This is a genomic window from Stenotrophomonas pictorum JCM 9942 (assembly GCF_001431585.1).
GTDB classification, from domain to species: domain Bacteria; phylum Pseudomonadota; class Gammaproteobacteria; order Xanthomonadales; family Xanthomonadaceae; genus Stenotrophomonas; species Stenotrophomonas pictorum.
In genome coordinates this window covers 1-57,671 of the sequence record NZ_LLXS01000030.1, presented here as the reverse complement: position 1 = coordinate 57,671, position 57,671 = coordinate 1, and the positions used below count along the sequence as shown (strand labels likewise).

Here is a 57,671-nt window from a genome sequence, read left to right as displayed (position 1 = left end):
GGGAATAGCCAGCACCGCCTTGGGCAGGATCAACCCGTAGGCGACCACGACCATCAGATCCGGCTGCAGCGCGCGCAGCTGCTGCTGGGCTTCGGCGGTTTTCAGGGTTTCCGGCTGGAATACCGGGATGCCGCGGGCGATGGCGTCGAGCTTGACTGGCGAGGGCATCAGCCCGCGGCCGCGCCCGGCCGGGCGGTCGGGCTGGGTGTAGACCGCCACCACTTCGTGCTGGCGCGCGGCCGCTCCCAGCGAGGCGACGGCGAACTCCGGCGTACCGGCAAAAACGATTCTCATGGCAATCCCACTCCCGGAAAGAACAACGGCGCCGGAGGGCGGCGCCGTGCATCGCGGGATCCGGCTACGGCTCCCGCCACGGGCAACCCGGACACATCCGGGTCACCACTGGACTCAGGCCACGTGCTTGCGCTGTTTGGCCAGTTTCTTGCGCACCATCTCGCGCTTGAGCGGCGAGAGGTAATCGATGAACAGCTTGCCGTCCAGATGATCCATCTCGTGCTGGATGCAGGTGGCCAGCAGATCGTCGGCGACCAGCTCCTGCTGCTTGCCGTCGCGGTCGATAAAACGCACCACGATGCTGTCGGCGCGGGTCACATCGGCATAGATACCGGGCACTGACAGGCAGCCTTCCTGGTAGACGCGGCCGCCTTCGCTGGCACTGACGATCTGCGGATTGATGAACACCATCGGCGTGTTGCGCTCCTCGCTGGTGTCGATGACCATGAAGCGCTTGTGCACGTCCACCTGGCTGGCCGCCAGGCCGATGCCCGGCGCCTCGTACATGGTCTGGAACATGTCATCGAGCAGCTGCTGGAAGACCGGCGTGGTCACTTCGGCAGCATCGACGGGAGCCGCCTTGGTACGCAGCCGCGGATCGGGGAATTCGAGAATGGGCAGAAGGGCCATGGTGATACCGGATATGGGGATGCCGCATCAATTCGGCAAGATGTCTCAATTCTAACGCCTGCGCTTGCCCGGCGCCCCCGTTTCTGCACTATAGTGCCGCAACCTGTTGGGGAATCAGGCAGATCGCAACCATGTTGAAACAATTCCGTACGGTCGCCGCCGTGGCGCTGCTGACCGTCACGACGTACGCCGTCGCCGTGGATATGAACGGCGCGCACCCTGACACCTATGTGGTGAAGAAGGGCGACACGCTGTGGGACATCTCTGCACGTTTCCTGACAAAGCCGTGGCTTTGGCCGGAAATCTGGCAGGCCAACCCGCAGGTCAAGAATCCGCACCTGATCTATCCGGGCGACGTGCTGAGCCTGGCCTACCTGGACCGCGTCACCGCCCAGCCCGGCCCGCGCCAGGAAGCACCGATCAACGCGATCCCGCTGGCGGACGTTGAGCCGTTCCTGAAGAACCTGACCGTTGTGGACAGCTTCAAGGAGCTGCCCTATGTCGTCGGCCTGGAAGAAAACCGCCTGCGCGCCAGCGCCGGCCAGAACGCCTATGTGCTGGGCCTGCAGGACGCCCAGCCGGGCCAGCGCTACGCGGTGGTCCGCCCGACCGTGCGCTTCGGCCAGCCCAAGCCCACCGACGATCTGGACGCCCGCGGCGATACCGTTCCCGGCAGCGGCAACCTGTGGAAGAACTACGTGGCCACCGGCGACCGCAGCGAGTTCCTCGGCTACGAACTGGCCCAGGTCAACGTTGGCACGCTGACCCAGGTCGCCAGCGGCGGCGTCCAGGCGTCCACCCTGAAGCTGGAAGACAGCGGGCGCGAAGTCCGTGCCGGTGACCGCATCGTGCCGGTGCAGGCCAACCCGTACGACCTGCAGTTCGTTCCGCACGCCCCGGCCAGTGCCGCAGCGCCGGGCCATCTGCGCGTGCTGGCAGTGGCCGACACCTTCACCTCCGGCGGTCCGCGCGATGTCATCGCCATCTCCGGCGGGGCGCGTGATGGCATCGACAATGGCACGGTGTTCTCGATCTGGCGCAATGGCAGTCACATCAACGACCGTGTGACAGGCAGCAAGTCCACCTCGCGCGCGGACGATGCGCTCAAGGCCGGCGGCAGCCGTGTCTCGTTGCCGGACGAATATGCCGCCCACGCAATGGTGTTCCGCACCTTCGACAAGGTCAGCTACGCGCTGGTGATGGAAGGCACCCGGCAGGCCCGCGTCGGTTACGAGCTCAAGCACCCCGACGCGCAGTAAGCGGCAAAACCCTACGCGACAAAGCGACGGCGCCCGAGGGCGCCGTCGCTGTTTGCGGGTCAGGCTCGGCCGATGGACGATGCCTCCCAAGCCAGACCTGCCCCGTTTACCGAAGCGCTGTTGCGACTGGTGCTGGCCGGCGGTCCCCATCAACCGCGGCGCACGCTGCTGTCACATTTCAGCAGTGCCGAAGCAGCCCTGGCCGCCGGTGCCGCCGCATGGCGTGAGGCCGGCTGCACACCCGCCCAATGCCAGTCACTGGCCCATCCCGATCACGACACCCTGGTACGCGCGCAGGCGTGGCTGCAACAGCCCCACCATCATCTGCTCGGTTGCAACGATCCCGACTACCCGCCACTGCTGCGCGCCAGTCCGCATCCGGCGCTGGCACTGTTTGTCGATGGGGACCCGACCACCCTGTGGCAACCGGCCATCGCCATCGTCGGCAGCCGCAACCCCAGTGCCGGCGGGCGCGATCATGCGCGCGATTTCGCCCAGGCCCTGGCCAGCTCCGGCCTGACCATCGCCAGCGGGCTGGCCGCCGGAGTGGACGCGGCCGCCCACCGTGCCGCGTTGGCCTGCGACGGCAAGACGTTTGCGGTGATCGGCACCGGCGCCGACATCAGCTACCCGCGCCATCATCGGCAGTTGCAGCAGCAGGTGGCCGAGCACGGCGCCGTGGTCAGCGAATATCCGCCCGGCACCCCGCCGCGGACCGGCCATTTCCCGGCCCGCAACCGGCTGCTGGCGGGGCTGAGCCTGGGCACGGTCGTCATCGAGGCGGCCGAACGCTCCGGTGCACTGATCACCGCACGCCTGGCCAGCGAGGCCGGGCGCGAGGTCTTCGCCCTGCCCGGCTCGCTGCACAATCCCATGGCCGCCGGCTGCCACCGCCTGATCCGCGACGGCGCCATTCTGGTGACACAGCCACAGGATATCCTCGAAGGCGTGGCCAATCTGGCCGGGGAACTGGCCGCCGGCTTGCAAATGCGCCTGGCGGCCCCCATTGCAGAGGCGCCGGCAGGTTCTGCGCCGGCACCCGACCTGCCGGACATCAACTACCAGCGATTGTGGAATGCACTGGGGTTTGACCCAACCGGTATGGATTCACTGATCGAGCGCACTGGATTGACGGCCGCCAGCCTGTCCTCCATGCTGCTGGTCATGGAACTGGAAGGAAGCGTGTCGTCGGCGCACGGCCGCTACACCCGCACCTGAAGTTCCTTCACCTCCACAGCGCCACTGGCGCAGGCCGAGGGGCAATGAAAGAGAGTATTCTGGACGTCCTGCTGTACCTGTTTGAACACTATTTCAGCGAGGATGCCGATCTCATCCGGGACCGCGATTCGCTGCAGCACGGCCTGATCCAGGCCGGATTCAGCCCCACCGAGATCAACAAGGCCTTCGACTGGCTCGACGCCCTGGCCGAGCAGCGCCCGGCCGTATCGCAGCCGCGGGTCGACTGGCCGGTACGCGTGTTCCATGGCCCCGAGCTGGACAAGCTGGACGTGGACTGCCGGGGTTTCCTGCTGTTCCTGGAGCATCACCGGATCCTGGATGCAGACCAGCGCGAGCTGGTGCTGGACCGTGCAATGGCGCTGGACCAGGACGAACTGGACCTGGACGACCTCAAGTGGGTCGTGCTGATGGTGCTGTTCAACCAGCCCGGGGCCGAAGCGGCCTACGCCTGGATGGAAACCCAGATGTTCATCGACGAACCCGAACCCCTGCATTGAGCCGCGCGGCCTGCAAGGACGCATGAGGACATCCCCGTGAGCCAGTGGTTCTACGCCGAAGGCAACCGCGAACGGCGCGGTCCGCTGACCGATGACAACATCGTCGAACTGTTCCGCTCCGGCCGTATCGCGGCCGATACGCTGCTGTGGCGCGAAGGTGCCGGCGACTGGCAGCCGCTGCAGCGCTATGCCGCCGAACTGGGCCTGCACGATGTGATCGCCGCGCCGACAGCCGCCCCACTGTTGCCGCCACCGCTTCAGCAGACACCTGCGGGGAGCGCGCCCGCCCCGGCAGTCAAGCCGGGCCTGTCCGGCTGCGCCATCGCCGGCATCATCGCCGCGGTGGGCGGTGTCATTCTGGTGGCGATCGTCGGCATCCTTGCCGCCATCGCGCTGCCTGCGTACCAGTCCTACACGCTGCGCGCCAAAGCCAGCCTGGCCCTGGGGCAACTGGCACCACTGAAGATCGAAATCAGCGATTTCGTGCAGCACAACGGGCGTTGCCCGGTGAACGACGATGAGGGTTTCCGGACGCCCGGCAGCTATGCCCAGGACGCCATCGCCAGCGTGCGCATCGGCCGCTTCGACAACGGCCATTGCGGGCTGGAAGCGCAGTTGCGGGAGCCCGGTAGTCCGCAGCTCGATGGCAAGGCACTGTGGCTGGACTACGACACCGGCGCCCGGACATGGCAGTGCAGCTCGGACGTGGACGACAGGTTTCTGCCGCTACACTGCCGCAGCTGAGACACACCATTCATTTACGGGGGGAACACGATGAGCCAGTGGTATTACGCCGATGCGCAGCGCGAGAGGCACGGTCCGGTGGAGGCCGGGATCCTGCGCGGAAAATTCCGCCAGAACGAACTGGACCTGTCCACGCTGGTCTGGCGTGAAGGCATGGACCAGTGGCAGCCCCTGTCGGCCATGGCCGAGGAGCTGCAGCTGATCGAAAAGGCCAGCCCAGGTATCGACCTGCGCGCGGACTACGTGGCCATCGAGAACGGCACCGCCGCCACGCCGATTTCCCTGCAGAAAGCCGACGAGACCCATTCCCCCTACACCGCACCGGCCAGCATCTCGCCGGGCGATGGCACGGTGGTTGGCGGCGGCGAAGTGGTCTACGCCGGCTTCTGGAAGCGGGTGGCCGCCTACTGCATCGACAGCGTGATCGTGGGCATGGTCGGCGGCGTGATCGCGATGGTCATCGGCATGGTGCTGGGCCTGGGCATGGCCGGCATCGGCGGGGGCAGCGACGCGATGGGCGCCGGTTTCATCATGATCCAGCTGCTGACCAACGTGCTGTCCATCGCCCTGGCTGCCGCCTATTACGCCGGCTTCCACGCCTCGGCCGGCAAGGCCACGCTGGGCAAGATGGCCGTGGGCATCAAGGTGGTGCGCACGGACGGTGAGCGCATCAGCATCGCCCGTGGTATCGGCCGCTACTTCGCGGCCATGCTCAGCGGCCTGATCCTGTGCATCGGCTTTGTGATGGCCGCCTTCACCGAACGCAAACAGGGTCTGCACGACTTGATCTGCGACACCCTGGTGGTCGACAAATGGGCCTTCACCGACCATCCGGAATGGCAGCAGCGCGGCCTGGGCACCGTCACCATCGTGATCCTGTCGATTTTCGGGCTGCTGATGGCGGTCGTTATCGTCGCCCTGCTGGCCATGATCGGCATCGCCGCCAGCCAGTTCAGTTGAGGTCCGTGCCGCCGGCGCGCTTGACAGCGGCCGGTCCGGCATGATTCCTCTAATAAGGAAGAAAGCTGAACGCCCGGGCCCCTGCCCGGGCGTCAATCTATCCAGAACGGCCGCAGCGCTTCACTAACGCAGGCGATTGCGCCACCCTAGCGCCCCCGATCAGGGGCGCTCTCCCCCCAAGAAAGTATTGATATGCCCAAGCACCTGCTCATCGTCGAATCGCCGGCCAAGGCCAAGACGATCAACAAATACCTCGGCAAGGACTTCACCGTCCTGGCCTCGTATGGGCATGTGCGGGACCTGGTTCCCAAAGAGGGCGCGGTCGATCCGGACAACGGCTTCGCCATGCGCTACGACCTGATCGAAAAGAACCAGAAGCACGTGGAAGCCATCGCCAAGGCCGCCAAGGGCGCCGACGACATCTTCCTGGCGACCGACCCGGATCGCGAGGGCGAGGCGATCAGCTGGCATATCGCCGAGATCCTGAAAGAGCGCGGGCTGGCCGAAGGCAAGCCGATGCAGCGGGTGGTGTTCACCGAGATCACCCCACGGGCGATCAAGGAGGCCATGACCCAGCCGCGCGCCATCGCCGGCGATCTGGTCGATGCGCAGCAGGCGCGTCGCGCACTGGATTACCTGGTCGGCTTCAACCTCTCCCCGGTGCTGTGGCGCAAGGTGCAGCGCGGCCTGTCCGCCGGCCGGGTGCAGAGCCCGGCGCTGCGCATGATCGTCGAGCGCGAGGAGGAGATCGAAGCCTTCATCGCCCGCGAGTACTGGAGTATCGAAGCGGCCTGCGCGCATCCCTCGCAGCCCTTCAACGCCCGCCTGGTCAAGCTGGACGGACAGAAGTTCGAGCAGTTCACCGTCACCGACGGTGATACCGCCGAAGCCGCGCGGCTGCGCATCCAGCAGGCCGCGCAGGGCGCGCTGCACGTCACCGACGTGGCCAGCAAGGAGCGCAAGCGCCGCCCGGCCGCGCCGTTCACCACCTCCACGCTGCAGCAGGAAGCCTCGCGCAAGCTCGGCTTCACCACCCGCAAGACCATGCAGGTGGCGCAGAAACTGTATGAAGGCGTGGCCATCGGCGATGAAGGCACGGTCGGCCTGATCTCCTATATGCGTACCGACTCGGTCAGCCTGTCGCAGGACGCGCTGGCCGAGATCCGCGACGTGATCGCCCGCGACTACGGCACCCGTTCGTTGCCGGACAAGCCCAACACCTACACCACCAAATCCAAGAACGCCCAGGAAGCCCACGAAGCCGTGCGCCCGACCTCGGCGTTGCGCACGCCGGCGCAGGTCGGCAAGTACCTGACCGACGACGAGCGCAAGCTGTACGAGCTGATCTGGAAACGCGCCGTCGCCAGCCAGATGATTCCGGCCATCTTGAACACCGTCAGCGTCGACCTGGCCGCCGGCAGCGAGCACGTGTTCCGCGCCAGCGGCACCACCGTGGTGGTGCCCGGCTTCCTGGCCGTGTACGAGGAAGGCAAGGACAGCAAGAACGCCGAGGACGAGGACGAAGGCCGCAAGCTCCCGGCGATGAAGCCCGGCGACCGCGTGCCGCTGGACCGCATCGTCGCCGACCAGCACTTCACCCAGCCGCCGCCGCGTTTCACCGAAGCGGCACTGGTCAAGGCGCTGGAGGAATACGGTATCGGCCGTCCGTCGACCTACGCCTCGATCATCCAGACCCTGCTGTTCCGCAAGTACACCGAGATGGAAGGTCGCAGCTTCAAGCCCACCGACGTCGGCCGCGCGGTCAGCAAGTTCCTGTCCAGCCACTTCACCCGCTACGTCGATTACGACTTCACCGCCAAACTCGAGGACGAGCTCGATGCGGTGTCGCGCGGCGAAGAGGAGTGGGTGCCGCTGATGGAGCGCTTCTGGGGCCCGTTCAAGGAGCTGGTCAGCGACAAGAGCGAATCGCTGGACCGCACCGACGCCGGCAGCGCCCGTGTGCTGGGCGTGGACCCGGCCAGCGGCAAGGAAGTCAGCGCGCGTATCGGCCGGTTCGGGCCGATGGTGCAGATCGGCACGGTCGATGACGAGGACAAACCCAAGTTCGCCTCGCTGCAGCCGGGCCAGAGCATCTATTCGATCTCGCTGGAAGATGCGCTGAAGCTGTTCGACATGCCGCGCAAGCTGGGCGCCGACGCCAACGGCGAGGAAGTCACCGTCGGCATCGGCCGCTTCGGTCCGTTCGCCAAGCGCGGCAGCACCTACGCCTCGCTGACCAAGGAAGACGACCCGTACAAGATCGATCTGGCCCGCGCCATCTTCCTGATCGAGGAGAAGGAAGAAATCGCGCGCAACCGCATCATCAAGGAGTTCGAGGGCTCGGAGATCCAGGTGCTCAACGGCCGTTTCGGCCCGTACATCAGCGACGGCAAGCTCAACGGCAAGATTCCCAAGGACCGCGAGCCGGCCTCGCTGACCCTGGCCGAGGTCGAGCAGCTGATGGCCGAAACCGGCAAGCCGGTACGCAAGGGCTTCGGCAAGAAGACCGCCGCCAAGAAGACCGCGGTGAAGAAGGAGGCGGCGCCGAAGAAGACCGCCGCAAAGAAGGCCCCGGCCAAGAAGGCGGCGAGCAAAAAAGCCGCCACCAAGAAGACCGCGGCCAAGAAAGCCACCAAGAAAACCGTCGCCAAGAAGACGGTGAAGGCGACGGCCGTCGACGACGCCCCGCCGTTCTGACCGGGATTTCCCCTGCCCGCGCGGCAGGCGGATAATCGCTGTTCCGCATGAGGCCGCCCATGGGCGGCCTTGTTGTCTGCGGCCCCCTCGCAAGCGCCCGCGCAGTCCCGCGCGGCGCGTCCAACGGTGCTGAGCATGATTGAACTGGATCTGGAAACCGTCGTCCCGGCATTGCAGGCCGGTGCGGTAATCGCCTACCCGACCGAAGCGGTCTGGGGCCTGGGCTGCGATCCGGCCAACGAGACGGCGGTGCTGAAGCTGCTGGCGCTGAAGCAGCGCCCGGTCGAGAAGGGCATGATCCTGGTGGCCGCCGATCCGGTCCAGCTCGAGGGCTGGGTGCGGCTGGAGGCCCTGGCCGGCGAGCGCCGCCAGGCGGTGCTGGACAGCTGGCCCGGCGCCAACACCTGGATCGTCCCGGCCGGCGCACGGGCGCCGCGCTGGATCACCGGGCAGCACACCGGCATCGCGGTACGGGTCAGTGCCCACCCGCTGGTGCAGGCGCTGTGCACCGCCTGGGGCGGGCCACTGGTGTCCACCAGCGCCAACCTGGCCGGTGCCCCGCCGGCCCGCAGCCGTGAACAGCTGGATCCGGCGCTGCTGGCCCAGCTCGATGGCCTGCTCGATGGCACCACCGGCGGCCTGGCCCAGCCCACCCGCATCCGCGTCGCCGCCACCGGCCAGGTGCTGCGCGACTGACCGCGCCGTGCCCGGGGCTTGCGCCGGCGCCACCACGCGGCACTATGGCGGCATGTCCCCGCGTCTGCTCCTGCTGTGCGCCCTGACCGCGTCGGCCGCGATGGCCCGCGCGGCCGATCCACCTGCGGTGACCGACAACGTGCGCATCTACCGCTGCGTGGCTGCCAACGGCGCGGTGTCGCTGCAGGACGCCCCCTGCGGCGGCGCACGCCAGCAGCAGGTACGGGACATGCAACGCCCCAAGGACCCGCCGCCGCGGCCGGCAGAGCCCGTCCAGCGCGCCCCTGCGCCGGTCATCGAGCGTGAGGTGCGGGTGGTCACCGTGCAGCCGCCGCAGCCGATGTACGAATGCGTCACCGCCGAGGGCGAGCGTTACACCAGCGACAGCAACGAGGGCAATCCACGTTGGGTGCCGGTCTGGGGCTTCGGCCGGATGCCGCATCCCGGACATGGGCCGCGCCCGCCAAGTCCAGGTCCAGGTCCAGGCCCGACTCCGGGGCCGGGGCCGGACAGCGGGCACCACCGGCCCCACCCGGGCGGCGCGATCGTGCCGCTGGGTTCGACCCTGGTGCGCGACCGCTGCCATGCGCTGCCGCCGCAGGAAGTCTGCGCGCGCCTGAAAGACCGCCGCTGGGAACTGATCCGCCGCTACAACAGCGCCCTGCAGAGCGAGCGCCAGCAGCTGGTGCGCGAGCAACGCGGCATCGAGGCGCGACTGGATCAGGATTGCGGCGGCTACTGATCCTGCCCGGTCGGATGCCGGTCCGGCCAATGCAATTCGCAGCAGACCCACTCCGCCGCCGTGTGCATCTCCAGTTGCCAGCCAATACGCCTGGCCAACCGCTGCGCGATGCTCAGACCGAGCCCGAAACCGGGCGCATCGCTGGCCGCCGGCGGATTCCGTATCTCCACCCGCGAGGCTTCGGCCTCCACTACGATCACTCCAGCACCGCCATGTTGGATCGCGTTGAGCAGCAGGTTGGCGAGCAGGGTCTCGACGGCCTCCCACGGCGCATCCCACTGCAATACCGGTGGGACGCTGATGCGGAAGGACTGCATGCGCAGCGCCGCCAGCGGCTGCAGCTCGTCGGTCAGCTGCCGCAGCGCTGAAGCAACATGCGTGTACTGGCGGCCCGTCAGCGTCGTCTCGCTGGACAACCAGAGGATCGCGTTGCCCGCGCGCTCCAGCCGCGACAGCGCACGTTGCAGGCGCTGCAACGCCGGCGATGCGGCCTCCGCTTCTTCCAGCAGAGCCAGACTGGTGCGCGCCGACTGCAACGGCGTGCGCAGCTCGTGCGCGAGGAAAGCCAGTGTTTCCCGCTCACGTTCGACCACCTCGTGCCTGCCACGCCAGACCTCGGCATGCAGCTGCAGGACCTCGGCGAACTCGCTGACCGGTTCATCGCGCGCCAGTGACTCCAGGCTCGCCGGGTCCGGTGCCGCACGCACCTGCGCCACCAATCGCCGCGCGTGCCGTTCCGCGCCGCCGACGAAAGCACTGGCCAGCAACCACGCGCACAGCAAGGTCAGCGTGAACACCGCAGCGGCGTAAGCCAGGCCGGTCGGCAGGCCGGCGGTGACGGTGAGCTCACCGGTCACGTCGTACAGCAGTACCGCACGCGTGCCGTTTTCCGCCGGCACCACCAGCGCGTGCGCGTAACGACCATCATCGCGACGGAACTCCGCCATGGTGCCGACGGCCTGGTCGCCCAGTCGCTGCTGCTCCCGTGCCGGGAGGTGCGCGAGCGGGATCAACTGGAAGTGCACAGGCAGGGGCACTGCCTGCGCACCTGCCGGCAGCGTTGCCGCCAACGTCTGCAGCCGCCGGTCGATGAAGCTGTCCTCCAGCACGAACAACAGCAGCAAGGTGACGCCGGCAAACAGCAGCGACAACAATGCGCCAAAAAGCATCCAGCGGCGGACCAGCACCTGCCGCAGGCTACGCCGAAGCATCCGTCGCCCCCTCACTGAAGCGGTAGCCGACGCCGCGCACAGTGGCGACCAGCGGTGTGCCGAATACCCTCAGACAGTGCTGTCGGAGCTGGTAGACATGCATGCGCAACGGATCGCTATGCGGCGGCTCTCCCTGCCACAGGCGCTCACACAAAGCCGGTCGCGACACGAAACCCGGACAGGCCTTCATCAGCTCGTGCATCAGCACGAAGCCGGTGGCATGCAACGGTAACGCGTGGTCGCCGTCGCGCTGCAGCAGGTGTCGCTGGATATCCAGTACGTAGGTGCCGACGCGCAGCTGCAGGCTGCCGGTGTCCGCCGCGTGCGTGGCAATGGCACGGATACGTGCCAACAGTTCCGCCGGCGCGAACGGCTTGACCATGTAATCCACCGCACCGGCCGCGAATGCCGCAAGCTTGTCATCCAGCGCACCGCGCGCGGTGAGGAACAACACAGGCGAACGCAAGCCACCTTCGCACTTCAGCGATTGACACAGCGCCATGCCGTTCTGGTCGGGCAGATTCACGTCCAGAACCAGCAGGTCGAACGACTGCGCCTGCAGACGCGCACGGGCCTGTGCAGCGTTGTAGGCGAAGTCGACCACCACGCCATGGCTGCCAAGGTAGTCACCGATGCCGGCAGCGATATCGACATCGTCTTCCACCAGCAACAGCCGCAGAGGTGGTGTGCGCAGCATCATTGTCTGTTCCCGTTGGTTCCCCCGCGAGTGTAGTCATCCATGCGCCAAGCGTTGCAAGTACCACGCATCGCCCCAATGCCCCTGCATCGCGGCCACCAATGCATGCATCAGCAGCAATCGTTTGTCGGCCCCGGGGGCTGACTGCAGGGCCTTCAAAGCGACATCAATGCCGCCCCGGCGGTACGCCTCCATCACCCTCACCGCCTGCTCCTCTCCGGTCGCCTCGCGCGGAACTGGCACATGGCCAAGCGCTTTCACCATCGCCTCGGCCACCGACCAGGTCGACCACGGGTTCTGCCCGGTCACCAGCCGGCGATCGACCACGGTGTTGTCCAAGTACAGGCCACCTTCGACGAAACGTGCGCCCCGCCGAACCAGCGCATCCTGCAGCAGCGCATCGAAACGCTGCCGCGCATCTTTCATCAGGAACAGTTCCTCGGCATTGGTGAAGCCAGTGACACTGCGCCCCTGCAGCAGCGAGGTGCCATCGTCGAGGGTGACATCAAGCAATGCCGCCGGGCCGTGGCAGACAGCACCGATCACTCCTCCGGCGCCATGGATGTGGCGCACGATCCGCGCGATCGCGGTGTTGCCGGGAAAATCGAACATCGCCCCCTTGCCGCCGACGAAGTACACCGCTGCGTAACGCGACGCATCCACCTGCTCCAGCGGCAAGCTGGCGGCAAGCATGGCCCGCGCTGGCACGTCGTTGAGGAAAGCGTGGTCGGCCGCGACCATGTCCTCGTCATCCACACGCATCGGCGGGGAGCCGCCCTGCGGACTGGCGATGTCCACCGCGTAGCCGTTGGCGATGAAGGTGTAATAGGCACGCGACAGTTCAGTGAGCTCAAAGCCGGCAGGCTTTCCGGTGCCGGGGAAGTGCCCGGCGCTGCTGACCACGGCCAAGATCCGGCCGCGCGTCGGTGCTGGCGCGTCGCGCACAAACGCCAGCTCGGCCACGCTGCTGCGCGGGTCAACCGGGGGCTGGCTGCCCAGATCCAGGCTGTGCAGGTACAGGCCTGCACCGACCGCAAGCACCGCCATGATTACCGTCACGGCCAGCAACAACCGCTTGATCCAACGCCACATGTTCCACTCCCCGGGTCACGCCCTGTTTCAAAGACGCGACCACGATGCAGCGGCAATGTAGAACGAAGATCAATCCACCGCGCGTACGTTCAGAACCCGTAACGCAGGAAGCCGCCGTCCACCGCGATGCATTCGCCGGTGACATAGCTCGACGCCGGCAGGCACAGGAAGCCGACCGCCGAGGCCACTTCCTCCGGTTCGCCGATCCGCCGCATCGGCGTGCGCGCGATCACCTCGTCGTAGTAGTCCGGGTCCGACAGCGGCCCGGAGGTGCGGCGGGTGCGGATGTACCACGGCGCCACCGAGTTCACGCGGATGCCGTCCTCGGCCCACTCGCAGGCCAGGTTGCGGGTCATCTGCTGCAGCGCCGCCTTGGTCATGCCGTAGACCACGCCGCTGCGCACATGGGTGATGCCCGACACGCTGCCAACATTGACGATGGCCGAGGACGCATGGCGGGTCAGCAGCGGATGGGCGTAACGGCACAGCTCGAAGGCCGAGAACAGGTTGGTCTCGAAGATGCCGCGCCACTCCTGTTCGGAATAGTCGTTGGCCGCGCGGGTGACGTTGCCGCCGGCGTTGTTGACCAGCAGGTGCAGGCCGTCGCTGTGGTCTTCGACCCAGTCCAGGATCTCGTGGCGGTCCTCGTCGCTGGAAACATCAGCCGCAAGCGCATGGATCTCGCGATCGGGAAAGGTGTCGGCCAGTTCATCACGCACAGTTTCCAGCGCATCGGCATCGCGGCCGACGATCAGCACGTCGGCGCCCAGCCCCAGCAGCTCGCGCGCGATCGCCAGGCCGATGCCGGCACTGGCGCCGGTCACCAGGGCAGTTTGTCCATCCAGTCGCCAGCGTTGCGGGTTCACCCTATTCTCCTCGTTTGTGCCGCTGCAGCGCCACAAACGGCGCGCCTGGGCGATAGCGCTAGGATAGCCGCTGTCATCCACGGAGCCGGCCCATGAAATTTCCCGCGCTGATCCTGCTGCTGGCGACAGCGGCTCTTTCGGCCTGTGGCAAGCCGCAGCCACCGGACACCGAACGCCCTCCCGAACCGCAAGCCACCGCGCTGCGCGAGGCCATCGCCCGGCCGCTGGAACAGGCCAAGGCCGCACAGACCGCCGTGGATGAGGCCGCCAAGGCGCAGCGCGCCGCGCTGGATGCGGCCAGCGCCGATACCCGCAAACAGTAACGCCGCCCGGAAAGGGCGGCGTCTGGGGTCATCCAAGGGGCCGCCCACGCGGCCCGGTTGGATCAGGCGCGGCCGGTCACAGGCCGCAGAAACAGTAGGCCAGCGACTTCACCGGCGCACCGTTGCGGTCTTTGACCGCGTCTTCGACAAAGCGCAGCTGGGTGTCCAGCTCCGGCATCTGCTTGGCCAGCATCATCCGCGCGATACCCGAATCGGCCAGCATCCAGGCCCCGGCGCGGCTGCCGGCAAAGCCGGTCATGAACTGCGCGAACGGGGTAGCGGCCTTCTCGATGTAGCGCACCCGGTACTTGCCGGACTCGCCCAGCTTGGCGCGGGTGGCGGCATCGGCCACGGCGGCCTTGAGCCCACCGAACGCGTCGACCAGACCACGCTCCTTGGCCTGCGCCCCGCTCCACACGCGGCCCTGGGCCACTTCGTCCACCGCTTCGACGCTCTTGTTGCGCGCCTGCGCGACCTTGCCGGTGAAGTCGGCATAGCCCTTGTTGATCACCGACTGGATCACCTGGCCCACCGCCGGGTCCATCGGCCGGGTGATGTCGAACGCGCCGGCGAAGCGGGTGGTGCCCACGCCGTCGGTATGCACGCCGATCTTGTCCAGGCTGCGGGTCAGGTTCGGAATCATCCCGAAAATGCCGATCGAGCCGGTGATGGTGGATTCGTCGGCATAGATGCGATCGGCGTTCATACTGATCCAGTAGCCACCGGACGCGGCCAGATCGCCCATCGACACCACCACCGGCTTGCCGGCGGCCTTGAGCGCATCCACTTCGCGGCGGATCTGCTCGGAGGCGAACACCTCACCGCCGGGCGAATCGACCCGCAGCACCACCGCCTTGACGTCCTCATCGTCGCGCGCCTCGCGCAGCAGCGCCGAGGTCGACACCCCGCCGATACGCCCGGCCGGCAGGTCGCCGCCGGCGATCTCGCCTTCGGCCACGATCACCGCGACCTGCGGACGCGAGTCCATCGGCGAGCGGAGGGCGTCGATCTGGGTCAGATAGTCGGCCAGCGCGATCTGGCGATAGCCGCCGTCGGCATCGCTGTCGGCCACCCCGCGCTCGGTCAGCAGCGTGTCCACTTCCTCGCGCGTCTTCAGGCCATCGACCAGCTTCTGCTGCAGCGCGAACCGGGCCAGGTCGCCCTCGGCCGCGGCGATGCCTTCGGGCAGCGTGTCGATGCCGGCGGCCAGCTGCGCGGGGTCGAGCTTGCGCGCGGTGGCGATGTCGGCCAGGTAGCGCTGCCACACGTCGTTCATCCAGAACAGGTCCGCTTCCTTGGCCTGCGGCGAGGCGGCATCGAGTACATAGGGTTCGGCGGCGGACTTGAACTGGCCGACCTTGAACAGGTGCACGTCCACGCCCAGCTTGTCCTGCAGGCCGGTGCGGAAGTACTGGCGGTAGCGGCCCAGGCCTTCCAGCAGCAGCCCGCCCATCGGGTCCAGATAGATCTCGTCGGCCTGCGCGGCCAGCAGGTACTGCGACTGGTTCAGGTTTTCGCTGAAGGCCACCACCTGCTTGTTGGCTGCACGCAGCTCCTGCAGCGCCGCGGCCACCTCGCGCATCGAGGCGAAGCCGCTGGGCTGGAGCTTGTCCAGATTCAGCACCACCCGCTCGATCTTCTTGTCGTCCCTGGCCGCCTCGATGCCGCGGATCAGGTCACGCAGCTGGATCTCCTCGGCGCCGGTATCGCCCAGCGCCTTGCCCAGCGCGCGGCTGACCGGATCGGTGCTGTACTGCTCCACCAGCCGGCCCTCGGGGGCGATCACCAGCGTGGTGCGTTCGTGCAGCACCTTGGCCGAAGACGCGCTCATGCCCAGCGCCGCCACGAACACCATCAGCACCAGCAACAGCAGACCGAAGAACACCAGGTTGAGGATCAACCGGCGGGTGAAATTCATCACATCCCACAGCCCGATGAAGAAGCTGGCGATGGGGTTGCGACGCGGAATCGGGGGGGGATTCATGAACGCTCCAGAGGGGCTTGTTGCAAAGCAGGATACCCACAACCGGCGGCGCCGGGCATGGGCTTCAAGTCAGGGTGCCGCACGGACGAGCAGCCGCCGGCTGCTGATCCGCAGCCGCCAGCCCAGCAGCAGCGCGGCCACGGTCAAACCGATAATCAAGCCGACCCACATGCCCTGCGGACCCCAGCCCAGACCCAGGCCCAGGCCGGCACCGACCGGCATGCCCACGCCCCAGTAGGCGAACATGGCGATGAACATCGGCACCCGGGTGTCCTTCAAGCCGCGCAGCGCGCCGGCCGAGAGCACCTGGATGCCATCGGGGATCTGGAACGTTGCCGCGTACAGCAGCAAGGTCGACGCCAAGGCCGCCACCGCCAGGTCGTCGGTATACAGGCCCACCACCGCGTCATGGCCAAGCAGCAGGGCGCTGATCGACACCAGCTGGGTCACCAGCACGATGGCGTAGCCGGCCCAGGTGGCCCGGCGCACCCCCAGCGGATCATTGCTGCCCACCGCATGGCCGACCCGCACCGTGGTGGCCTCGGCCACCCCCATCGGAATCATGAAGCACAGCTGCGCCACGTTGATCGCGATCTGGTGGGCGCTGGCCTCGGTGGCGCCGATGCGGCCGATCAGCAGCGCGGTGATGATGAACAGACCGCCTTCCATCAACACGGTGATGCCGATCGGCAGACCGGTACGCAACAGGTCCCAGATCGCGGCCATGCGCGGCAGCTCGAAGTGCGTGAACAGCCCGAGGTGTGCGAACCGCCGGGTCAGGGCCAGGTAGCTGGCGAAGGCCAGCGCCTGCACCCACATGGTCACGGCCGAGGCGATGCCCAGGCCTGCGGCGCCCAGCTCCGGGAAGCCGGCCTTGCCGTTGCACAACGCGTAACCCAGTGGCCCCAGCACCAGCAGGCCGCCGAAGCCGATCAGCATGGTCGGCAAGGTCCAATGCATGCCTTCACTGAGGTAACGCATGCAGAAATACAGCGTCAATGCCGGCACACCCCAGCGGATGGCATGCAGGAAACCGGTGGCGCCGGGCACGATATCTGCGGCAATCCCGAACGCCGGCAGCAATGCCGGCACCCCGCTCAGGAACACGAACATCAGCGCACTCAGGCCCACGCCCAGCCACAGCGCCTGGCGGAACAGCGGGCCGATTTCACGCGCGCGGCCGGCACCGTTTAGCTGCGAGACCGAGGCGGTGAGCGAGATCAGGGTGCCGATCGGCACCAGCATCGGCAGCCACAGCAGCGCGGTACCGATACTGACCGCGGCAAAGGTGTCGGTGCCGTGGTGGCCGGCGATGGTGTTGTCAACGAAAGCGATCAGACCGGTCGAGACATGGCCCAGAACCAGCGGCAACGCGAGCAGACCGGTCGTCCGCACTTCGTCGAGGAAGCGCGGCGTGGCGGTGGCGGTAGACATAAGGAACAGGACAGACGCGGACTGCGGCCGGCGCGGAAAGCGCACAGGTGCCGGGTCGCGGAAGCCGCGCATTTTACATGCGCCGGCCGCAGTCCGGGGCGCCGGGCGATGAACAACGGATCAACTGGCGGGCCGCACCGGCCGGCTCAGTGACCGACTTTCTCGCGCAACCACGCGCTGCGGCCGGCCGCGGACACCCCCAGCAGCTGCGCGCGCAGTTCAGCGCGGTCCTGCGGCGGGGTGCGCTGGGCGATCAGGGTCAGCTGCGCCAGCTGCTCGGGGTCGAGCTGCCGCAACAGGGTGAGCAGCGGCTCACGCTGCTCGGCCGGCACGTAGCCCAGCAGCGGCTGCAGTTTGGGATACAGCGCGCCCAGTTGCGGGCCCAGCCGCCAGCCGTCGCGATGCAACTGGTCCTGACCGGCAAAACGCGCGCGCAGGGCGTCGCGCTCGGCGGCGGACAAAGCGGCCACGCGCGCGGCGGCCTGGCGGATGCGCTGGCGCTCGCTTTCCGGCAACGCCCGCCACGCGGCATAGCGCGCGCGCAGGTCACGCTGCTGCGCCGGGGCCAGCGCCGACCAGCCGGCGGCCGGATCGGCCCTTGGCGCCGGTGGTGCGGCCGGCGGCAGGCCAGGCAGGCCAGGCGGGGGCGCGGCAGCCACGGCCAGCGACAACCACAGCAGACAGCCCAGCAGCACTCGCTCAGTTTTCCGCATCGACCGTCTCAAGGGCGGCGGTGGCCGGTTCCGGGCGGCTTGGTTGCGGCTGCGATTCGTCCACCGGCAACGGGCCGCCGGCAGCTACCCAGGCATGGAAGTCGGCCTCGCGGGCCAGCGCCAGCTCCGGATCGGCCAGCATCGCCGCATCGGCGGCAGGAACGTCGGCCGCCGGCGGGGCCGGAGTACTGTCATCGTCCAGGGCTTCAACCTGGACCGGGCCGTTGTCGGTCAACACGCCATCGGCCGGCGCCGCAGCCGCCGCGCCGCGCGGGCCACCCCGCCAGGCCCACAGCGCCACCACCACCAGCAGCAGCAACGGCAGACACAGCAGCAGCCAGGTGCGCCAGCTCCAGCGTGGACGCGGCTTGCGCGCGGTGGCCGCGCGCGGGCGGGTCATCGGCGCAGCGGTCGCGGCGGCCGGTTTGGCCACCGGCGCGTCGCCGGTCAGCGATTCGCGCAGCTGTTCCAGCTGCAGCACCCGGGCCGCTGCCAGGTCGCGCACCTGGGTCTGGACCTGTTCGGCCAGCGCGCGCCAACCGGCAGCATCGGGATAGCCGCCGGCATCGAGCGGGCAGGCCCCGGCCAGCGCCTGCCGGTAGGCCTCGATCGACACTCCCAGCACCGGTGCGGCGATCGCCTCGTCCAGCCCGGCACCGATACGCAGCAGCAGCGCCAGCCGGTCGGCCGCGGCCAGCTGCTGGAGGTGACGCAGCGGCACCGGCCACTGCCCGCCCGCGGGCGGCGCCAGCAGCTGGGGTGTGCTGCACAGCAATCCCCAGAACCGCGCCGGCCAGTCCACCATGGGCAGATCGGCGGCATGGCCGGCAAAGGCACGCATCGCCACGGCCACCGCGCGGGCGGCCACGGCGTCGTCACCGGCCTGCAATTGCGCCACCACCAGCGCACGCCGCTCGACGCCACGCAAAAACGCCGCCAGCGCATTGGCGGCGGCCGGGGCCAGGGGGGCGGGTGCGGCCATCATGTGAACTCCATCATCCTGCGCATGATACCCAGCGCACCTGCGCCACCGCCGTGGCGAGCATGCCGGCAGCACCGCCGCCGACCGGTCTGCCGCAACTTGTGCACAGCGTCAATACGCTGCGGTGATTTTCCCGCCCGGGCTGGGCCAGGACCGGGTTTAGCTTTTGTTTCACGAACAAGTTATTGATTTTAAAAGACTATTTTATGTGGCTATTTTTTGACCAAGTTAAGCGGAAGGCTTGACCCATCGGCTTGAGCGCGTGGAGCACCCGGCTCACCCACAGAGTTATCCACAATAAATGTGGATAAGCGGAAATCCCCAAGTACGGCCTGTGTTTACGTGCCATTTATGAATTGGTCCGGAGCACTTTCACCCAAGTGAACAGAACCGGCCCCCTGCCCGGCAACGGCTAAACTGGGCCCATGCCCGCCTGCCCTACCCTGCGCATCGCCCTGCCGGTGCCGCTGCCGCAACTGTTCGATTACCTGCCGCCGGAAAACAGTCCCGTCCCCTCCGACGGCGATGTCGGCCGCCGGGTGCGGGTACCGTTCGGCCCGCGCGAGCTGGTCGGGGTGGTCGAGGGCGTCGGCCAGGCCGAGGATCCGGCCGCCCTGCGCCCGGCACTGGCGTGGCTGGATCCGGCGCCGCTGCTGGCCGGGGAACTGGCCCGCTCGCTGCACTGGCTGGCGCGCTACACCCATGCGCCACTGGGCGAGGTGATCGCCACCGCGCTGCCCGCGCCGCTGCGCCGCGGCGAGCCACTGGCCGATACCCACGGCTGGGCCTGGCAGCTGACCCAGGATGGCATCGCCGGCTTCGGCGCACTGCGCCGTGATACCCGCCCGCAACGGCTGGCCACGCTGCTGCAGGCCGGCGCGGTCAATGAGGACCTGCTCGACGACCAGTTCGAGGACTGGCGCAGCGCCGCGCGGGCCCTGCTCAAGCGCGGCTTCGCCGAGCGGATCGAGGTTGCGGCCCTGATCCCGCCGCCCAACACGCAGCCCGGCCCGACCCCCAATGCCCAGCAGCAGGAGGCGATCGAGGCGATCAACGCCGCCGACGGTTTCCAGCCGTTCCTGCTGGATGGGGTGACCGGCAGTGGCAAGACCGAGGTCTACCTGCAGGCCATCGCCCAGTGCCTGGCGCAAGGCAAGCAGGCACTGGTGCTGGTGCCGGAGATCGGCCTGACCCCGCAGACCCTGCACCGTTTCCGCAGCCGCCTGGGCATCCCCGTGCACGCGCTGCATTCGGGCCTGAATGACAACGAGCGCGCGCGGGTGTGGGCGGCGGCCAGCCGCGGCGAGGCGCGGGTGATCGTCGGCACCCGCTCGGCGGTGTTCACCCCGCTGCCGCAGGCCGGGCTGATCGTCATCGACGAGGAGCACGACGGCAGCTACAAGCAGCAGGACGGCATCCGCTACCACGCCCGCGATTTCGCCCTGGTCCGCGGCAAGGCGCTGGAGGTGCCGGTGGTGCTGGGCAGCGCCACGCCGTCGCTGGAATCGCTGCACAACGCGCGCAGCGGCCGCTATACCCACCTGCGCCTGCAGCAGCGCGCCGGCGATGCCAAGCCGCCGGGCGTGCGCGTGTTCGATGTGCGCAAGCGCCCGCTGCAGGACGGGTTGGCGCCGGAGGTGATCGCCGGGATCGGCCAGCATCTGCAGGCCGGCAACCAGGTGCTGGTGTTCAAGAACCGCCGCGGTTACGCGCCGGTACTGCTGTGCCACGACTGCGGCTGGACCGCGCCGTGCAAGCGCTGCAGCACGCCGCTGCACAGCACGCCGATGACCGTGCATGGCGCCGGCCGCCGCCTGCAATGCCATCACTGCGGCGCGCGGGCGCCCGTGCCGCTGGCCTGCCCGGATTGCGCCAGCCTGGCGCTGCAGCCCCAGGGCATCGGTACCGAGCGGCTGGAAGAACGGCTGCTGCAGCTGTTTCCCGATCACCCGGTGCTGCGCATCGACCGCAGCACCACCGCGCGCCGCGATGCGCTGGAGCAGACCCTGGCCACGCTCGGCGATCAACCCGGCATCCTGGTCGGCACACAGATCCTGGCCAAGGGCCACGATCTTCCCAAACTCACGCTGGTGGTGGTGGTGGGCATCGACGAGGGGCTGTTCTCGGCCGATTTCCGCGCCAGCGAAAAACTGGCCCAGCAGCTGATCCAGGTCGCCGGCCGCGCCGGCCGCGCCGAACGCCCGGGGGAGGTCTGGCTGCAGACCCACCACCCGGACAACGCGCTGCTGCACACGCTGGTCAACGGCGGCTACCACGCCTTTGCCGAGGCCGAACTGGGCCAGCGTGAAGCCGCCGGCTTCCCGCCGTTCGCGCATCTGGCGCTGCTGCGCGCCGAAGCCAAACAGGTCGAACAGGCCAACGACTTTCTCAGCGCGGTAAGAAACCTGATTGCGGCCGGCAACGGGGTCGAGCGCTTCGGACCGATGCCGGCACCGATGCCGCGCCGGGCCGGTTTCCAGCGCACGCAGTTGTTGCTGTCAGCCGAACAGCGGCGGCCCTTGCATGGCCTGCTCGATGCGCTGATGGCGCAGGTGTACGCCCTGCCGCAGGCGCGGCGCGTGCGCTGGTCGCTGGATGTGGACCCGCTGGATCTCTACTGACGTCGGCCCGCCGGCACCCCGGACAACATCAGCCGGCGCATAGGCCGCGTTGTCGCCCGGGTAAGCGAAGCGCAGCCGGGATTTGCTCGATGCCGGCACGGCGGGGTTTCCCGGGTGCGGCCGTTGGCGTTGCCCGGCCTACAGACAAAAAAAGCACCGGCCGACCCTGTGCAGGCCGGCCGGAACAGGTGCAACTGTCGGGGGCGGAAGCAGCTAGAGCGTGTCGCCCAGCGTGCGCACCTGCAGCGCCTTGCGCAGGGTCGCCAGATCCGCGGCGCCGCGCACCACCAGCTCGCGGCTCTGGCCCGGCAGCAGGTCGAAGGCGTTGTCCTCGACGCTGGCCACGTTTTTGTCGAAACCGATCCAGATCCCCCGCACCAGCCCGGCGCTGCGCAGCTGCAGCACGTGGTGATCGCCCACCGCACGCAGCTCGGTCTGCAGCTGACCGGCCGCCAGTGCCTGGTCCTTGGCGGCGGTGAAGTACACCAGCCGCTGCGCCAGCAACGTCCCGTCGCGCATGAGATCGAACACCGCCACGCTGCGGCGCGGGTCGGCGCCCTGCAGCAGTTCGGCATCGCTCAACCGCGCCACCGCGGTAGCCGACTGCGGCGCCAGCGTCAGCGCCTGTTCGCGCTGCTGCAGCACGCGGCCGTCGAAATCGAGCACGCGCAGCCGCCACTGCGCCGGCAGCGGCTGCAGGCCATCGTTGAGCAGGCTCACCGACGTGTTGCCCTCATCACGCAGCGCCGCCACCGCGACCTCGGCGAAGAACCGGCGGGCGTGGTAGTGCAGCGCCTTCCAGTTGCCGTAGTAGTCCACGCTCGACCACGACGCGCCGGGCCACACGTCATTGAGCTGCCAGTACAGCGAGCCCATCGTGTACGGGCGCGAGGCACGGTGGTGCAGCGCGGCCAGCGCGATGCCCTCGGCCTGCATGGCCTGCCCCAGATAGACGAAGTCGGCGAACGAGCGCGGCGTGCCGTATTCCATCGCGATGTAATGCAGCAGGCGTGTGTTGCCTTCGCCGGCCATGAACTTCTGGTGGGCGCGGATCACCGGCCCGTCGATCTGCTGCTCGTCACGCGTGGCGAAGGCATCGACCGTGGACTGCTGCGGCCAGGCCTGCAGCCCGTATTCGGACATGAAGCGCGGGGTTTCCTTCAGGTAGGCGGTCGGCGGCAGCGCCGGCCCGCCCCAGACGTCCCAGTAGTGCTTGTCACCGCGCCGCGAGTCGTTGGCCTTGGTGTCCAGATCGTTGCTCGGCGAACTGGACCAGTACGGCACGCCCAGGCCTTCTTCGGCCACCACTGCGCGCAGGTCGTTGCCGAACAGCTCCACATAGCCCTGCCAGACCTTATCGGCGAACACCGGGTCGGCCTCCTTCAAGGTCTTGCCGTGGCCCCAATCCTTCCAGGCGGTCTCTTCCTCGTTGTTGCCACACCACAGCACGATGCTGGGGTGATGCCGCAGACGGCGGATGTTGTCGCGCGCCTCGGCCACCACATTGGCGCGGAAGGCCGGATCGAAGCCGGGCTGCATGCCGCCGCCGAACATGAAGTCCTGCCAGACCAGCAGGCCCAGTTCGTCGGCGAGGTCAAAAAAGTCCTCGCTCTCGTAATAGCCGCCGCCCCAGTTGCGGACCATGTTCATGTTCGCGTCGCGCGCGCTCTGCAGGTCGCGGCGCAGGCGCTCGCGCGTCACCCGGGACGGGAACGCGTCGAACGGAATGGCGTTCACGCCCTTGGCGAACACCGGCACGCCATTGATCACGAAGGCAAAGCCTTGGCCGCCGTCGGCGTCCTCGTCACGCTGCAGCTGTACCGTGCGCAGGCCGGTGCGGATGCTGGAAGACAGCGCCTCGCCCACACCGCTGCCGATGCGCACCTGCACGGTGTAGCGTTCCTGCGCGCCGTAGCCGACCGGCCACCAGCGCCGCGGCCGGGTGATTTCGACGGGCAGCTCCAGCGTGGTGCTGCCCGGCTGCAGCGCGACCTGGCGGCGGAGCTGCGCCACCGGTTTTCCCTCCGGATCGAGCACCGCCAGCGCCACTGGCACCTTACCGGCGGCCGCACTGTGTTCGACCTGCAGCAGCACGCTCAGCGCGGCGCGGTCGGCATCCAGCGCGTCGGTGCGCACCGCCAGATCGGTGATGCGCTGGTCATCCCAGCTGTCGATATGCACCTGCCGCCAGACCCCGGCGGTGACATAGCGCGGGCCCCAGTCCCAGCCGAAGTGGTAGGCCGGCTTGCGCACGAAGTTGCCGACCATCGCGTCCTTGGGCTCATCCCCATAGGGCGAGGGATAGTTGCCGGCGATCTTGTGCTCCATCGCCTGCACCTGCGGCAGCAGCGTGCGGATCGGCGAGCGGAACACGATACGCAGCTCGTTGCCGGTGGCGCGCAGCTGCCCGTCCACCCGCGCGCGCCAGGTGCGGTGCGCGTTGTCGGCCTGCAGCAGCGGCCGGCCGTTGAGGCGGACCTCGGCAAAGGTGTCCAGACCGTCGAAACGCAGCTCGGCGTGCGGGCGCGCCAGCGTGGCCGCGTCCACATCGAAGCGCGCCCGGTATTCCCAGTCACCCAGCCCGATCCACTGCAGCCCGGCCTCGACCGCGCCCACATACGGATCGCCGATCAGGCCGTTGGCCAGCAGATCGGTATGCACGCTGCCCGGCACCGTGGCCGCGCGCCACGTCTCCATACCCGGATGCGCGGACAGCTGCGCATCACCCGGCAGCAGCCGGAAGCTCCATTGCGCCTGCAACGGCGCGGCCAGCGCAGCGCCGGCCAGGCCGCACAACAGACAGGCGGCCAGTGCGCGTCGCACCCAGCCCAGTCGCGGTGCTACCGCTTGGAAATGTTGATGCGACCGCTGCTGCATGCTGCCTCCGTTGGCTGTCCTGTACGCGCCGGAACTCAGCCCGGCGCGCCCTCGCGCACCACGTTCAACACTTCGTGGCAGGCGCCCATGGTGTGGTAGTCGGTCTTGCCGGCCGGGCTCTTCTCGTCGCTGTATTTGCGGTTGTCCGCGTCCAGGATGCGGAACCACCCGCCGTACTGGTGATCGACCAGGTGCTCCCACGAATAGGCCCACAGCTTGTCGTACCACCGCCAGTAGCGCGCCTCGCCGGTGCCCTGGGCCAGCAGCGCGGCCGCGGCCAGCGACTCGGCCTGCACCCAGAAGTACTTGTCGTCATCGCAGACGAAGCTGTCGCCACCGATCGGCGCGCCGTCCATGCCCGGCTGGCGGCGGGTCTCCGGCGCGAAGCCGTAGTACAGGCCACCGCGTGCCTCGTCCCAGGAACAGGCCACCGCGTTGTCGAACAGGTGCGCGGCGGTGGGCACCAGCCAGTCGGCATCGACGTGGCGGTCCAGGATCATCAGCAGCTTGGCCCATTCGGTCTGGTGGCCGGGCTGGAAACCCCACGGCCGGAACAGGTGCTTGGGGTTGTCCAGGTTGTAGTTCCAGTCGATGTTCCAGTCGGTGTCGTAGTGCTCCCAGACCAGACCGCCGGCCTTGGCGGCCTGCTTGCGGGTCATGTTGTCGGCCAGCTGCAGCGCGCGGTCCAGATAGCGCTGTTCGCCACTGGCCTCGAACGCGGCCAGCATCGCCTCGCACATGTGCATGTTGGCGTTCTGGCCACGGTAGCCGGTGAAGTTCCAGTTCGCGTCGGCCTCGTCGCGGTACAGGCCGTGCTGCGGTTCCCAGAAGTGACGCTCCAGCAGCTGCCAGGTCTCGTCCATCCACTCACGGCCCTGCTCGATCCCGGCCTTCAGCGCGCAGCTGTAGGCCAGCAGCACGAAGGCCACGCCGTAGCAGTGGTTCATGTCGTCCTCGACGGCGCCATCGCGCAGCGTCCAGGCATAGCCGCCGGTGGCCGGATTGCGGTGCACGTCGCGCAGGTAGGCCACCCCGTGCTTCACCGCCTCCAGGTACTCGGCATTGCCGTACTCGCGGAAGGCCATGGCGTAGTTGAAGACGAAGCGGGTGCTGCTGACCAGGTGACGGTGGCCGGCGTCATAGACGCTGCCGTCGTCACGGAAGTAGTGGAAGAAGCCGCCCTGCGGATCGATGCAGCGCGGGTGGTAGAAGGCCATCGTGTCGGCGATATGCGCGCGCAGGAAGGCCGGGGAGCGGAAGTCGGGCGTGGTGGTCATGCGAGGGCGTCCTGTTGCTGCAGCAGCTGCTGCACATCTTGCAGAGAAGGCATGGCGGCGAAGGCGCCCTTGCGGGTGACCGCCAGCGCGCCAACCGCGGCGGCAAAGCGCAAGGTGGCGGTGATGGCGTCGGCATCGGCGCAGAACTTGGCAAAGCCGCTGCCGGCCCCGCCACGCTCGGTCAGGCCGAACAGCACGCCGCCGACAAAGGCGTCACCGGCCGCGGTGGTGTCGACCGTCTTCACGGTGAAGCTCGGCACCACGCCCTGATCCTCGCGCGTGTACCAGCGCAATGCGCCGGCACCGTCGGTGACGATCACCCAGCGCGCCTGCGCGGCGAGCAGACGCTTGAGCACCTGCGCATCGCCATCGGCGCCGAGCGGCTGCGCCAGATAGTCCAGCTCCTCGCGCGAGAGCTTGATCAGGTCGGCGCGTTCCAGCGCCTGCCACAGCCACGGGGTCGGATCGACCTCGGCCGGCCACAGCGCCGGACGCAGGTTCAGATCCAGGCTGACCACCGCACCGGCGGCGCGGGCGCGGTCCATGCCGGCGAAGGTCGCCGCGGCGATGGCCGGCTCGGTCAGGCTGTTGGAGCAGACGTGGAAACAGGCGGTGTCGTCGAAACAGGCCGCGGTGAAGTGCTCGCTGCGGAACAGCAGGTCCGCCGCCGGGGGGCGGTAGAAACTGAAGCTGCGCTCGCCGTGGGCGTCCAGCGCGACAAACGCCAGCGCGGTCTTGGCCGCGTCGGTACGCACGATGCAGTCGGTCTGCACCCCGGCCTCGGCCAGGCTGTCGACCAGGAAGTCGCCAAACATGTCACGCCCGACCATGCCGGCGAAATGGCTGCGGGCGCCGAGCCGGGCCGCGGCCACGGCGACGTTGGCCGGCGCGCCGCCGGCGTACTGCAGGAACGCGCGCGGGGTGTCCGGCGAGGCCGGCGGCTGCGCTAGTAGATCGATCAAAATTTCGCCGAAACAAACAATCTTGCCCATCTGGCCTCAGCCTCCCTGGCTGTTGCCGACGCTGGAACGGGAACCGACCAGGCCGTAGAAAATGACATAGCCGTAGCACAGCAACGGCAATACGAAGGAATGGTGCACGCCGATACGGTCGGCCAGCAGGCCCTGCAGGAACGGCACCAGCGCGCCACCGACGATGGCCATGATCAGCAGGCTGGACGCCTTGTTGGTCAGCGGCCCCAGACGCTCGATGCCGAGCGCGAAGATGGTCGGGAACATGATCGAGTTGAACAGGCCGGTGGCCACCACCGAGTACAGCGCGACCTTGCCCTGGCTGCCCATGGTCAGGGCCAGCAGGCCCACGTTGACCAGCGCGAACAGGGCCAGCAGCTTGCGCGGCGAGAACCGCACCAGCAGCGCCGAGCCGGCGAAGCGGCCGACCATCGCCATGGTCCAGTACAGCGACACGTAGTGGGTGGCTTCCTGCTCGCTGAAGCCGCCGATGTTGGGCAGCGACAGATAGTTGACCAGGAAGCTGCCGATGGACACTTCGGCGCCGACGTAGAAGAAGATCGCCAGTACGCCGAACAGCAGGTGCCGATGGCGCAGCGCGTCGCCGTAGCTGTGGCGGGCGCTGTCGGCCTGCTCGCTGTTCTCGGTCAATGCCGGCAGGCGGAACAGGAACACGAACAGCGCCAGGGCAAACAGCGCGATACCCAGACCCAGGTACGGGCCCTGCACCGATTGTGCTTCGGCGGTGCGGTAGGCGACCTGTTCGGCCAGCGGCAGCACGGCCAGCTCGTCGGCGCTCTTGATGGTGTTGCCCAGGATCAGCAGGCCACCGAAGATCGGCGCGATCGCCGTGCCCAGCGAGTTCAGCGCCTGCGCCAGGGTCAGCCGGCTGGAGGCGGTGCGCTCGGGCCCGAGCAGCGCGACGTACGGGTTGGCCGCCACCTGCAGCACGGTGATGCCGGTGGCCAGCACGAACAGCGCGCCGAGGAAGGCGCCGTAAATGCGCAGTTCCGCCGCCGGCCAGAAGCCGAGCGCGCCGATCCCGGCGATCACCAGACCGGCGACGATGCCCTGCTTGTAGCCCAGCCGCGCGACCAGACGCCCGGCCGGGAGCGACATCAGGAAGTACGCGCCGAAGAAGGTGAACTGCACCAGCATCGCGCGGGCGTAGTTCAGTTCGAATACCGCCTTCAGGTGCGGGATCAGGATGTCATTGAGGCAGGTGAGAAAGCCCCACATGAAGAAGATGCTGGTGGCCACCCACAAGGCCATCCGCGTGTTGACCACGGGCGCGGACGATGCCCTGGACGGCAGCGGTGTTGATGGAATCGGCATGCGGTAAGCGCCTCTGCGGGTTGATGACGGGAAAGGAAAGGGATCAGGTCAAACGCGCTGCGCTGCTCTCGCGCACACGCAGCTGCACCGGGGCCACGGTGCGCATCGGTGCCGCGTCGGGGGTGTCCAGACGCTGCAGCAGCAACGCCGCGGCCTGCCGGCCACGTTCGCGCGGATCGGCAGTCAAGGTGGTCAGCGGCGGCACAGCCACCGCCGCCTCGGAGATATCGTCAAAACCGGTCACCGCGAAATCGGTACCGGGACGGATACCGCGCGAGGTCAGGCCCAGCATCAGCCCCAGCGCCACGGTGTCGTTGTAGCAGACCGCCGCCGTGGGCTTGTCCGAGCCTTCGAACAGCTCGCCGGTGCGTTCGGCCGCCTCCAGCCGGTTCGGTGCCGATTCGATCAGCCAGTGCGGACGCGCCGGCAATCCGGCTTCGGCCAGCGCCTGCTGGTAGCCCAGACGGCGCTGGGCGCAGGAGCTGGAGGCGCCATGGCCACCGAAAAACGCGATGTCGCGGTGCCCCTGTTCGATCAGATGGCGGGTCGCCAGGTAGGCGCCCTGCCGGTTGTCCAGGGTGAGGAAATCCCACGCGGCGCCGGGCAGTTCGCGGTTGAACAGCAGCACGTTGGCATTGACGCCCAGCACCTGCTGCAGCTGGGCGGTATCGCTGCCTTCGGCCGGGGACAGGATCAGCCCGGTCGGGGTGTGTTCCATCAGCGTGCTCAGCACCGCCTGCTGCCGTTTGGGCGATTCGCCGGTGCTGCCCAGCAGGGTCACATAGCCCTTGTCACCCAGCGCCTCGTCCACCCCGGAGGCGAACTCGGCGAAGAACGGATTGGACAGGTCGTTGATCACCAGCGCGATCGAGGACGAGGTGCGCCGGCGCAGATTGGCCGCAGTGCGGTTGTAGACGTAACGCTGGCGGCGCAGTTCGGCCTCCACCTTGGCACGGGTGTCCACATTGACCAGCGGACTGCCACGCAGCACCAGCGACACCGTCGCCCGCGACACCCCCACCGCCTGGGCGATGTCGGTGACGGTGACGGCGCGCTGGCCGGCTTTGCGGGCGCCGCTGCTGGCGCCGGAAGGAGAGTCGTTCATCGTGTCCGCGGGGGTGGCAGGGAGCGCCAAGCCTATAGGATCCTGAACACGACCTGTCGTGGCCGTGCCCCGCCCTCCGGTTCTGACGCCCCGGCGGCTCACTTCAGGACACTGCCCGGTGCGGCGCAGAACGAGACCGGCAGGTCGGAAACGGCCGTGCCCCAGCCCTGTTCCGGTGCCTGCGCGCCCAGTTCGAACGTCACCGTGCCGCCGCGCTGCAGGCGCTCCCAGTCCAGCCACACGGCCGGCTGCGGCTTGCCATCGACCTGCACACTCTGGATGTACTGCAGCGCGCGACCATCGGCGCCCGGCGCCAGCAGGTTCAGGGTGCGGCCGTTGCCCAGGGCGATCTGCGCCTTGCTGAAACGCGGGGTGTGCAGCAGGAACTCGCCGCTGCCCGGCACCGCCGGGTACAGGCCCAGCGCGCTGAACAGGTACCACGCCGACATCGTGCCCAGGTCGTCATTGCCGGTCACGCCGTTGGGCGCGTTGGTGAACAGCTGCTGCGCGGCGCGCACCACGGTGGCGGTCTTCCACGGCTGGCCGATCAGCGTGTACATCCACGGGGCATGCAGATCCGGCTCGTTGTTGGGGTTGTAGCGGAACTGGTTGTAGTAGCTGTAGGGGCCGACCACCCATTCCTTGCGCGCGGCGGTCAGCGGGGCCTTGAGCAGTTCGTCATAGGCGAAGAACGCATCCAGGCGCTTGCCGGCCTGCTCGCGACCATGCATCGCTTCGACCAGACCCGGCACGTCCTGCTGCGCCAGCCACTGGTACTGCCAGCCGGTGCCCTCATGGAAGCCGTGCTGCGAGCGCGGGCTGTAGTGGCCATTGGAGGGCGTGTACCAGTTGCCGTCCTCGCCACGCGGGCGCGGGAAACCACTGAAACCGGTCTCCTCGTCGCGCACCGTGGCATCCCACACCTTGCGCCAGTTGCGCCCGCGTTCGCGCAGCAGCGCCGCGTCGGCGTCATGGCCCAGACGGTCGGCCATGTGCGCCAGCGAGCAGTCGGCCAGCGCGTATTCCAGCGTCGCCGAGCCGCCGTGGTGCGGATCCACGTCCATGCCCTTGGAGGGGAAGGCGCGGTCGTAGGCCACGTAACCCTCGGCCTGGTAGCTGGCGTTGCCCGAACGGCCGGCCATGCGCGAATTGATCGGCGGCATCTCGAAGGCGTTGCGGCGCAGCGCGTCCCACGCCTCGTTCTCGCGGCCCTTGAGCGCACCGAATCGCCACAGGTCCACCAGGAACGGGGTGACCGGGTCGCCGGTCATGATGTTGGTTTCGAAGTTGGCGTAGCCCCAGCGCGGCAGCCAGCCGCCCTGTTCGTTGATCGCCAGCACGGTGCGGCCGATGTCGCGGGCCACCTGCGGCTGGGTCAGCGCCAGCCACTGGTTCTGCGAACGGTAGGTATCCCACAGCGAGAAGTACTCGTAGTAGGTCCAGCCGTCGGCGCGATGGATCGCATCGTCATAGCCACGGTAGCGGCCATCGGCATCGCTGCCGGTCATCGGCTGCAGCAGCGCGTGGTACAGCGCGGTGTACAGCACGGTGCGGTCGTCCTGGCTGCCACCATCGACCTTGACCCCGGCCAGCTGCTGGCGCCACTGCTGCTGCGACATCTCGCGCATGCGGTCGAAACCGATCAGCTTGCCGCCCTGCATGCCATCGGCACGCAGGTTGTTGCGCGCGCCTTCGGCATCGACGTGCGAGATCGCGGTGGTGGCGGTGACCGCGCGGCCGTCGGCCAGATCGAAGCTCAGCCAGGCGCCGTTGGGTTTGGCCTCGCCTTCCATGCTGTGGCGCGCACCCGGCAGGCCGCCGGCCTCGCCCCAGGTGCCATGGGCCTTGAACGGACGGTCGAACTCGACCCGGAACCAAGTGGTGTACTGGTGGCCGCCGCAGAAGCTCTTGGTGACCAGCTTGCCTTCCACCACGCGGTCGCCGACCACATCGATCACGCTGCCGATCACCGAATGGCGCTCGTTGGCCTGGCCGACGTTGACCAGCACCTGGCCTTCCTTCTGCCCGGCGGCGAAGGTGTAACGCTCGGCGGCGGCGCGGGTACGCGCGGTGGTTTCCACGTCGATGCCGCCGTAGCTGGTCAGGCGGACCTTGTAGTAGCCGGCCTGGCCGATCTCGCCGTCGTGGCTGTAGGTCGAGGCGTATTTCCTGTGGTCAAAGCTCTTGGCATCGGCGGTATCGAAATCGCCCCCGGGACCGATCGTGCCGGTCACCGGCAGCATGGAAACCTGGCCGCCCTGCTCCCAGCAACCGGCGCCGGAGATGAACGAGTGGCCGAAGCCGCGGATCTTCTCGTCGTCATAGCGCCAGCCGGAATAGTGGCTGCCGATCGGGCTGACCTGGATCAGACCAAACGGCGCCGACGCGCCCGGGAACGTGTTGCCGTCATCCTTGCTGCCGATGAAGGTGTTGACCTCGCGCTCCAGCGCGGTGGGCGCGGCCTGCAGCAGCGGCGCGAACGACAGCGCCAGCAGGCAGGCGACACCGGCAACGCGGCGACGGGCGGAACGGTCGAGGGGGGCAAGCGGCGATCGGCTCATGTGTGGATCCTGTGGGTCGATGTCGGTACGGCAAAAAGGGTGGCCCGGCGAACCGGGCCGCTGATACCCGACCCATCGGGGGATGGAGAGAGTGCCGGGATCAGTAAACGGATCAGGCCCGCAACGGCACCGCCCAACACCGGCATCACCGGGACTGGAAAAGCGTCATCACACGAACCTGTAAAGCAAGCAACGTGTTGATCAGACAGGGAAACCAAGCATGAAACAGTGCCGCCGCAGACAGCCGTGACTGCGTTTGCATCGCTCCAGATTCAGACCCTGATGAATTTAGATCGATCCAAGTAAACCGCGCAATTCCCGTATTTGCATTCTGCGGCGCAACATCCCGCCGCGACGACGGGCGCCGCCGCCCGTCCGGCGCTTGCCGATTCCCGGCCCGGCAGGGCTTGCGCATTTCCGCCCCGACCCGGCCATTTCGGCAATGGACAACGCGCCGCGCGGCAACGATCATTGCCGCCTTATTGCGCAGCAGCATGCACACAGCAAAGGGCTGTGCTAAAAAATCTACCACCAATAGTTTAGATCGATCCAAATCGACAAGTCACTACCGATCGAAAAATTTCAGGGAACCGCCACGTCCGGCACCACCGTCATCCGGGCCGAACGCGACGGCTTCACCGCGCTGTCCCCCCCCTGAATTTTTAGATCGATAAAAATTTTTTACACAAACACCGAATTCAATCCAGGAGAGGGAGAGAGCGCCATGAAACACAAATCACTGCTGCACAGCCGCGACACATTGTCCGCGGCGATCGCCACCGCACTGTTCGCCGTGGCCATGGTTCCGGCCAGCGCGTTCGCACAGGACGCCGCTGCCGATGCCACCACGCTCGACAGCGTCACCGTCACCGGCTACCGCTACGCGATCGAGAAGAGCCTGGAGCAGAAGCGCGACGCCAACGCCGTGGTCGAAGTGATCACCGCCGAAGACGTGGGCAAGTTCCCGGACAAGAACGTGGCCGACGCGCTGCAGCGCGTGCCGGGCGTGATCATCAGCCGCAGCGGTGGCGAAGGTAAGAACGTCAGCGTGCGCGGCCTGGCCTCGGACCTGACCCTGACCCAGCTCAACGGCAACTTCGTCGCCTCCTCGGAAACCAACAACGAAGCCTCGCGCTCGTTCAACTACACCCTGCTGCCGTCGAACATGCTCTCGGCCGCCGAGCTGTACAAGACCCCGGAAGCCCGCATCGACGAAGGCGGCATCGGCGGCACCGTGATCCTGCGCACCCGCCGTCCGCTGGACATGGAATCCAACTCCGGCTTCGCTTCGGTCGAGTACACCTCCTCCGATACCAGCAGCGGCGTCGACCCGCAGGCCTCGGCGATGTATTCCTGGCACAGCGATGACGAGCGTTTCGGCGTGCTGGTCGGCGCGACCAAGCAGAACCGCAACAACCGCAGCATGGAAGTCAGCACCGAAGACTGGCAGTGGTACAGCGACCGCGTCGATGGCAACGGCAACATCATCAACGACTTCGTCTGGAACCAGGCCGGCACGCCCAGCCACCGTCCGGTCGACGTCAACGGCAATCCGCTGAGCGGCGTCAACAAGTTCTGGGGCGCCTCGGGCATCTATGACCAGAACGGCGGCCACTACTCCGGCTTCTTCATGCCGACCTCGGTCAACTTCGCGGTCAAGGACGAGAAGCGTGAGCGCACCGGCGGCCAGCTGACGTTCCAGTTCAAGCCTGTCGACAACGTCACCATGACCGCCAACTACTTCCGCTTCGAGCTGGAAGGCAACTACACCCAGAACATGCTCAAGGTGCCGGAATGGAACCTGGCGCGCGTGGCCGGTGACGGCAACTGGGAAACCGGCCGCCTGCTCAACGGCTTCACCCTGGATCCGAGCGGCACCATCGTCACCGGTGCCGAATACGAGAAGCTGGCCGGCAAGACCTACATCTGCAGCGAAGACCAGGCGGCGGCCGCCGGCCTGCCGGGCGGCGGCTGGGGTCCGGACGACTGCACCGTGCCGACCCCGCAGCTGACCGGCACCTACAGCCGCGAGAAGGCGCTGTCGCAGACCGCCGACCTGTCCATCGACTGGGACATCAGCACGCTGTGGAAGGCCAGCTTCGGCGGCGGCCGCACCTGGTCCGAGGGTGGTCCGTCGATGAGCTTCCGCACCGCCGCCAAGCCGCGCCGCAAGGTCGATGGCCAGTGGCAGGCCGGCAACCAGTTCACCTCCTGGGACATCACCGGCACCCCGTCGGTGCAGTTCTCGCCGGACCTGCAGGACCAGCTGATGGCGGGCGTGGCCGAGATCGACACCGGCTCGACCGATTCGTCGTGGATGCAGACGAGCATGGAGCAGAACCACTTCCAGGCCGACTTCACCAAGCTGTTCGAGGCCGGCTGGCTGGATTCGATCCAATTCGGCACCAAGTACAGCGACAGCAAGATCCACCGCAACACCGGCAACACCTACTGGGTGTGCCCGGGTACCGATCCGAGCAACTACGACGACAACCGCTACCAGGCGGGCTGTGATCCGACCGCCGGCGACGCCCAGCCGGGCTTCTTCCTGTCCAAGCCGATCGGCAACATCGCCGGTGGTTTTGACGCCAACATCTTCCCGGGCATCAACTACCCGGCCTACATCGAGTACCTGAACAACAAGTACGGCGGCATGCACAACCGCCGCGAGTCGGACTTCGTCTACAACGTCGAAGAGAAGGTCAACTCCGGCTACTTCCAGGCCAACTTCCGTACCGAGCGCCTGCGCGGCAACGTCGGCCTGCGCGTGGCCCGCACCAAGCAGCACGCCGAGTCGAGCGATTCGGTCGAGCGTTTCAACGACTATTTCGCCGACAACGCCAGCGGTGCGCCGATGGCCTGTACCGATCCGGCCGCCGCCGGCCTGGTCGGTCACACCTGCGAAAGCGGTTTTGTGCGTCTGCCCGACGCGCTGGCCCGCGAGAAGAGCTACGTGATGGCCTCGCTGGACAAGACCTACACCGACATCCTGCCCAGCTTCAACATCGCCTGGGACATGACCGACAACGTGGTGCTGCGTGGCGCCGCCTCCAAGGTCATCGCCCGTCCGAGCTACACCTCCATCGCCTACCCGGGCGGCCTGACCTATTACTCGGAGGAGTACAGCAACGACCGTCGCGTCGCCGGCGGCGCGCCGAACCCGGGCTGGTACGGTTCGGGCAGCAACAAGGGCCTGGATCCGTTTGAAGCCATCCAGTACGACCTGAGCGTGGAGTGGTACTTCCAGCCGGGCGCCGTGGCCGGTCTGGGCGTGTTCCGCAAGGATGTGAAGAACTTCACCGTGCCGGTGGTGCGTGACCTGCAGATGTCGGTCGACGGCCAGACGGTGACCGTGCAGAACTACTCCACCCAGGCCAACGGCCGTGATGGCGTCTCGCAGGGTATCGAAGCGTACGGCCAGTACACCTTCGATTTCGGTCTGGGCTTCCAGGCCAACTACACCTACAACGACACCAACCTGGCTTCGGTGGAGATCGATGGCGAGAACATCGGCTCCTCGCCGCTGGTGGGCAGCGCCAAGAACCAGGCCAACTTCACCGTGTTCTACGAGAACAGCAAGTTCCTCGCGCGTGCCTCGTACAACCGCCGTGGTGAAATCGTCGGTGGCCTCAACAACGGCTTCACCTCCTACTCCGAGCCGTACGACCAGCTGGACCTCAACGCGGCCTACAACATCCGCGAGGACCTGACGGTGACCGCCTCGGTACTGAACGCCACCAAGTCCGAACAGCGCGTGCACCTGGGCAACGACACCAAGGCGCGCCTGCTGTCCAACAGCTACACCGGCCGCCAGCTGTACCTGGGCCTGAACTTCAAGTTCTAAGCCCCGGCTCCCGTACCTTCGGGTGCGGGACCTGCAACACCCGACAGCCGCGCTGGCTCCAGCGCGGCTGTTTTTTGCCGATCGCCTGCCGCGTGCCGATCGATACGGTGCGCCCGCGTGCTTACGTCAGCGGCGTCATCACCGCGGTCCGATAGGCCGGGCGCTGCTGCAGCCGTGCATACCAGGCGGCCAGATGCGGCAGCTCCGGGCGCTGGATGGGCATCTGGAACCACGCATAGGCGAAGGCCCCCAGCGGGATATCGCCCATCGCGAAGCGCTCGCCCGACAGCCATGGCCGCTGTGACAGTTCGGCATCGGCCAGCGCCAGCAGCTCGCCACAGCGCAGCAGCGCGGCGGCGATCCGCACTTCATCGCGATCGGCCGGCGCGGTACGCACCACGCCCCAGAACAGGTCGCGGAAGGCCACCGCGAAGCTCGAGCTGGTCCAATCCATCCACTTCTCGCTCTGCGCGCGTTCGGCCACCTCTTCCGGATACAGGCTGCCCAACGCATAGCGCGCGGCCAGATAGCGCACGATGGTGTTCGATTCCCACAGCGGCAGGCCGTGATCCTCGATCACCGGCACCAGACCGTTGGGATTCATCGCCCGGTATGCGGCCGTATGCGTGCCGCCAAAGGCGCCGCCGACCTCGATCGATTCATAGGGCAGGCCGATCTCCTCGACACACCACAGCACCTTGCGCACGTTGCTGGAATTGCGCCGTCCCCAGATTTTCAGCATCTGTGTCCCTCCCGTGGTGTGAGCGGCTCCCTCATGCCGGCGTTCAGCGCGCGCCCTTGCGCGGCAGCACCCGCACCGAGCTGGTCTTGCCTTCCTTCTTCAGCTCGAACAGGCCCACCGCCGCCAGCAGATCACTGAGCTTGCGGTAGCCGTAATTGCGCGAATCAAACGAGGCGCGGTTGGCGATCTGGTTGCCCACCGCGCTGAGCTTGGCCCAGCCCTGGTCATCGGCGGCCGCATCGATCGCACCGCGCAGCAGATTGAGCAGGCGGCTGTCACCGCGCAGCTCGTTGCCCGGCCGTGGCGTGATCGGTGCAGCCGGGGCCGGATCGCCGGTGGCGTCAGCCTCCGCCGGCGCCGCGGCCGCGGTGTGCGCCGTGGTGATCACCGGCTCCGGTTCGTCATTGCCCAGCGCTTCCAGGTAGGTGAACTTGGAACAGGCGTTGACGAAGGCCAGCGGCGTCTTCTGCTCGCCAAAACCATAGACCTTCACCCCGTCGGTCAGCAGCCGCATCACCAGCGGGGTGAAGTCGGCATCGCTGGAGACGATGGCAAAGCCGTCCAGGTTGCGCGCGTACAGCAGGTCCATCGCATCCACCACCATCGCCATGTCTGAGGCGTTCTTGCCCTTGGAATAGGCGAACTGCTGGATCGGCCGGATCGCGAACTCGTGCAGCACGCTCTCCCAGCCCTTGAGCCGCGGATTCTTCCAGTCGCCATAGGCGCGGCGCACATTGGCCACACCGAACGCGGCCACCTCGACCAGGATTTCATCGATCTTCGATGCCGGCGCGTTGTCGGCATCGATCAATACGGCGATACGCTTTTCAGGGTCGGACACGGCGCTGCTCCACGGCAATGGACGGCTCCCGAGTATCGACCATCGCCGGTTCACGCCCCATCAGTGCGATGATCGGCAGTGACTGTCGTCCCCACCCGGCCGGTCCGCCGGCCCCGACCGGAGTCCTGCATGTCGCGCGTTCCCCATCTTGTGGTCATCGGCGGCGGCTTTGCCGGTTTATGGGCCACCCGTGCGCTGGCCGGTGCACCGCTGCGGATCACCCTGGTCGACCGCCGCAACCACCACCTGTTCCAGCCGCTGCTGTACCAGGTGGCCACCGCCGGACTGTCGGCCCCCGATATCGCCGCGCCGCTGCGCCACATCCTGGGCCGCCAGCACAATGCCGAGGTCCGGCTGGGCGAGGTGGTGGCGATCGACAGGCAGGCCCGACAGGTGCGGCTGGGCGATGGCAGCCGGATCGGCTACGACCTGCTGGTCGTGGCCTGCGGCGCCACCCACGCCTACTTCGGCCATGACGAATGGGCCGCCGACGCGCCCGGACTGAAGACCCTCGACGACGCGCTGGCGCTGCGCCGCAAACTGCTGCTGGCCTTCGAACGTGCCGAGGCCGAACCGGACCCGGCGCGCAAAGCCGCCTGGCTGAGTTTCGCCATCGTCGGCGGCGGCCCCACCGGCGTCGAGCTGGCCGGCACCCTGGCCGAGATCGCCCGCCACACCCTGAAAAACGAGTTCCGCCACATCGATCCGGCCGCGGCCAAGGTCCGGCTGGTCGAAGCCGGGCCACGGGTGCTGTCCAGCTTTCCGGAGCCGCTCTCGCTCAAGGCGCGGCGGCAGCTGGAGAAACTCGGCGTGGAGGTGCTCACCGGCGCCGCCGTCACCTCAATCGATGACCACGGCTTCACGTGGGGCGACACCCATATTCCGGCCCGCACGGTAGTCTGGGCCGCCGGCGTGGCCGCCTCGCCGCTGGCACGGACCCTGGAGGTAGCGCTGGACCGCGCCGGGCGCGTACGGGTGCAGCCGGACCTGACCGTCCCCGGCCATCCGGAGATCTTCGTCGCCGGGGATCTGGCGGCAATTCAGCAAGACGATGGCCGTCCGGTTCCGGGCGTGGCACCGGCGGCCAAGCAGATGGGCAGCTACCTGGCCACGGTCATCCAGGCGCGACTGCGCCATGCGCCGGCACCGGCGCCTTTCCACTACCGCGACCAAGGCAACCTCGCCACGATCGGGCGCATGGCCGCCATCGTGCATCTGGGCCGGCTGCAGCTGTCGGGCGTGCTGGCGTGGTGGTTCTGGCTGGCGGCGCACGTGGTGTTCCTGATCGGCTTCCGCAACCGGCTGGTGGTGCTGCTGAACTGGGCGGTGGCGTACTGGAGCTACCAGCGCGGCGCACGGATCATCTTCGGCGATGCCGACAGCGGTGCCGGAGATGAAGCCACACCGCCGTTCGCCGGGATGCATGCCGGCGATCGGCCGCATACCGATGCGCCGCCGTAAACCGCGGGCATCGGCATGCGGCTCACAACCGGCGGAAACGGCAAAGGCCCGGAATCCCGGGCCTTTGCCTTGTCACGCCGATATCGCTCCGCTCAGGCGGCGAACAGCGCCTTCATCTTCTTCAGCGCATTGGCCTCGATCTGGCGGATGCGTTCAGCCGACACGCCGTATTCGTCGGCCAGCTCCTGCAGCGTCACCTTGCAGTCGGCATCGAGCCAACGGCGGGCGATGATGTCACGCGAACGCTCATCCAGCTTGGACAGGCCTTCGCGCAACAGCTGCATCTGGTTGTCTTCGCTGTCCTCGCGCTCATAGGCCTGCGACGGATCTTCCTCGCGTGCCACCAGATAGGCTGCTGGCGACGGCGGCGCGTGGTCATTGTCATCATCCGTGGGGGCATCGAAACCGATGTCACGGCCGGACAGACGCGATTCCATCTCCATCACTTCGCGCTCGGACACGTTCAGGTCCTTGGCCACGGCGCTGACTTCAGCCGCGTTCAACCAGCCCAGACGGGTCTTGGACTTGCGCAGGTTGAAGAACAGCTTGCGCTGCGCCTTGGTCGTGGCGACCTTCACGATGCGCCAGTTCTTGAGGATGAACTCGTGCATCTCGGCACGGATCCAATGCACGGCGAAGGACACCAGCCGCACACCCATGTCCGGGTCGAAACGCTTCACCGCCTTCATCAGGCCGATGTTGCCTTCCTGGATCAGATCACCCAGCTGCAGGCCGTAACCGTTGTAGCCACGGGCCACGTGCACGACGAAACGCAGGTGCGAATGCACCAGTTCGCGGGCGGCGTCCAGATCCTGCGCATCACGGAAACGACGCGCCAGTTCCTGCTCGTCATCGACCGACAGCACCGGAATCTGGTGCACGGCACCGATGTAGGCGTCCAGCGAACCGAGCGCACTGGGAATCGGGAGATTGTTTGCCACAAGGGCAGTAGAGGTGTTCTGGCTCATAGGACCTCATCTTAGCAGTCGGACTATTGGACTGCTGAGTACAGAAAAAGTTCCAGCGTTCTGTTTTTGTCGCAAAACTCACAGTAAAAGCTGAATGGGCGACCGCGACGCAGGAGCATTCCAACAGGTCCTACCGTAGCAAAGCCAACGCCACCGCGATATGACAGGCATCAAGGAGATTCAGACAGCAGTGAACCCGGCTTCCAGCACCTGGCGCGATGGCAGACCCCAGTCGACCGGGCCCAGCCCGCGCCGCTGCAGGTAGTCATTGGCCTGGGAGAAGTGACGGCAGCCGAGGAAGCCGCGATGCGCCGACAACGGCGACGGATGCGGCGCCTTGAGCACGCGGTGGCGGCGGGTGTCGATGACCTTGCCCTTCTGCTGGGCGTAGGCGCCCCACAGCAGGAATACCAGCCCCTCGCGCTCGCGGTTGAGCACATCCACCACGTGATCGGTGAATCCTTCCCAGCCGCGGCCCTGGTGCGCGCCGGCCTTGCCCTCTTCCACCGTGAGCACGGCGTTGAGCAGCAGCACGCCCTGGCGCGCCCACGGCAGCAGACAGCCGTGGTCCGGGCGCGGAATGCCCAGATCGGCCTCGATCTCTTTATAGATGTTGAGCAGCGAGGGCGGCACCGGCACGCCCGGCGGCACCGAAAAGCTCAGGCCATGGGCCTGGCCATAGCCGTGATACGGGTCCTGGCCCAGCACCACCACCTTGACCTGCTCGAACGGCGTGGCCTCGAACGCGGCAAAGATCTGCGGCCCGGGAGGAAACACCTGCGCGCCGGCGGCCTTGCGCTGGCGCAGGAACGCGGCCAGCTCGCGCATGTCCGGGCGCAGCAGCCAGTCGCCGATCCTGGCCTTCCAGCTGGATTCAAGCTGGATCGGCGCAGATGCCGCTTCGCTCACAGCACCACGACCGGCTGGGAAAGCCGTGCCAGTCGCAGCTGGAACAGCACCTTGGTCACCAGCAGGCGTTCTTCCACCGGTTTCTGCACCAGATCATTGGCACCGGACTGCAGCAGCGCCGACTGGTTGTGCGGATTGCTGTCGCCGGTCATCACCAGCACCGGCAGACGGCGCTTGCCATAGCCGAAATCGACGCGGATGCGCTCGACCACGTCGCCCCCGTTGAGCTCGCCCTTGAGGGTGACGTCGGTCAGCACCAGGTCGATGCGACGCACGGTGCGGCCCAGCGATTCGGCCGTCAGCAGCGAGAACGCGTCCTCGGCGGTAAGCACATGCACCACCTGCAGGTCGTGGCGTTCGAGCATGCGCTTGGTCGCCTCGGCCACCACCCGGCTGTCTTCCACGTACAGCACAGTGGCGCCGGGCACCGGCTCAGGCTGCACATAGCCGCGGATGAAGGTCGCCAATGCCTCGTGGCCCAGCGATTTGTCGAAATAGTCGGTGACGAACTCGGTGAAACGGCGCTGTTCCAGATGCTGCTGGGCATCGCCGGAGACCACGATCACCGGCACATACGCCTGCCCCGCGGTTTCGCGCACGCTGCGCGCCAACGCCAGGCCATCGCCATCGGGCAACGCCAGCGACGTGGTGACCAGATGCACCGGGCCGGCGGCCAATGCCTCGCGGGCCTCGGCGATGCTCGCGCAGCCGATGACATCCACATCCGGCAGCTCGCGCTTGAGCACATCGGAAATCAGCCGGCGGACCAGCTTGGAACCATCGACCACCATCACCCGCGGGGCGTCACTGATCAGATGTTTAAGTTCTTGCGCTCGCATGCGGGCCTCAGGTCTCGGTCGGGCGAGTCTGCCTGAGGAAGTGGCCGGTCACCAGCCATGCCCCCAGCCAACCCAGGATCGTCGTCGCCACCAGCACCATCACCGAATGGAACAGATCCAGCCCATGCAGCACGAACGGGCTGCCATAACTTTGAGAAAGCGCGGCCAGCGGCGGCCGCAGCGCCAGCCCGCAGACGCCGATCAACGCCAGCGCGACCAGCCCGGCACCCAGTCCGTACCACGCGCCCAGATAGACAAACGGGCGGCGGATGAAGCCGTCACTGGCGCCGAGCAGCTGCAGCACGCCGATCTCCTCGCGGCGGGCCTGGATATCCAGCCGCACGGTATTGCCGACCACCAGCGCCGCGCCCAGCCCGAGCAACAGCGACAGCACCTGCACCAGCCGCGCGCCGAAGTCCAGCCAGCCGTCCAGCCGTTGCCGCCACAGTGCATCGTGTTGGACCAGATCGGCCTGCGGCAGCGCCTCCAGTGACTTGGCCAACGCTGCATCATCGCCATGGGCGGGGGTGACGATCAGCAAGGTCGGCAACGGATTGTCGCCCAGCGCATCGATCGCCTCGCCCAGCCCGGCGCTGTGGCGCAGCTCGGCCAATCCTTCATCGGGCGAACGCACCACCACCTGCGCCACATCGGCGCGGCCGCGCAGCGACTGCACCACGGCCTGCGTGGCGGCTGCATCCAGATCCGGCTTCAGGAACAGGTTGATGTCGCGCGACTGCTGCACGCTGCCGGAAAAATGCTTGAGGTTGTCCAGGGCGATGGACAGGCCCAGCGGCAATGCCAATGCCAGCGCCATGACCGCCACCGTCAGCAGGGTCGCCCATGGCTTGCGCAGTGCACGGCCGAGGCTGAACACCACACTGTGCAGGTGATGGCTGATCCAGATCCCCAGCCGCGAGGGCGCGGCCACTGCGCTGTTGGCGGGCTTGTTGGGGGTACGTACGCTCATTCGGCCAGGTCCTGCGGCGAAATGTCATCGACCAGACGGCCGTGATCGAGGATCAACACGCGCTTGCGCATCTGTTTGAGCAGGGCCAGGTCATGGCTGACCACCAGCACGCTGGTGCCACGCGCCGGCAGTTCGGCGAACAAGGTCATGATTTCCGCCGCCAGTGCCGGATCCAGATTGCCGGTCGGCTCATCGGCCACCAGCAGCCTGGGTTCGGCCACGATCGCGCGGGCGATGCCCACGCGCTGTTGCTCACCGGCCGACAGCTGCGTGGGCAGGGCCTTCTCGCGATGCCCCAGGCCCATCCGCTCCAGCACCGAGCGCACGCGCTTGTCCGCATCGGCGCGACGATCACCGCGCAGGATCAACGGCAAGGCGACGTTCTCGCCGACGCTGCGGTCGGTCAGCAGGCGGTGATCCTGATAGACCGCGCCGACCTGGCGCCGGTGCAGGGCGACCTTGCCGCCGCGCACCTTCAGCAGATTGCGCTCAGCGAACAAAACCGCGCCGCGCGTGGGGCGCTCGCTCAGGTGGATCAGCTTGAGCAGGGTGCTTTTGCCTGCCCCCGAATGCCCGGTGACGAACAGCATTTCGCCGGCGGCCACCTCGAAGCTGACATCCACCAGCGCCGGATGGCCACCGGCATAGTGTTTAGTGACATTGTCAAAACGCAGGACGCTCATGCGGCGATTATGCCGGAGCGCGGCCCGCGTGCGCCGCCGCACTGCGAGGCGGCGCGGAGACCGCGACGATCAGCTGCCCGACAACATGCGGCGGATCTTGCGGCCCAGCCGGGTCAGGAACGAATCGGCCTCGTTGCCCGCCGTGCGCATCGGCTTGGCCGGCACGTGGGTGGGACCATTGGTCGAGGGCGCGGCGGCTGGCGCGCCCTCGGCGCCTTCGACCGGACGGCCATGACGGCGACGGCGACGCTTGCGCGGCGCGCGCTCACCTTCCACGGTCGGGCTGTCGCTCGCCGACGGCGCCTCCACGGCGGCCGGACGCGGCGGCCTGGGCGCGGCATCGACCGCCTTGTGCTCACCCTCCACGCGCGGCTTGCGCGGTGGGCGCGGCTTGCCATCGGCACCACGGCTGCCCCCCGGCTTGCCATCACGACCACCGCGACGGGCCTCGTCGGCCGCCTTCTGCTCGCGGGCCTCGCGGAAAATCGCACCCACGCTTTCCTCGGCCTCGCCTTCGGGCAGCGGCGCGCGTTCCGGACGCGGCAGCGCGGTCATCAGCTCGCTGGTCACCGCTTCAACCGGAATCTTCTGCTCGATATAGGCCTCGATGTCCGGCAGACCCATCGCATAGCGCTCGCAGGCGAAGCTGATCGCATCGCCCTCCTCGCCCAGACGCGCGGTGCGGCCGATGCGATGCACGTAGTCTTCGGCGTCGAACGGCAGGTCGTAGTTGTAGACGTACTTGATGCCATCGATATGCAGACCGCGCGCGGCCACATCGGTGGCCACCAGCACTTCCAGCTGGCCGGCCTGGAACCGCTTGAGCAGGCTTTCGCGCTTTTTCTGCGGCACGTCACCGGACAGCACACCGACGCGGTAACCGGCTTTTTCCAGCGCACGGGCGACGCGCTCGACAAACACCTTGGTATTGACGAACACCATGGTGCGGGCGCCTTCACTGCGCGACAGCAGGCCGATCAGCAGCGGCAGCTTTTCCTCGTCGGCCGGGAAGTAGATGCGCTGGCGCACGCGGTCGGCGGTGATGCTTTCGGTCTCCACCACCAGCTTCTGCGGCTCGTTCATGTGCTCGTAGGCCAGCTCCAGCACGCGGTGGCTCAAGGTGACGCTGAACAGCAGGGTCTGGCGCGTGGTGCGCTCGGGCATGCGCCGCAGCAGGAAGCGGATGTCCTTGATGAAGCCCAGGTCGAACATGCGGTCGGCTTCGTCCAGCACGCAGATCTCGCAGGCGTGCAGCGAGACCACCTTGTGCTGCTTGACGTAGTCGATCAGGCGGCCGGGTGTGGCGATGATCACGTCCACGCCCTGCTGCAGCAGCTCGCGCTGCTTGTCGTAGTCCACACCGCCGTAGACCAGCGCAAAGCGCAGCCCGGTGTCGGCGGTGAACTTCATCGCGTCCTTGTGGATCTGGATCGCCAGCTCGCGGGTCGGCGCCAGGATCAGCGCGCGCGGGTCTTCCGGCTTGCGGTCGGCCAGCGCCGGACGGGTCAGCAGGCGGTTGCACACCGCCACCAGGAAGGCCAGCGTCTTGCCGGTGCCGGTCTGCGCCTGGCCGGCCACATCGCCGCCGGGCAAGGCCACCGGCAGGGTCAGCGCCTGGATCGGGGTACAGCGGGTGAAGCCAGCTCCTTCAAGGCCTGCCACCAGCGAGGGCTGCAGGTCGAAGGAGGAAAACGTCACATCGGTCAGCGGTTTGTCGCTCATTATTCTGTCTTTGTTGTGCCGGCCGGCCAAGGTGGCCGGGCAGCTTGCATCGATTCGGGTGCCGTCGCACACTGCGGCCCCTGCGCCGGGTCGCGTGACGTTGGGCCCTGCCCTGTATGTCTACGCGAATGCCCCAGTTTACCGCAATGCGACGGCCAACCCGGCACGGGTAGTCGCATTGCACCAGGAGACTCCAAAGTGAGCGATAAGGTTTTACACGTCGGCGATGCCGACTTCGACACCGCCGTCCTGCAATCCGGCGAACCGGTCCTGGTGGATTTCTGGGCTGAATGGTGCGGCCCGTGCAAGATGATTTCCCCGGTTCTGGACGAGCTCGCTGATGCCTACGACGGCAAGCTGAAGATCGCCAAGGTCAACGTGGACGAGAACCGCGCCACTGCGGTGAAGTATCACGTGCGCTCGATCCCGATGCTGCTGCTGTTCAAGGATGGCCAGATCCAGGCCACCCAGATCGGTGCGGTCGGCAAAGGCCAGCTGAGCCAGATGATCGACAAGGCCCTGGCCTGATCAAGCGGCAAGGTCCGGCGGCTGTCCGCCGCCGGCCCCTCCGGGCCTGCCATATGCCGGCCCAACAAGGTTTCCCGGCATCTTGCACCGCCACACTGGGCGGTGTTAGTGTCGCGACATCCGGCAGCATTCGCTTGCCGCACCCTCCGGTCGGGTTCTAGCCCGGACCCTTCCCAACCAGTTCGCCGCCCCGCAGGGCGCTCGCACATCCAAGCGAGAGGAATCAAGCACTTGTCCGAGAACACTCCTTCCGAAACCGGGAGCACCGACGCGCCCGTCGAGAAGCGCGTGCGCAAGCCGCGCGTTGCCAAGACCGTCGAAGCCAGCGACACCAGCGCTCCGGCAGCCTCCGCACCGGCCCAGCCGGCATTGCCCTTGCCCGCCGCACCGCCGGCTCAGGCTCAGGCTCAGGCTCAGGCTCAGGCTCAGGCCAGCGAATCATCCGCACCGGCCACCGGCTCTGGCAGCCATGAGGGACAGGCTGCTGCATCCAGCGGTCCGCAGGACGATGGCGGCGAGCCGCGCAACAGCGATGGCCAGCAGCGCCAGGGCCAGCACAATGCGCAGGGTCAGGGTCAGGGCAACCGCCGTGACCGCTTCCGCAACCGTCGCGACCGTGACCGCAACCGCCCACGCGATGACAGCGGCATGTCCGGTGACGGCGGCAATGAGGTCTACGTGCCCCGCTCGATGCCGAGCGTGCCGGAAGGCTTCCCGGTCTATTCGCTGAGCGATCTCAAGCGCATGCCGGCGCACAAGCTGCTGGAAGTGGCCGAGCAGCTGCAGATTTCCGAAGGCGTGGCCCGTGCCCGCAAGCAGGACGTGATCTTCGCGCTGCTGAAGGTGCTGACCCGTCACGGTGAAGGCGTTGCCGCCGATGGGGTGCTGGAAATCCTGCCCGACGGCTTCGGCTTCCTGCGTGCGGCCGAGGCCAGCTACCTGGCCGGTCCGGACGATACTTACATCTCGCCCAGCCAGATCCGCCGCTTCAACCTGCGCACCGGCGACCATATCTCCGGCCGCATCCGTTTTCCGAAAGATGGCGAACGCTACTTCGCGCTGAACATCGTGGACACCATCAACGGTGAGCCGATCGAAGCCTCGAAGAACAAGGTGCTGTTCGAGAACCTGACCCCGCTGTTCCCGCGCAAGCGCTTCACCCTGGAGCGTGGCAACGGTTCCTCGGAAGACATCACCGGCCGCATCCTCGATCTGATGGCGCCGCAGGGCAAGGGCCAGCGTGCGCTGATCGTTTCACCGCCCAAAGCCGGCAAGACGATGCTGATGCAGCAGGTGGCCACAGCCATCACCACCAACCACCCCGAAGTCCACATGATCGTGCTGCTGGTGGATGAGCGTCCGGAAGAAGTGACCGAGATGCAGCGCACGGTGCGCGGCGAAGTGGTTTCCTCGACCTTCGACGAACCGGCCGCGCGCCACGTGCAGGTTGCCGAAATGGTGATCGAGCGCGCCAAGCGCCTGGTCGAGCACAAGAAGGACGTGGTGATCCTGCTGGACTCGATCACCCGTCTGGCGCGTGCCTACAACAACGTCGTGCCCAGCTCCGGCAAGGTGCTGACCGGCGGTGTCGACGCCAACGCCCTGCACCGCCCGAAGCGTTTCTTCGGCGCGGCGCGCAACGTCGAGGAAGGCGGTTCGCTGACCATCATCGCCACCGCGCTGGTGGAAACCGGCTCGAAGATGGACGAGGTGATCTACGAGGAGTTCAAGGGCACCGGCAACAGCGAAGTGCACCTGAACCGCCGTATCGCCGAAAAGCGCGTGTACCCGGCCATCGACATCAACCGTTCCGGCACCCGCCGCGAAGACCTGCTGATCGAACCGGAGCTGCTGCAGAAGATCTGGATCCTGCGCAAGCTGCTGCACCCGATGGACGAGATCGCGGCGATGGAATTCCTGTTGGACAAGATGAAGAACACCAAGTCCAACGACGAGTTCTTCGGCTCGATGAAACGCTGATTCCTTCACCGGGATCGCGACTGAAAAGCCCCGCGAAAGCGGGGCTTTTCATTTGCCCGCGTGACGCGGGCGCCAGCTGATGCGGGTACCCCCCGCTGCAGGGAGTACCCCGGACAGTACCGGATCGTGCAATCAACCGCCGTGCAGTGGCGTCAGCAACCGCGGCCCCTTGGCATCGGCCATGTAGACGCCACCTTCGGGCAGCGTATCGGGCGAGAAGTGGGCTTCCTGCGCAGCATCACGCCATGGCGCGGATTCGCGCGGACCGGCCACGTAGCTGTTCCACCGCCCGTACCCGTCATGCTCACGGGGCACCGTTCCCGTGCTCAGCCGGTAACTCACCGGCACGCGGATGTTCCAATACGGCTGCGATGCGGTTTCTCCCGTGGTCGGGGTACGGAACGTCCATCGCCTGGCCGCTGCCACCGCATTGCGCGCAAACAGCTCCCGGAAACGCCGCTGCTCGGCAGCGCTGCTGAGGAAGCCAAGATTCACCTGCTCGGCAAACGCATCCTCCACCTGGCCATTGCGCCCGACCCTGACCAGCAGGTAGACATCACCGGATGCGCCGGTACGCCACGCCTGCTCCGGATAGCGGGGTGGCGGCATGTCCAGACTGGCGACATTCTGCGGATCTTCGGAATCGAAGCGCTGGAAATTCAACCCCCGCAGCGCGACTTCAAAACTGTCGCCCTCCCCTTTGCGGGCAATAACACGCAGGCTCATCGGCGCGATGGCCTTGACCACGGCGCCCTCCACCACGATCGGCTCGAAGCGCCACTGCAGTGCCGCCTCGCGTACCAGCGTCACTACCCCGCGGGGCAGTTTCTCTTCACGATGCAGCGTTACCGCCGAGACCGTTCCATCGGTTTCGATCTGCACTTCTCCCCGCACCAGCATGCTGCTTTCCACTTGCTCGCGCACAGCGGCCGGCCCGTAACCCGCCGCCGTGGCCACCAGCGGCGTCGCCAGCAGCACGACACCGGCCAATCCCATCGCCCGGAACCAGTTCTTCATCACCACACTCCCTTGAGGTTGCTGTGCGCCGATTACAGCCCGGATAGTTAGCCGCGGCAACTAGGCGATCCGCAGCGCACGCGGATACGGCGGCGTATCGGGAAACTCCCCGCGCCTGAAACGCGCCTGCAGCCCCTGCCACCAGGCCGGATCGAACAGGTCGCGGTGCGTTTCAGCAACCAGCTCCTGCAGCGCCTTGGGCAAGCCCATGAACAGCGGAAAACGCTCCGGGAACACATCATTGGCGGCGACATGGAACCACGGTTCGCTGGCCAGGGCCTCCTCGTGATTGCGCGGCGCCGGCCAGGCGCGGAAGTTGCAGTCGGTGACCAGGCACAGCTCGTCGTAGTCGTAGAACACCGCACGGCCATGGCGCGATACGCCGAAGTTCTTCAGCAGCATGTCGCCGGGGAAGATGTTGTTGCAGGCCATGTCACGGATCGCCTGTGCGTAATCCAGCGCGGCCGCGCGCGCCGCATCGGCCCCCTGCTCGCGCAGATACAGATTCAACGGGCGGAACCGGCGTTGCACATAGCAAAGCGCAATCTCCACCTCGTCGCCATCGATGTGCACGCTCTGGCTGCACTCATCCACCAGCTCCTGCAACAACGCCGGTGCGAAACGCTGTCGCGGGAAGCGCAGATGGCGATATGGCTGCGCGTCCAGCAGACGGCCGATGCGGTCCAGGTTGAACACCAGCGCGTACTTGTCCTCCACATCCTGCCGGCTCATGGTCTTGGGCCAGGCGAAACGGTCGCGGATCAGCTTGAACACCAGCGGATAACTAGGCAGCGTGAACACCGACATGACCATGCCCGGCGTGCCTTCGGCATGCACCAGCAGCTCGTTGTGGTGTTGCTGGAAGTGGCTGAAGAAGGTGCGATAGCGCTCGGTTTTGCCCTGCTTGGCCCGACCCAGCACGGTGTAGATCTCATCCACCGGTTTGCCCGGCAGGATGCTGCGCAGGAACACCACCGCGTCAGCCACGGTGGGCAGATCGGCCTGGAAGTAGCTGCGCGAAACCCCGAACAGATGCGCCACATCACGCCGCCGGCTCAGCACCGCCTCCACGCGGATACCGTCGTCCTCATTGACCAGGGCAATCACACACGGCGAGAAACGGTGCTCGCCAAACACCCGACCGACCAGATAGGCACGGCGCTCGCGGTAGAACACGGTTTCCAGCAGCTCGATCGCACGCACCGGATGGGCGCCCCAATGGGCTAGATCGTCCTGCAACCGCACCGCGATGGCGGCCGCACAGCGCAGTTGATGACGGTAGGGAACATCAAAGGCGTAGTCGCCCAGCAGCCGCGAGAACGCCTCGGCCGGGCGGTTTTCCGACACCGCATACACATGCCGCGCCACCGGATGGGTGATCGCATCGGAGGGCTCGATATCCAGCGCCATGAACTCGATGCTGTCCTCCACCCCGCGGGTTGCGAACAAGCGCCGGGTCAGGGTGTTGTAGAAGGTCTTGTACAACTCGCCGTCGATACGGGTATCGATCAATGCGGCAAAGCCGGTCTTCACCTCTGCCCACAGCGCGTGCGAGGGCGCCGCACCCAGCTGCAGCCCGTCCAGTTGCTGTCGACAGCGCGCGATGCATTGATCGTACAGCGCGATACGCTCCACCGCGTCGCGCTGCGCGCCGGCCCAGTCGCACACCTGGAAGCGCTCGCGCGCGCGGCGCGTCACCTGCGCAAACCCCGAGTGGTAGTCCTCGAATCCACGCACGATGCACGCGGCCAGCCGCTGCGCCTGCCCGTGCTGGTCGGCAGATGCACTCATCCCTGCGGCCACCGTTGAGGCAAGGCGGCGGTGCAACCGTGGAAACAGCAGAACCTGTTCATGCGCATGCTTATCCAGTCCCGTGCTGCGACCATACGCCAACACGCCGGCACGAGCCCAGTCCCGCGAAATTCCATGCACCGGCGCACCGCGCCACGCATGAAAAAGGCCCGCATCGTGCGATGCAGGCCTTCTGCTTCCGATGGCCCGCGCTGTGCGCGCAGGCCCAGGTCCCTCAGCCCTTCAGTGTCGCCAGAGCGGCATTGAAGGTTGCGCTTGGACGCATTGACGGGCCGGCCTTGGCCAGATCCGGGCGGTAGTAGCCGCCGATGTCCACGGCCTTGCCCTGCACGGCGACCAGCTCGTCGACGATCTTCTGCTCGTTGCCGGCCAGCGCCTCGGCCAGCGGGGCGAACTTCGCCTTCAGTGCGGCGTCGTCATTCTGCGCTGCCAGCGCCTGCGCCCAGTACATGGCCAGGTAGAAGTGGCTGCCACGGTTGTCGATGGTGCCCAGCTTGCGGCCCGGCGAGCGGTCGTTGTCGAGGAACTTGCCGTTGGCCTGGTCCAGTGCCTTGGCCAGCACCGCGGCGGCCGGGTTGTCGTAGCGCTGGGCCAGATGCTCCAGCGAGGCGGCCAGGGCCAGGAACTCGCCCAGCGAATCCCAGCGCAGGTAATCCTCTTCAACGAACTGCTGCACGTGCTTCGGGGCCGAACCACCGGCACCGGTCTCGAACAGGCCGCCACCGGCCATCAGCGGCACGATGGACAACATCTTGGCGCTGGTGCCCAGCTCCAGGATCGGGAACAGGTCGGTGAGGTAGTCGCGCAGCACGTTGCCGGTCACCGAGATGGTGTCCTGGCCCTTGCGGATGCGCTCCAGCGACAACGCCGTGGCGGCCACCGGGTCGAGGATGCGGATATCCAGCCCGCTGGTGTCGTGGTCCTTCAGGTACTGCTCGACCTTGGCGATGACCTGCGCATCGTGGGCACGGTTGGCGTCGAGCCAGAACACGGCCGGGGTATTGCTCAAGCGGGCGCGGGACACAGCCAGCTTCACCCAGTCCTGGATCGGCGCGTCCTTGGTCTGGCACATGCGCCAGATGTCGCCGGCTTCCACGGCGTGCTCGAACACCACCTTGCCGGCCTCGTCGGTGACCTTGACTACGCCATCGGCGGCGATCTGGAAGGTCTTGTCGTGCGAGCCGTATTCCTCGGCCTTCTGCGCCATCAGGCCGACGTTCGGCACCGAGCCCATGGTGGCCGGATCGAACGCGCCATGCGCCTTGCAGTCCTCGATCACGGCCTGATACACACCGGCGTAGCAGCGGTCAGGGATCACCGCCTTGGTGTCCTGCAGCTTGCCTTCGGCGTTCCACATCTTGCCCGAGTCACGGATCATTGCCGGCATCGAGGCGTCGACGATCACGTCCGACGGCACGTGCAGGTTGGTGATGCCCTTGTCGGAATTGACCATGGCCACGGCCGGACGCTTGGCGTACTCGGCGGCGATGTCGGCCTTGATCGCATCCCGGGTGGCTTCAGGAAGCTGCGGCAGGCGCGCATACAGATCGCCGATGCCGTTGTTGGCATCAAAGCCCACTTCCTTCAATGCGGCGGCGTGCTTGGCCAGCACGTCCTTGTAGAACTCCTCGACCACCACACCGAACATGATCGGGTCGGAGACCTTCATCATCGTCGCCTTCAGGTGCAGCGAGAACAGCACGCCCTGCGCCTTGGCATCGCCCACCTGCGCATCGATGAAGCTGGCCAGCGCGCGGCGCGACATCACCGCGGCGTCTACGATCTCGCCGGCCTTGACCGCGGTCTTTTCCTTCAGCACGACGGTCTTGCCGTCGTTCTGGACCAGCTCGATCTTCAGGCTGCCGGCGCTGGCGATGGTGGCCGACTTCTCACTGCCGTAGAAATCACCGCCGTCCATGTGCGCCACGTGCGATTTGGAATCGGCCGACCACACGCCCATGCGGTGCGGATGCTTGCGGGCATAGTTCTTCACCGACAGCGGCGCGCGACGGTCGGAATTGCCTTCGCGCAGCACCGGATTGACCGCACTGCCCTTGACCTTGTCGTAGCGCGCCTGGATGTCGCGCGAGACCTCGTCGGTGGGCGCGTCCGGGTAGTTCGGCAGCACGTAGCCCTGGTCCTGCAGTTCCTTGATCGCGGCCTTGAGCTGCGGCACCGAGGCGGACACGTTCGGCAGCTTGATGATGTTGGCTTCCGGCTTCGTCGCCAGTGCGCCCAGTTCGGCCAGATCGTCGCCGATCTTCTGCTCGTCCTTCAGGAAATCCGGGAACTGCGACAGGATGCGGCCGGACAGGGAGATGTCACGGGTCTCGACGGTGATACCGGCAGTGGCGGTAAAGGCATCGACGATCGGCAGCAGCGACTGGGTCGCAAGGAAGGGCGCTTCGTCGGTGAGCGTGTAGATGATCTTCGGCGTATTCGACATGGGGGCAGGAACTCTCTTGCTGACGGAGGCAGAACGTGGATTGGCACAGGCGATGGAGGCAAGACGCAGGGATCGGCACAGAGGCCAGCCGCGATGTCACCTCGACGCGCACCAAGTGGAAAACACTCCGCATTGTCGCGGTTTAAGCCGGTCCCGGCAAAATTGCGCCATACGCGAAGGTAGGGCCTGGAACTCCCGGGGGCCGGCGCCTGCGCGCAGCCCTTGCGCCGTCTCGCCCGATGCCGCGGCACGGATTGCCGGTCACAATTGCAACCGTTGCGTCTGACCCGGGGACAGCACCGGCCACTGCGCAGCCACCGGGCCGTCCATAAAAAAGGGCGCGGCCCGTTGGCAGCGCCCATGCGATTCCACGACCGGGAGAGAGTCGGCGTGGAACGGCTTTCCTTACTTCACTTCGAATTGCTGTGGCATGCCAACCGGCTTGCCGTCGACCATGACTTCGGCGGTGTACTTGCCAGCCGGCCACGGGCTCGCCTTGCTGAATTCCAGATTGGTCGTGCCGGTATCGGTGGTGTTGAGCACGGCGCTCTGCTCACCGGCGACCTGGCCATCCTGGTACATCAGCTTGGCCGCCAGATTCACGTTGCTGGCGGTCCCGCTGGTCTTCACCGAGACGATGATCTTGTCGGTAGGGGCGAGCATCGCCATCGGCGCCACCGACATGTCCGCCGCCGCGGTATTGCCCACGGTCACCGAGGTCACGCTGACCGCAGGCGCCGCCGGAGGCGGTGCCGGTTCGGCCATCGGCGCCGGCGCGGGGGCCGGTTCCGGCGTCATGACGGTTTCTTCTTTCTTCTTGCAACCGGCCAGTGCCGCAGCACCCACCACGGCCATCATCAGGACACTGCTCAGTGACGTCTTCTTCATCGGATCGGCTCCAGAAAAACCAGGGGAATAGACCACGGTAGAGCGCCGGATCAGCGCTGGGGCGGCGGGATCTTCAACACCTGCCCCGGGAAAATCTTGTCCGGGTCGTCCAGCACATCGCTGTTGGCTTCAAAGATCTGCTTCCAGGCATTGGCATCGCCCAGCAGGTTTTTGGCGATCCGGGAAAGGCTGTCGCCCTTCTGCACGGTGTACTGCTGTTCGCCAACGCGCTGTTCGGTGCTGCCCACCGTTCCAGTCACATCGGAGAAGTCGGCCTTGGGCGCGCTCTGCTCCGTACTGCTGACCGTGGCGGTGACATCGGAAAAATCGGCCTTTTTCTCGGTACCCATCCAAGTCACTCCTTCGCAACTGGAGGCCACCATTGCACGCTGCCCGTTAAGGTTTCATCGTGCGGGTGTAAAAACCGGCGGTGCTGACGGAGCGATTATTGACGGGCATCGCGGAACGCGTTTTCAGCGGACAGGCCGTCGCCGGCGCTGGTCCGTCGCGGGTTGATATCCAGGCCGCCGCGACGGGTATAGCGCGCTTCGACGTGCAACGCCTGGGGAGCGCAGCGGTGCATCAGGCCGAGGAAAATGCGTTCCACACACTGTTCGTGGAATTCGGCATGGTCACGGTAGCTGACCAGATAACGCAGCAGCCCTTCGCGATCGATACGCGGACCACGGTAGCGGATGCTGAGGCTGGCCCAGTCCGGCTGGCCGGTCACCGGGCAATTGGACTTGAGCAGCGCCGAAGTGAGCGTCTCTTCGACAATGCACTCGGCATCGGCCAGCAGCAAAGACTCGTCCGGCGGGCCGTAGCGGTCGATGGCCACGTCCAGATGATCGACACTTTGCCCCGGTGCTTCGGCAACCGGCGGCAGTCCGAACTCGACCCGCACATCGGCGCCGGCGCAGCTCGACAGATCGGTAGTGATGCGTTCACGCAGGGATTCGGCGCTGTTGAAGCGGGCGCTGTTGAGCGAGTTCAGATACAGCTTGAGCGATTTGGACTCGATCAGATTCGGCGAGGTGGCCGGCACCCACAGCGTGGCGGTGGCCACGCAGGGCTTGCCGCGCGCATCCAGCCAGCCCAGTTCATATACATGCCAGCGGTCTTCGCCGATAAACGGCAGGGCCGGGCCGTGCAGACCGATCTGGCCACGCGCGGCGGCACGCGGGATCGGGAACAACAGGCTGGCGTCATACCGGGTGGGGTAGTCGACCTCGCGGCCGAGACTGGAATTTTCAGGGGTATTCATGGGCGGAATTGTAGGGGCTGGCGCTTGACCGGCCGCTATATGACGCCCCGGGCGCAGACCCAACGGGCTTCTCCGGCGCCGGCTCGAACGCAGCGCCCCCTGCCCCGGCGCGCCGCCAGCACAGCAAGGCGCGCCGCGTGCTGCCGGATCAGCGGCGGCCGGTGCCGCCGTGGAGGTAGTCCAGCGAGACCTGCAGCAACGCGCGCAGGCCCACGTCCAGCGCCTTCTCGTCGAGCAGGAACTTCGGCGAGTGGTTGCTGGGTGCGGTGGCCGGGTCGATGCCGGCACCGGTGGAACCGACAAAGAAGAACATCGCCGGCACCTGTTGGGCATACAGCGAGAAGTCCTCTGAGCCCATCTGCAGTGGCGGTTCGTAGACGTTGTCCTTGCCCACCACCGCCTGCAGGCTGGGCAGCATGCGTGCGGTCAGTGCCGGGTCGTTGACCGTGGCCGGGTTGCCGTCGTTCTCATAGATGTCGGTGACGGCGGTGGCGCCGTGCGCGGCGGCGGTGTGTTCGGCGACATTGCGCAGGTCGGCGAAGATCTGCTTGCGCATGTCCGGATCGAAAGTGCGGATGGTGCCGACCATTTCCACCGAATCGGGAATGATGTTGTAGCGGATGCCGCCCTTGATCGCGCCGAAGGTGAGCACGGCCGGCTGCCTGGAGAGGTTGGCGCGGCGGCTGACGATGGTCTGCGCGGTGCCGATCAGATCGGAGGCGGCGACGATGGGGTCAATGCCGTTCCATGGTGCCGAACCATGCGTCTGGCGGCCATTGACGGTGATGCCGAAGCGGTCGGAGGCGGCCATCAGCGGGCCACCGCGCACCGCGATCTGGCCCGCCTGCACGCTGGAGAACACATGCAGGCCGAATACCGCCTCCGGCTTGAAGTCCTTGAACAGGCCCTCCTTCAGCATCAGGTCGGCCCCACCCTGCTCGGGCGGCGGTGCGCCTTCCTCGGCCGGCTGGAAGATCAGCATCACTTCACCGGGCAGCGTGTCGCGCATCGCCACCAGCGCATCGGCCACACCGAGCAGGGTCGCGGTGTGGGCGTCATGGCCACAGGCGTGCATCACCCCGACCTGCTCGCCGCGGTACTCGGCGGTGGCCTTGGAGGCGAACGGCAGGCCGGTCTGCTCGGTGACCGGCAACGCGTCCATATCGGCGCGCAGGGCGATCTTCGGGCCCGGCAGGCCGCCCTTGATGATGGCGACGACACCATGCACGGCCACCCCGGTCTTGGGGGTCAGGCCCATCGCCCGCAGGCGCTCGGCGACCTTGGCCGCGGTACGCACTTCGCGATTGGACAGTTCCGGATGGGCATGGAAGTCGCGCCGCCAGTCCACCACCTGCCGCTGCAGCCGCGCGGCGGCAGCAGCCACTTCCGGACGCTGGGCGTCCCGGGCCTGCGCCACCAGCGGTGACAGGGCGCACAGCAGTGCGGACAGCAGTACGGTCTTGCGGGCCATCGACGCTTCCCCTTGCACAATCCTCGAAGACCGGAATGTAGGTCAAAAATCCGCTGCACACGAGCGTCAACCAAGCCCGCGCTGGAACGTTCACCCTGTACGCAGGTCTGTACACGTAGCCCATCGGTCATGGGTCCACCCGCCGGTACGGACGTTATCCTCTCCGGCTTGCCCGCTGTCCTCCCCCACCGGTTCCTCAGGAGTTTTTGCATGTCGCGTTTCTGGAAGATCGTGCTGCTGGTCATTGCAGTGCTGCTGGTGGCCGGTATCGGCTACCGGATGATGGGAGGAGGCAAGCAGCCCGCCGCCGGGCAGGCGATGGGCATGCGCGGTGGCAACGGCGGTGGCCGCGACAGCGCACCGGTGCCGGTCACCGCGGTGACCGCCGAGCGCAAGGACGTGCCGGTGTATGTGACCGCGCAGGGCACGGTGAGCGCCTACAACACCGTCACCGTCAGCCCGCAGGTGGGCGGCGAGCTGCTGAGCGTCAACTTCCGCGAAGGCCAGCCGGTGAAAAAGGGCGAGCTGCTGGCGCAGATCGATCCGCGCACCTTCCAGGCCCAGTACGATCAGGCCCTGGCCAGCAAACGCCAGAACCAGGCCCTGCTGGCCACCGCACAGTCCAACTACGAGCGTTCCAGCTCGCCCGAGTATCGCCAGTTTGTCGCCCAGACCGACCTGACCACGCTGCGCAACCAGGTGGCCCAGTACCAGGCCGCGGTCGCCGCCGCGCAGGCCTCGGCCGACCAGGCCAAGGTGCAGCTGGACTACACCCGCATCACCTCGCCGATCAGCGGTGTCACCGGCATCCGCGCGGTGGATCCGGGCAACGTGGTCAGTGCCGGCAGCGCCATCGTCACCGTCACCCAGCTGCAGCCGGCCTATGTGCTGTTCAACCTGCCCGAGCAGCAGCTCGACGCGGTGCGCAGCGCGCAGGCCAACGGCCCGTTGTCGACCGCCACGCTCGACCGCGAGGGCAGCGCGGTGGTCAACGCCGACGGCACGTTGCAGGTGGTGGACAACCAGATCAGCGCCAGCAGCGGCACGTTCCGCCTGCGCGCGCAATTCCCTAACGCCGATGGCACGCTGTGGCCGGGCCAGTTCGTCAACGTGCGCATGCAGCTGGGCGAGCTGCCCGGCGCGGTGGTGGTGCCGGCCGAAGCCGTGCAGCGCAGCAGCACCGGTGATTTCGTCTATCTGATCAAGCCCGACAACACCGTCACCCTGCGCCCGGTCGTACAGGGTGGCCAGGTCGATGACAGCCACGTGGTGATCAGCGAGGGGCTGCAGCCCGGCGACAAGGTGGTGACCGAAGGCCAGTTCCGCCTGAAGGAAGGCAGCAAGGTCAACGCGCTGGCCCCGGGCCAGGCGCCGCCGGCGCCGACCGAGGAACAGCTCAAGGCCGCCAGCCAGAAGGGCGGCCGTGGTGGACGGGGTGGCCCGCCGCGCTGACGCGCCGGCCGCCACCCGCCCTCCCTC

At 67.1% G+C, this 57,671-nt stretch carries 47 protein-coding genes (1 of these 47 running past the window's edge); 15 read left to right on the top strand and 32 right to left on the bottom strand.

All coding sequences use genetic code 11. The features are described 5' to 3' along the window. A protein-coding gene (gene fmt, locus ARC78_RS10670) for a methionyl-tRNA formyltransferase (protein ID WP_057506273.1) crosses the window boundary here: on the bottom strand, positions 1 to 294 show its 5' portion. 630 nt of this gene lie to the left of the window's left edge; 294 of the gene's 924 nt are visible here — the first part of the coding sequence; it begins with the start codon at positions 292 to 294; its stop codon lies beyond the left edge, outside the window. Between the two features lie 114 nt (positions 295 to 408). Next, positions 409 to 924 carry a peptide deformylase gene (gene def, locus ARC78_RS10665; protein ID WP_054660419.1) on the bottom strand — a complete coding sequence of 172 codons (516 nt, stop codon included), beginning with the start codon at positions 922 to 924 and terminating at the stop codon, positions 409 to 411. 131 nt (positions 925 to 1,055) lie between these two features. On the opposite strand from def, the gene ARC78_RS10660 reads away from it, so the two are divergent. The 8 genes from ARC78_RS10660 to ARC78_RS10625 all read left to right on the top strand — a co-directional run bounded on the left by ARC78_RS10660 (position 1,056) and on the right by ARC78_RS10625 (position 9,758). Then, a complete protein-coding gene (locus ARC78_RS10660; protein ID WP_054660421.1) occupies positions 1,056 to 2,183 on the top strand; it encodes a LysM peptidoglycan-binding domain-containing protein in 1,128 nt (375 codons plus the stop codon). Between the two features lie 72 nt (positions 2,184 to 2,255). Beyond that, a complete protein-coding gene (gene dprA / locus ARC78_RS10655) occupies positions 2,256 to 3,401 on the top strand; it encodes a DNA-processing protein DprA (RefSeq protein WP_057506272.1) in 1,146 nt (381 codons plus the stop codon). A 44-nt stretch (positions 3,402 to 3,445) separates the two neighbouring features. Further along, positions 3,446 to 3,919 (top strand): DUF494 family protein, encoded by a 474-nt coding sequence (locus ARC78_RS10650; RefSeq protein WP_054659382.1) that lies wholly within the window; start codon positions 3,446 to 3,448, stop codon positions 3,917 to 3,919. A 36-nt stretch (positions 3,920 to 3,955) separates the two neighbouring features. After that, complete coding sequence (locus tag ARC78_RS10645) at positions 3,956 to 4,663, top strand: pilin (protein WP_054659380.1); 708 nt, start codon at positions 3,956 to 3,958, stop codon at positions 4,661 to 4,663. Positions 4,664 to 4,693: 30 nt separating this feature from the next. Further along, positions 4,694 to 5,623: an RDD family protein gene (locus ARC78_RS10640; RefSeq protein WP_057506271.1), complete on the top strand. Its 930-nt coding sequence runs from the start codon at positions 4,694 to 4,696 to the stop codon at positions 5,621 to 5,623. Between the two features lie 192 nt (positions 5,624 to 5,815). Further along, entirely contained in the window at positions 5,816 to 8,320 is a 2,505-nt protein-coding gene (locus ARC78_RS10635; protein ID WP_054659378.1) for a DNA topoisomerase I, read from the top strand. Positions 8,321 to 8,455: 135 nt separating this feature from the next. After that, the gene (gene tsaC / locus ARC78_RS10630; RefSeq protein ID WP_057506270.1) at positions 8,456 to 9,016 is read left to right on the top strand and encodes an L-threonylcarbamoyladenylate synthase type 1 TsaC; all 561 of its coding nucleotides are present in this window, start codon (positions 8,456 to 8,458) and stop codon (positions 9,014 to 9,016) included. Between the two features lie 52 nt (positions 9,017 to 9,068). After that, positions 9,069 to 9,758, top strand: a complete 690-nt coding sequence (locus ARC78_RS10625) for a DUF4124 domain-containing protein (protein WP_057506269.1) — start codon at positions 9,069 to 9,071, stop codon at positions 9,756 to 9,758. Here ARC78_RS10625 and ARC78_RS10620 read toward each other — a convergent pair. The 4 genes from ARC78_RS10620 to ARC78_RS10605 form a co-directional block, all read right to left on the bottom strand. After that, the gene (locus ARC78_RS10620) at positions 9,752 to 10,969 is read right to left on the bottom strand and encodes a sensor histidine kinase (protein WP_145974320.1); all 1,218 of its coding nucleotides are present in this window, start codon (positions 10,967 to 10,969) and stop codon (positions 9,752 to 9,754) included. The two genes, ARC78_RS10625 and ARC78_RS10620, sit on opposite strands and share 7 nt — an antisense overlap. Further along, entirely contained in the window at positions 10,956 to 11,669 is a 714-nt protein-coding gene (locus ARC78_RS10615) for a response regulator transcription factor (RefSeq protein ID WP_054659423.1), read from the bottom strand. Before ARC78_RS10615 ends, ARC78_RS10620 begins: the two co-directional genes overlap by 14 nt. Positions 11,670 to 11,702: 33 nt before the next feature. Beyond that, complete coding sequence (locus tag ARC78_RS10610) at positions 11,703 to 12,758, bottom strand: type 1 glutamine amidotransferase domain-containing protein (protein ID WP_054659421.1); 1,056 nt, start codon at positions 12,756 to 12,758, stop codon at positions 11,703 to 11,705. 89 nt (positions 12,759 to 12,847) lie between these two features. Beyond that, positions 12,848 to 13,624 (bottom strand): SDR family oxidoreductase, encoded by a 777-nt coding sequence (locus ARC78_RS10605; RefSeq protein ID WP_054659419.1) that lies wholly within the window; start codon positions 13,622 to 13,624, stop codon positions 12,848 to 12,850. 92 nt (positions 13,625 to 13,716) lie between these two features. Here ARC78_RS10605 and ARC78_RS10600 point away from each other — a divergent pair, with 92 nt between their 5' ends. Further along, positions 13,717 to 13,947 carry a hypothetical protein gene (locus ARC78_RS10600; protein WP_054659417.1) on the top strand — a complete coding sequence of 77 codons (231 nt, stop codon included), beginning with the start codon at positions 13,717 to 13,719 and terminating at the stop codon, positions 13,945 to 13,947. A 76-nt stretch (positions 13,948 to 14,023) separates the two neighbouring features. Here ARC78_RS10600 and sppA read toward each other — a convergent pair whose 3' ends face one another. From sppA to ARC78_RS10580, 4 genes are all read right to left on the bottom strand, one after another. Continuing rightward, positions 14,024 to 15,931: a signal peptide peptidase SppA gene (gene sppA, locus ARC78_RS10595; RefSeq protein ID WP_057506268.1), complete on the bottom strand. Its 1,908-nt coding sequence runs from the start codon at positions 15,929 to 15,931 to the stop codon at positions 14,024 to 14,026. Positions 15,932 to 16,000: 69 nt separating this feature from the next. Next, positions 16,001 to 17,365: an MATE family efflux transporter gene (locus ARC78_RS10590; protein WP_054660493.1), complete on the bottom strand. Its 1,365-nt coding sequence runs from the start codon at positions 17,363 to 17,365 to the stop codon at positions 16,001 to 16,003. A 146-nt stretch (positions 17,366 to 17,511) separates the two neighbouring features. After that, the gene (locus tag ARC78_RS10585) at positions 17,512 to 18,078 is read right to left on the bottom strand and encodes a DUF3106 domain-containing protein (protein ID WP_057506267.1); all 567 of its coding nucleotides are present in this window, start codon (positions 18,076 to 18,078) and stop codon (positions 17,512 to 17,514) included. Further along, positions 18,065 to 19,063: a hypothetical protein gene (locus tag ARC78_RS10580; RefSeq protein ID WP_057506266.1), complete on the bottom strand. Its 999-nt coding sequence runs from the start codon at positions 19,061 to 19,063 to the stop codon at positions 18,065 to 18,067. Before ARC78_RS10580 ends, ARC78_RS10585 begins: the two co-directional genes overlap by 14 nt. 422 nt (positions 19,064 to 19,485) lie before the next feature. Between ARC78_RS10580 and ARC78_RS10575 the strand changes: the two genes are divergently transcribed. Next, positions 19,486 to 21,681, top strand: a complete 2,196-nt coding sequence (locus ARC78_RS10575; RefSeq protein WP_057506265.1) for a primosomal protein N' — start codon at positions 19,486 to 19,488, stop codon at positions 21,679 to 21,681. 213 nt (positions 21,682 to 21,894) lie between these two features. On the opposite strand, the gene ARC78_RS10570 is transcribed toward ARC78_RS10575, so the two are convergent. From ARC78_RS10570 to ARC78_RS16620, 7 genes are all read right to left on the bottom strand, one after another. Continuing rightward, positions 21,895 to 24,558, bottom strand: coding sequence for a beta-mannosidase (locus tag ARC78_RS10570; protein ID WP_057506264.1), 2,664 nt, complete (start codon positions 24,556 to 24,558; stop codon positions 21,895 to 21,897). A gap of 35 nt (positions 24,559 to 24,593) precedes the next feature. Next, positions 24,594 to 25,835, bottom strand: a complete 1,242-nt coding sequence (locus ARC78_RS10565; RefSeq protein ID WP_054660768.1) for an AGE family epimerase/isomerase — start codon at positions 25,833 to 25,835, stop codon at positions 24,594 to 24,596. Beyond that, positions 25,832 to 26,827, bottom strand: a complete 996-nt coding sequence (locus tag ARC78_RS10560; RefSeq protein WP_057506263.1) for a carbohydrate kinase family protein — start codon at positions 26,825 to 26,827, stop codon at positions 25,832 to 25,834. The genes ARC78_RS10565 and ARC78_RS10560 overlap by 4 nt, the downstream gene beginning before the upstream one ends. A gap of 6 nt (positions 26,828 to 26,833) precedes the next feature. Then, the gene (gene fucP / locus ARC78_RS10555) at positions 26,834 to 28,078 is read right to left on the bottom strand and encodes an L-fucose:H+ symporter permease (RefSeq protein ID WP_241772726.1); all 1,245 of its coding nucleotides are present in this window, start codon (positions 28,076 to 28,078) and stop codon (positions 26,834 to 26,836) included. A 106-nt stretch (positions 28,079 to 28,184) separates the two neighbouring features. After that, entirely contained in the window at positions 28,185 to 29,246 is a 1,062-nt protein-coding gene (locus ARC78_RS10550) for a LacI family DNA-binding transcriptional regulator (RefSeq protein WP_054659882.1), read from the bottom strand. Positions 29,247 to 29,344: 98 nt separating this feature from the next. Continuing rightward, a complete protein-coding gene (locus ARC78_RS10545; RefSeq protein ID WP_057506261.1) occupies positions 29,345 to 31,807 on the bottom strand; it encodes a GH92 family glycosyl hydrolase in 2,463 nt (820 codons plus the stop codon). Between the two features lie 145 nt (positions 31,808 to 31,952). Further along, complete coding sequence (locus tag ARC78_RS16620) at positions 31,953 to 32,303, bottom strand: hypothetical protein (RefSeq protein WP_145974319.1); 351 nt, start codon at positions 32,301 to 32,303, stop codon at positions 31,953 to 31,955. Positions 32,304 to 32,531: 228 nt separating this feature from the next. On the opposite strand from ARC78_RS16620, the gene ARC78_RS10540 reads away from it, so the two are divergent. Next, the gene (locus tag ARC78_RS10540; RefSeq protein ID WP_054659614.1) at positions 32,532 to 35,651 is read left to right on the top strand and encodes a TonB-dependent receptor; all 3,120 of its coding nucleotides are present in this window, start codon (positions 32,532 to 32,534) and stop codon (positions 35,649 to 35,651) included. 121 nt (positions 35,652 to 35,772) lie between these two features. Here the strand turns inward: ARC78_RS10540 and ARC78_RS10535 are convergent, their stop codons facing one another. Together ARC78_RS10535 and ARC78_RS10530 are read right to left on the bottom strand one after the other, a co-directional pair. Beyond that, entirely contained in the window at positions 35,773 to 36,393 is a 621-nt protein-coding gene (locus ARC78_RS10535; protein ID WP_054659612.1) for a glutathione S-transferase family protein, read from the bottom strand. Positions 36,394 to 36,436: 43 nt separating this feature from the next. Beyond that, complete coding sequence (locus tag ARC78_RS10530) at positions 36,437 to 37,234, bottom strand: NYN domain-containing protein (protein WP_057506279.1); 798 nt, start codon at positions 37,232 to 37,234, stop codon at positions 36,437 to 36,439. 129 nt (positions 37,235 to 37,363) lie between these two features. On the opposite strand from ARC78_RS10530, the gene ARC78_RS10525 reads away from it, so the two are divergent. Next, positions 37,364 to 38,695 (top strand): NAD(P)/FAD-dependent oxidoreductase, encoded by a 1,332-nt coding sequence (locus tag ARC78_RS10525; RefSeq protein ID WP_057506260.1) that lies wholly within the window; start codon positions 37,364 to 37,366, stop codon positions 38,693 to 38,695. Between the two features lie 92 nt (positions 38,696 to 38,787). Here ARC78_RS10525 and rpoH read toward each other — a convergent pair whose 3' ends face one another. The 6 genes from rpoH to rhlB all read right to left on the bottom strand — a co-directional run bounded on the left by rpoH (position 38,788) and on the right by rhlB (position 44,786). Next, complete coding sequence (gene rpoH, locus ARC78_RS10520; protein ID WP_054659476.1) at positions 38,788 to 39,663, bottom strand: RNA polymerase sigma factor RpoH; 876 nt, start codon at positions 39,661 to 39,663, stop codon at positions 38,788 to 38,790. Positions 39,664 to 39,843: 180 nt separating this feature from the next. Next, positions 39,844 to 40,572 carry a uracil-DNA glycosylase gene (ung, locus tag ARC78_RS10515; RefSeq protein ID WP_054659478.1) on the bottom strand — a complete coding sequence of 243 codons (729 nt, stop codon included), beginning with the start codon at positions 40,570 to 40,572 and terminating at the stop codon, positions 39,844 to 39,846. Beyond that, positions 40,569 to 41,411, bottom strand: a complete 843-nt coding sequence (locus ARC78_RS10510; RefSeq protein WP_054659480.1) for a response regulator — start codon at positions 41,409 to 41,411, stop codon at positions 40,569 to 40,571. Before ARC78_RS10510 ends, ung begins: the two co-directional genes overlap by 4 nt. A gap of 7 nt (positions 41,412 to 41,418) precedes the next feature. Beyond that, positions 41,419 to 42,381, bottom strand: coding sequence for a permease-like cell division protein FtsX (gene ftsX, locus ARC78_RS10505; RefSeq protein WP_054659482.1), 963 nt, complete (start codon positions 42,379 to 42,381; stop codon positions 41,419 to 41,421). After that, positions 42,378 to 43,064, bottom strand: coding sequence for a cell division ATP-binding protein FtsE (gene ftsE / locus ARC78_RS10500; RefSeq protein WP_054659484.1), 687 nt, complete (start codon positions 43,062 to 43,064; stop codon positions 42,378 to 42,380). The genes ftsX and ftsE overlap by 4 nt, the downstream gene beginning before the upstream one ends. A gap of 69 nt (positions 43,065 to 43,133) precedes the next feature. Continuing rightward, on the bottom strand, positions 43,134 to 44,786 hold the full coding sequence (gene rhlB / locus ARC78_RS10495) for an ATP-dependent RNA helicase RhlB (protein ID WP_057506259.1): 1,653 nt from the start codon (positions 44,784 to 44,786) through the stop codon (positions 43,134 to 43,136). A gap of 198 nt (positions 44,787 to 44,984) precedes the next feature. Between rhlB and trxA the strand changes: the two genes are divergently transcribed. Together trxA and rho are read left to right on the top strand one after the other, a co-directional pair. Further along, positions 44,985 to 45,314 (top strand): thioredoxin TrxA, encoded by a 330-nt coding sequence (gene trxA / locus ARC78_RS10490; RefSeq protein ID WP_057506258.1) that lies wholly within the window; start codon positions 44,985 to 44,987, stop codon positions 45,312 to 45,314. 231 nt (positions 45,315 to 45,545) lie between these two features. Beyond that, positions 45,546 to 47,294: a transcription termination factor Rho gene (gene rho, locus ARC78_RS10485; RefSeq protein WP_057506257.1), complete on the top strand. Its 1,749-nt coding sequence runs from the start codon at positions 45,546 to 45,548 to the stop codon at positions 47,292 to 47,294. A 132-nt stretch (positions 47,295 to 47,426) separates the two neighbouring features. Here rho and ARC78_RS10480 read toward each other — a convergent pair whose 3' ends face one another. The 7 genes from ARC78_RS10480 to ARC78_RS10450 all read right to left on the bottom strand — a co-directional run bounded on the left by ARC78_RS10480 (position 47,427) and on the right by ARC78_RS10450 (position 56,192). Further along, positions 47,427 to 48,311: an energy transducer TonB gene (locus ARC78_RS10480; protein ID WP_241772723.1), complete on the bottom strand. Its 885-nt coding sequence runs from the start codon at positions 48,309 to 48,311 to the stop codon at positions 47,427 to 47,429. 60 nt (positions 48,312 to 48,371) lie between these two features. Next, positions 48,372 to 50,102: a bifunctional isocitrate dehydrogenase kinase/phosphatase gene (aceK, locus tag ARC78_RS10475; RefSeq protein WP_057506256.1), complete on the bottom strand. Its 1,731-nt coding sequence runs from the start codon at positions 50,100 to 50,102 to the stop codon at positions 48,372 to 48,374. A gap of 235 nt (positions 50,103 to 50,337) precedes the next feature. Then, complete coding sequence (locus ARC78_RS10470; protein ID WP_057506255.1) at positions 50,338 to 52,569, bottom strand: NADP-dependent isocitrate dehydrogenase; 2,232 nt, start codon at positions 52,567 to 52,569, stop codon at positions 50,338 to 50,340. Positions 52,570 to 52,974: 405 nt separating this feature from the next. Then, on the bottom strand, positions 52,975 to 53,457 hold the full coding sequence (locus ARC78_RS10465; RefSeq protein ID WP_054658577.1) for a hypothetical protein: 483 nt from the start codon (positions 53,455 to 53,457) through the stop codon (positions 52,975 to 52,977). 50 nt (positions 53,458 to 53,507) lie between these two features. Then, positions 53,508 to 53,807, bottom strand: coding sequence for a LysM peptidoglycan-binding domain-containing protein (locus ARC78_RS10460; RefSeq protein WP_054658575.1), 300 nt, complete (start codon positions 53,805 to 53,807; stop codon positions 53,508 to 53,510). Positions 53,808 to 53,902: 95 nt separating this feature from the next. Then, entirely contained in the window at positions 53,903 to 54,721 is an 819-nt protein-coding gene (gene queF / locus ARC78_RS10455; protein ID WP_054658573.1) for an NADPH-dependent 7-cyano-7-deazaguanine reductase QueF, read from the bottom strand. Positions 54,722 to 54,869: 148 nt separating this feature from the next. Continuing rightward, on the bottom strand, positions 54,870 to 56,192 hold the full coding sequence (locus tag ARC78_RS10450) for an amidohydrolase (protein WP_057506254.1): 1,323 nt from the start codon (positions 56,190 to 56,192) through the stop codon (positions 54,870 to 54,872). Positions 56,193 to 56,402: 210 nt separating this feature from the next. Between ARC78_RS10450 and ARC78_RS10445 the strand changes: the two genes are divergently transcribed. Further along, positions 56,403 to 57,644, top strand: coding sequence for an efflux RND transporter periplasmic adaptor subunit (locus tag ARC78_RS10445; RefSeq protein ID WP_057506253.1), 1,242 nt, complete (start codon positions 56,403 to 56,405; stop codon positions 57,642 to 57,644). Positions 57,645 to 57,671 lie beyond the last annotated feature (27 nt).

Excerpts from the sequence above, each read along its gene's own strand:
- def (WP_054660419.1), bottom strand. The coding sequence starts at position 924 with ATGGCCCTTCTGCCCATTCTCGAATTCCCCGATCCGCGGCTGCGTACC.
- ARC78_RS10660 (WP_054660421.1), top strand. The coding sequence starts at position 1,056 with ATGTTGAAACAATTCCGTACGGTCGCCGCCGTGGCGCTGCTGACCGTC.
- dprA (WP_057506272.1), top strand. The coding sequence starts at position 2,256 with ATGGACGATGCCTCCCAAGCCAGACCTGCCCCGTTTACCGAAGCGCTG.
- ARC78_RS10650 (WP_054659382.1), top strand. The coding sequence starts at position 3,446 with ATGAAAGAGAGTATTCTGGACGTCCTGCTGTACCTGTTTGAACACTAT.
- ARC78_RS10640 (WP_057506271.1), top strand. The coding sequence starts at position 4,694 with ATGAGCCAGTGGTATTACGCCGATGCGCAGCGCGAGAGGCACGGTCCG.
- ARC78_RS10635 (WP_054659378.1), top strand. The coding sequence starts at position 5,816 with ATGCCCAAGCACCTGCTCATCGTCGAATCGCCGGCCAAGGCCAAGACG.
- tsaC (WP_057506270.1), top strand. The coding sequence starts at position 8,456 with ATGATTGAACTGGATCTGGAAACCGTCGTCCCGGCATTGCAGGCCGGT.
- ARC78_RS10625 (WP_057506269.1), top strand. The coding sequence starts at position 9,069 with ATGTCCCCGCGTCTGCTCCTGCTGTGCGCCCTGACCGCGTCGGCCGCG.
- ARC78_RS10620 (WP_145974320.1), bottom strand. The coding sequence starts at position 10,969 with ATGCTTCGGCGTAGCCTGCGGCAGGTGCTGGTCCGCCGCTGGATGCTT.
- ARC78_RS10615 (WP_054659423.1), bottom strand. The coding sequence starts at position 11,669 with ATGATGCTGCGCACACCACCTCTGCGGCTGTTGCTGGTGGAAGACGAT.
- ARC78_RS10610 (WP_054659421.1), bottom strand. The coding sequence starts at position 12,758 with ATGTGGCGTTGGATCAAGCGGTTGTTGCTGGCCGTGACGGTAATCATG.
- ARC78_RS10600 (WP_054659417.1), top strand. The coding sequence starts at position 13,717 with ATGAAATTTCCCGCGCTGATCCTGCTGCTGGCGACAGCGGCTCTTTCG.
- sppA (WP_057506268.1), bottom strand. The coding sequence starts at position 15,931 with ATGAATCCCCCCCCGATTCCGCGTCGCAACCCCATCGCCAGCTTCTTC.
- ARC78_RS10590 (WP_054660493.1), bottom strand. The coding sequence starts at position 17,365 with ATGTCTACCGCCACCGCCACGCCGCGCTTCCTCGACGAAGTGCGGACG.
- ARC78_RS10585 (WP_057506267.1), bottom strand. The coding sequence starts at position 18,078 with ATGCGGAAAACTGAGCGAGTGCTGCTGGGCTGTCTGCTGTGGTTGTCG.
- ARC78_RS10580 (WP_057506266.1), bottom strand. The coding sequence starts at position 19,063 with ATGATGGCCGCACCCGCCCCCCTGGCCCCGGCCGCCGCCAATGCGCTG.
- ARC78_RS10575 (WP_057506265.1), top strand. The coding sequence starts at position 19,486 with ATGCCCGCCTGCCCTACCCTGCGCATCGCCCTGCCGGTGCCGCTGCCG.
- ARC78_RS10570 (WP_057506264.1), bottom strand. The coding sequence starts at position 24,558 with ATGCAGCAGCGGTCGCATCAACATTTCCAAGCGGTAGCACCGCGACTG.
- ARC78_RS10565 (WP_054660768.1), bottom strand. The coding sequence starts at position 25,835 with ATGACCACCACGCCCGACTTCCGCTCCCCGGCCTTCCTGCGCGCGCAT.
- ARC78_RS10560 (WP_057506263.1), bottom strand. The coding sequence starts at position 26,827 with ATGGGCAAGATTGTTTGTTTCGGCGAAATTTTGATCGATCTACTAGCG.
- fucP (WP_241772726.1), bottom strand. The coding sequence starts at position 28,078 with ATGGCCTTGTGGGTGGCCACCAGCATCTTCTTCATGTGGGGCTTTCTC.
- ARC78_RS10550 (WP_054659882.1), bottom strand. The coding sequence starts at position 29,246 with ATGAACGACTCTCCTTCCGGCGCCAGCAGCGGCGCCCGCAAAGCCGGC.
- ARC78_RS10545 (WP_057506261.1), bottom strand. The coding sequence starts at position 31,807 with ATGAGCCGATCGCCGCTTGCCCCCCTCGACCGTTCCGCCCGTCGCCGC.
- ARC78_RS16620 (WP_145974319.1), bottom strand. The coding sequence starts at position 32,303 with ATGCTGCTGCGCAATAAGGCGGCAATGATCGTTGCCGCGCGGCGCGTT.
- ARC78_RS10540 (WP_054659614.1), top strand. The coding sequence starts at position 32,532 with ATGAAACACAAATCACTGCTGCACAGCCGCGACACATTGTCCGCGGCG.
- ARC78_RS10535 (WP_054659612.1), bottom strand. The coding sequence starts at position 36,393 with ATGCTGAAAATCTGGGGACGGCGCAATTCCAGCAACGTGCGCAAGGTG.
- ARC78_RS10525 (WP_057506260.1), top strand. The coding sequence starts at position 37,364 with ATGTCGCGCGTTCCCCATCTTGTGGTCATCGGCGGCGGCTTTGCCGGT.
- rpoH (WP_054659476.1), bottom strand. The coding sequence starts at position 39,663 with ATGAGCCAGAACACCTCTACTGCCCTTGTGGCAAACAATCTCCCGATT.
- ARC78_RS10510 (WP_054659480.1), bottom strand. The coding sequence starts at position 41,411 with ATGCGAGCGCAAGAACTTAAACATCTGATCAGTGACGCCCCGCGGGTG.
- ftsX (WP_054659482.1), bottom strand. The coding sequence starts at position 42,381 with ATGAGCGTACGTACCCCCAACAAGCCCGCCAACAGCGCAGTGGCCGCG.
- ftsE (WP_054659484.1), bottom strand. The coding sequence starts at position 43,064 with ATGAGCGTCCTGCGTTTTGACAATGTCACTAAACACTATGCCGGTGGC.
- rhlB (WP_057506259.1), bottom strand. The coding sequence starts at position 44,786 with ATGAGCGACAAACCGCTGACCGATGTGACGTTTTCCTCCTTCGACCTG.
- ARC78_RS10480 (WP_241772723.1), bottom strand. The coding sequence starts at position 48,311 with ATGAAGAACTGGTTCCGGGCGATGGGATTGGCCGGTGTCGTGCTGCTG.
- aceK (WP_057506256.1), bottom strand. The coding sequence starts at position 50,102 with ATGAGTGCATCTGCCGACCAGCACGGGCAGGCGCAGCGGCTGGCCGCG.
- ARC78_RS10470 (WP_057506255.1), bottom strand. The coding sequence starts at position 52,569 with ATGTCGAATACGCCGAAGATCATCTACACGCTCACCGACGAAGCGCCC.
- ARC78_RS10465 (WP_054658577.1), bottom strand. The coding sequence starts at position 53,457 with ATGAAGAAGACGTCACTGAGCAGTGTCCTGATGATGGCCGTGGTGGGT.
- ARC78_RS10460 (WP_054658575.1), bottom strand. The coding sequence starts at position 53,807 with ATGGGTACCGAGAAAAAGGCCGATTTTTCCGATGTCACCGCCACGGTC.
- queF (WP_054658573.1), bottom strand. The coding sequence starts at position 54,721 with ATGAATACCCCTGAAAATTCCAGTCTCGGCCGCGAGGTCGACTACCCC.
- ARC78_RS10450 (WP_057506254.1), bottom strand. The coding sequence starts at position 56,192 with ATGGCCCGCAAGACCGTACTGCTGTCCGCACTGCTGTGCGCCCTGTCA.
- ARC78_RS10445 (WP_057506253.1), top strand. The coding sequence starts at position 56,403 with ATGTCGCGTTTCTGGAAGATCGTGCTGCTGGTCATTGCAGTGCTGCTG.